The sequence below is a fragment of the Pseudomonas sp. CFBP 13727 genome, assembly GCF_014841915.1.
Taxonomy (GTDB): Bacteria; Pseudomonadota; Gammaproteobacteria; order Pseudomonadales; family Pseudomonadaceae; genus Aquipseudomonas; species Aquipseudomonas baltica.
This window is the reverse complement of sequence record NZ_JACYUT010000002.1, coordinates 514,168-571,838: the sequence shown is the minus strand read 5'-3', so window position 1 is coordinate 571,838 and position 57,671 is coordinate 514,168. Positions and strand designations below refer to the sequence as shown.

The window sequence follows — 57,671 nt, the reverse complement described above, 5'->3', positions numbered from 1 at the left end:
TGTCGACGATGTGCTTGGCGGTCGTGAAGTCCGAGCGGTTGAGGTTCAGCGTCAGGCTGTTGCCCTGATTGAAGCCACTGGGCACGGCACGCTCGACGCTGGCACCGCCAGGAATCCGTCCTGCCGACGGCACATTGACGGTGATTTTCGACCCATCGCGGCCTTCGGCGTCAAAACCACCGACGACCAGGTTGCCTTGGGCGATGGCATAGACGTTGCCGTCGATACCCTTGAGCGGGGTCATCAACAGGCTGCCACCGCGCAGGCTTTTCGAGTTGCCAATGGACGACACGGTGATATCGACCACCTGTCCCGGCTTGGCGAACGCCGGCAGGTCGGCATGGATCGACACGGCGGCGACGTTCTTGAGCTGCACGTTGCCCGAACCCGGCGGCACCTTGATGCCGAACTGGGAGAGCATGTTGTTGAAGGTCTGCAGGGTGAATGGCGTCTGCGTGGTCTGGTCGCCGGTGCCATTGAGGCCCACGACCAGGCCATAGCCGATCAGCTGGTTGGTGCGCACGCCGGAAATGCTGGCGATGTCCTTGAGGCGCTCGGCCTGAACGCCGAACGCGGCGGACAACAGCAGGGCAGCGGCGATCAGGTGTTTGAAGTTGAGCATGGACGGGCGCACTCAGAAAGGAAACAGTGGACTGGCAAAGAACCGGTCGAACCAACCCGGCTGACTGGCCTCGGCAAACGAACCGGTGCCCGAATAGGTGATGCGCGCATCGGCTACCCGCGTCGAGGACACGGTGTTGTCGGTGGCGATGTCATCGGCGCGGACCAGACCGGAAATGCGCACCAGCTCTTCGCCGGTGTTGAGCGTCATCCACTTCTCGCCGCGAACCGAGATGATGCCGTTGGGCAGCACGTCGGCCACCGTGACCGTGACCGAACCGGTCAGGCTGTTGTTCTGCGCTGCCGCCGCGGTGCCGTTGGTGGCGCGAGTGCCGCTGTAGCCTGCATTGAGGCTCAGGTCGCCACTGCCCAGCGGGTTGTTGGTGTTCACACCCGCTCCGAACAGCGAGGTCAGGCCCAGGCTGTTGTTGCTGTCCTTGCCGACCTTGGAGTTGGCGCTCTTGCTGGCACTGGTCCGCTCGTTGAGGGTGATGGTGATGATATCGCCCACGCGGAACGCCTTGCGGTCGCTGTACAGGTTCTGCTCGAAGCCGGCCTGGTAGATCGAGCCGTTGTTGGCGGCGGCAGGCATCGGAGTGCGCGGCAGCACCGGGGCGTAGTACGGGTCGTTGGGCTTGGCCGGCGGCGCGACGCAACCGGTCAGCAAGGCCATTCCACTCAGGGCAAGAACAATCGAGACACGACGCATGACACAGACCTCACGGTGTAGCCGGCGCACGCGGCGCCCAGGTAGCTTGGGGATTACGGATGGACCCGAATTACAGGTTCTGGGTCAGGTTCTGCAGCATCTGGTCGGCAGTGGAGATGACCTTGGAGTTCATCTCGTAGGCACGCTGGGTGGTGATCATGTTGACCAGCTCTTCCACAGTGCTCACGTTGGAGTTTTCCAGGGTGTTCTGCAGTACCGTACCGGCGCCGTTCAGGCCGGGCGTTGCCACTTGCGGCGCGCCGCTGGAGGCGGTTTCCAGGAACAGGTTGCCACCGATGGCCTGCAGGCCGGCCGGGTTGATGAAGTCGGCGGTCTGCAGGTTGCCGATCACCTGCGAAGCGGCGTTGCCGGCGGTGGTGATGGACACGGTGCCGTCGGTGCCTACAGTGAAAGTCTGCGCTTCGTTGGGAACGACGATGGCAGGTTCCAGCGCCAGGCCCTGGGCGGTGACGATCTGGCCGTCGGAGTTCAGGTGGAAGGTACCGTCACGCGTGTAGGAAACGGTGCCGTCAGGCTGCATCACCTGAAAGAAGCCGCGACCGTTGATGGCCATGTCGAGCGGCTGGTCGGTGGTCTGCAGGCTGCCGGCGGTGAAGTTCTTCTGGGTGCCGACAATGCGCACACCGGTACCGACCTGCAGGCCCGACGGCAGTTCGCTGTCCTGGGTCGACTGGGCACCGGGCTGACGTTTGATCTGGTAGAGCAGGTCCTGGAATTCGGCGCGATCGCGCTTGAAACCCGTGGTCGACACGTTCGCCAGGTTGTTGGAAATCGTGGTCAGGTTGGTGTCCTGAGCCTGGAGGCCGGTCTTGCTGACCCATAGTGCTGGAAGCATGTGTCTTCTCCTGGAGCGCCTGGTTTACGGCGCGATCGCTACGCTGGAATTAGATTTGCAAGACCCGGGCCATGGCCTCGTCGCCTTCTTTGGCGGTGCTCATCATCTTGATGTGCAGTTCGAACTGCTTGGAGAGCGCCAGCACGGAGGTCATTTCCTCGACCGCATTGACGTTGCTCGCTTCCAGGAAGCCGGACTCGACGCGGACCGCAGCGTCGGCAGGTGCCGGTTGGCCGCTGGAGGTGTGGATCAGACCGTCCAGGCCCTTGGTCAGGGTTTTCACGTCCGGATTGACCAGCTTGATGCGGTCGACCTGGGCCATGACGTTGGGAGCCTGTCCCAGACCACGAATACTGATGGTGCCGTCCATGCCGATTTCGATTTTCTCGTCGGGCGGCACGGCGATCGGGCCGCCGTTGCCCATGACCGGCAAACCATTGCCGGCGCGCAGCACACCGAGCGCGTCGACGTTCATGCTGGCGGTGCGGACGTAGGCTTCGCCGCCGTCGGGTGTCTGTACGGCGATGAAGCCGTTGCCACCTACCGCGACGTCCAGATCCCGGCCGGTTTCCTGCAGCGCGCCGCCACTGAAATCGGTGGCCGGACGCTCGGTCAGGGCATAGGCCCGCGAAGGAAAGGTGTCGCCGAACACCGGCATGGAACGCGCCTGTTCGAGGTCACGCTTGAAGCCGGTGGTGGAAATGTTGGCCAGGTTGTTGGCATGCGCCTTCTGCGCCAGCGCGTTCTGGCTGGCACCGGTCATTGCCACATAGAGCATCTTGTCCACAGTTGTCTCCCTCGACGGGCGAATGCCGTCTACTGCTGTACTGAGAGAGGTAGAGCAATATGCGGGCCAACTTTGCCAATACGGCTACAGCCCCTCTAGGACGGGGGTTGCAGCGGTGCGGCCGAAGCGGACTGAAAGCTTGACGCCGAAAAGTCGGCGCCGGATTGCCGCTAGCGGCAACGGGAGAATGGATTTACGTCGCGACATCAGGGCGAGGCTCGACGGCGCCGTCTTCAACGACGGCAGCCGGCGTTGGTGAACGGCCCGGCGAAGCGACGGTAATGCGGGCCAGGGTCGACCTGACTGCACAGGTAGCGGCCGCTCGCCAGGCTCTGGTAGGTGTACCAGGGCGCGGGCGCCGCCACGGCCATCGCGCAGGTTGCGGCGATGGCCAGGGCTGCACACAGACACCGGATCACTGCCCTGCCCTCATCAGGTCATCTGGATGATGGTCTGCATCACGGTGCTTTCGGTGGAAATGGTCTTGGCGTTCGCCTGGTAGTTGCTCTGCGCCTTGATCAGGTTCACCAGCTCGGCCGTCAGGTCGACGTTGGAGTCTTCCAGCGCCTGGGACTGCAGGTTGCCCATGACACCGGTATCGGGCGTACCGATCACGGCGGTACCGGAAGCGAACGACTCCTTCCAGTTGGTGCCGCCATTGGGCGCCAGGCCTTGCATGTTGGCGAAGCTGGCCATGGCCACCTGACCGATGACCTTGTTCTGGCCATTGGTGAAGTTGGCGAACATGTTGCCCGTGCCGTCCACCGACAGACCGGTCAGCTCACCTGTGGCGTAGCCGTCCTGGGTCTTGGCCGAGGTGGCCGATGCCGAGTTGTATTGCGTGGTCGCCAGCATGTCCAACGCTACGCCACCGGCATTGGCCGTCGCGCCGTTGGGTGTCCAGGTGCCATCGGCGCCACGGGTGGAAGGCACCCAGCCGGCAAGGTTGAAGCTCTTGTCGGCGTTGACGCCCAGGCCACCAGGCACGTTACCCTGAGCGGGCACGATGAGGCTGCCGTCGGACTTGAAGCTCAAGGTATTGACCAACGGCGTGGTGGCCGTCGGATCGGACGGATTGCGACCGTCGATGGTGGTGTGCATGGTCCAGCTGTTGGCCGTGGCATCCTTGACGAAGTACTGGTTCATCTGGTGGGCGTTGCCCAGGCTGTCGTACACATCGGTGTTGAAGGTGTAGTTGTAGCTTTTGACGTTGCTCGGGTCGAACGGGGTAATGGTCGCCTGCGGCGCGCTGGAGTTGAGGTTGACCGTTTCGGCGATTTTCGAGGTCGCCTTGGGCTGCAGGTTCGCGGAGTCGATTTTCAGGTTGGTCAAGACGCCCGTCTGCACTACGCCGTCCTGGGCGTTGTAGCCCTGCAGGTTGTTGCCGCTCACGTCGACGACGTTGCCGTCCTTGTCGCTGTAGAAGGCACCGGCACGGGTGTAGAGCTTCTGGCCACCATCGTTGAGCACGAAGAAGCCGTTGCCGTTGATCGCCAGGTCGAGGCTCTGCCCGGTCGAGGCGATGTTGCCCTGGGTGAACTGCTGCGACACGGCTGCGGTGGTCACACCGCTGCCCACACTGGTCTTGCCGGCCGTGGCGCGAATGGACGCAGCGTACTGGTCGGCGAATTCCGCGCGCGAGGATTTGAAGCCGGTGGTCGCGACGTTGGCAATGTTGTTGCCGGTGACGTTGAGCGCCTTGTTAGCTGCCGAAAGACCGCTGAGGCCGATATTGAAAGTCATGCTGTACTCCTGCGCCGGACGAAGCGGCTCAAATTCCGATGGTTTGGACTTTCGACAGCGCAACGCTACCCAGTCCAGCGAGGTTGAGGGTCAATTCACCGCCGTTGGTGCCCATGGTGACGCTGTTCACCGTGGCTGGAAGGTAGGTGCTCATGGCCGTGGCGGTACCGTCGACGGTGGCTGCAGCCTTGAAGGTGTAGGTGCCGGCAGCGGCAACCGCGCCGTTGCTGTCCTTGCCATCCCAGGTGAAGGCGGCGTTGCCGGCGGACTGGCTACCCAGATCGATATTGCGCACAAGGTCACCTTTGGCGTCGTAGACGCCGACCGTGGTGTTGCTGCTCGACGAGGTCAGCGCCACCGAGCCGGTGAGGCCCTTGGTGGGGTCGACCACGGCGGTATCGGTCTGGGCGATGACCGAGCGGCCGACCAGCGACGAGGCCTGCAGCGCCTGGGACGATTGGTAGTTGTTGACGATGGTGCCCACCGACGCATTCAGGCTCTGCATGCTTTCCAGGCTGCTGAACTGCGCCAGCTGAGCGACGAACTCGCCATTGTCCTGGGGATCGAGGGGGTTCTGGTTCTGCATCTGGGTCACCAGCAGCTGCAGGAACGCGTCCTTGCCCAACGCACTGCCGGCGGTGCCGGTCGAGCTGTCGGTGCTGCTGGTGGTCTTCTGCAATGAGTCCAGGACCGAGGCGCTCACGCCATTGTTAATGCTGGTAGTCGTCATCTGCGCTCGCCTCTATCACTGACCCAGGGTCAGCACCTTCTGCATCATGGTCTTTGCGGTATTCATCAGTTCGGCGTTGGTCTGGAAGGAACGACTGGCCGAGATCATGTCGGCCATTTCCTCGACCACGTTGACGTTCGGGTAGTAGACGTAGCCATCCTTGTTCGCCGCCGGGTGATTGGGCTCGTAGCGCGCTTCCAGATCGCTCTGGTCCTCGACCACGCCGGTGACCTGCACACCCTGCCCCGCCGAATCCTGGTCCTGGAACAGCGAACCGCTGTCGCCGGCCTGCTGGCCCTGAAGCATGGTGGCGAACACCGGATGCCGTGCGCGGTAGGTCTGGTCGATGCTGGACGACACGGTTTCGGCGTTGGCGATGTTGCTCGCCACGGTGTTCAGGCGCGTGGTCTGCGCACTCATGCCGCTACCGGCAATGTTGAAGACGCTGGCAAGGGACATGGCTTAATCTCCGCGAAGGGCCGATACCAGCCCTTTGAACTTGCTGTTGAGCAGGGTGAAACTGGCCTGGAAGTTGACCGAGTTCTCGGCGTAGTTCGACTGCTCGATCTGCGCATCGACGGTGTTCTGGTCCAGCGAAGGCTGCGTGGAAATGCGGTACTGCAAGGTCTCGTCGCCCGAGCTGAAGCCCTGGGCGGCGATGTGCTTGCTGCTGGTGGTCTGCAGGCCGAAGGCACCTTTGCCGTTCTGCTCGTTCTGCGCTGCCAGCACCGAGGCGAAGTCCAGGTCCCGAGCTTTGTAGTTGGGCGTGTCGGCGTTGGCGATGTTGTTGGCCAGCACTTCGGCGCGCTTGGCGCGAAAGCCCAAGGCCTGCTCGTGAATGCCCAGCGCTTTGTCGAAACTGATGCTCATGTTGGTACCTATGCGGCAGACCAGATGGTTCGTGCAGGATAGATAGCAATCAGTGTGCCAAGTCTCAAAAAGCCCGTCCCATGCGGGTTGCGGGCCTATCAGGCGTTGGGTGATGCCAGAAAAGCGGCAAGAAATTTCCGCTGGAGGGGAAAAGCGGCAACGCTGGCGCCAGAAAAATTGCCGCCCGTGCGCCTTGGTCGCACGCCTGGGTGAAGGAAGCGCGCCAGGCGCAAGATCACCTGGCCTGGTAGATGATGCCGGGGCTGCACTGCACCATCTGATACAGCTCAGGCAAGCCGTTCAAGGCTTCGGATGCACCCAGGAACAGATACCCGCCCGGCTTGAGGGTGCCGTGGATACGGGTGAGGATGTCTTTCTTGACCTGTGCGGAAAAGTAGATCAGCACGTTGCGGCAGAACACGATGTCGAACTTGCCCAACGCCGCATAGCTGTCGAGCAGGTTGAACGCACGAAACTCGACGCGACTGCGGATAGGCGCCTTGACCGCCCAGCGCCCTGGCGTCTTGGGATCAAAATAGCGCTGCAGCCGCTCCTGGGAGAGGCCGCGGCCGATCGCCAGGCTGTCGTACTCACCACTCTTGCAGTTGGTCAGCATGCTGCCGGACAGGTCGGTGGCAACGATCTGCACGCCCGATTTCAGCTGTCCCAGGTTGCTGCGCTCGAACTCGTCGATGGTCATCGACAGCGAATAGGGTTCCTGGCCGGACGAGCACGCCGCCGACCAGATACGCAGGCGTGCGCCGGGGCTGGCCTTGATGCTTTCGGGCAAAACCTTGTTCTTCATCACTTCGAAGGGATAGGTGTCGCGAAACCACAGGGTTTCGTTGGTGGTCATGGCGTCCACCACCTGCTCGCGCAGACCGCTGCGCGGCTGGGTCTGGATACGCTGCACCAGTTCGCCCAGGGACTTGATGCCCTGCTGCTCCATCAGCTTGTTCAGGCGGCTGGCAACGAGGTACTGCTTGTTCTCGCCCAAGAGAATGCCACAGGCTTTTTCCAGGAAGACCCGGAACTGATCAAAATCCAAATTACCCGTAGACACGGTGCCGCCTCTTGCTGGTTCGGTAGGCCGGGCGCTGGCGCCCGGCATTCATACTGCTGCCTTGATGCGATCGACGACCCGTGCCGCCAGGTCGTCGGGGCGGAACTTGGCAAGGAAATCGTCGGCGCCGACCTTCTTGACCATGGCCTGGTTGAACACCCCTGACAACGACGTATGCAGAATGATGTGCAGCTTCTGCATGCGTGGGTCGCTGCGGATCTCGGCGGTCAGCGTGTAGCCGTCCATCTCCGGCATCTCGATGTCGGAGATCAGCATGAGGAATTCCTCCTCCGGACGCTTGCCCTCGTCGACCATCTTGCGCAGATACTCCAGCGCCTGACGGCCGTCGTTCAAGGCCACCACTTCTACCCCCACGGTCTGCAGGCAACGGGTCACCTGCTTGCGTGCCACCGATGAATCGTCGACGGTCAACACGCGCAGGGAAACGGCCTTGCTGTGCGTCTCCTCGTCGACCACGCCAACCGAGATCGCTTCGGAGGTCGGCGCTACTTCGGCGAGGATTTTCTCGACGTCGATGATCTCCACCAACTGGTTATCCACGCGGGTGACGGCCGTCAGGTAGTGATCGCGGCCGGTGCCCCTGGGTGGCGGATGAATCTCTTCCCAGTTCATGTTGACGATACGTTCCACCGAATGCACCAGAAAGCCCTGAATCTTGGTGTTGTACTCGGTGATGATGACGAAGGTATCGGTCGATGCCACAAGGCCCGCAGCACCCGTGGCCATGTCCAGATCGAGGATCGGGATGGTCGCGCCACGGATGTTGGCCACGCCGCGAACCACCGGGTTGGACTTCGGCAATACCGTCAGTTTGGGGCATTGCAGCACCTCTCTGACCTTGAAGACGTTGATCCCGTAGAGCTGCTTGCCATTGAGGCGAAACAACAACAGCTCCAGGCGATTCTGCCCAACCAGCTGCGTGCGCTGGTTCACCGAATCCATTACACCCGCCATGCCCAAACTCCTCTTGCGACCCGCTCGATATCGGCACGGGCCTTGCTATTAGCACTGCATGAACGCAAAAACGACAGTTTCTCGACACATCGCCGCGTATTTATTCTGGGCCGTTGCCACGGTGGGTGGCGCGGTGCTCGGCAGTGCGGCGCGCGCCGACAATGTCACATTGCCCGAACAGCTTATCGGTGTCACCCAGGGTTTTCTTGAGTTCACTGTTGAAGATTATCTGGCGACCTCGCAAATCCAGGGCCGCTACGAGATCGAAGTGAACAATCTCGACCCGCGTCTGCGCATGCCCGGTTGCGACCGGCAACTGTCGGCCAGCCTGGAAAGCCCGGCGCAACCCATGGGCCGGGTGACCGTGCGAGTGCGCTGCGAAGGCGCTGCGCCGTGGACGGTATTCGTTCCAGCGCAGGTCCGGCTTTTTCGCGAGGTGGTGACCACCACTCGGCCGTTGAAGCGCGACAGCGTGTTGACGGAGGCCGACGTGGCGTTGCGCGAACGCGACGTCGGCGCCATGGGTCAAGGCTTCCTGGTTTCGATGGACGAGGCCGTGGGCATGAAGCTGATCCGACCGACGGTGGTCGACCAGGTGCTGACGCCGGTATTCCTCGAGCAACAGGCGCTGGTGCTCAAGGGTGATCAAGTGGTGATCATTGCCCGCAGCGGCACCCTGGCGGTCCGCATGCCGGGCGAAGCGCTGGCCCAGGGTGGCATGAGCGAGCAGATACGTGTGCGCAACCTGAACTCCAAACGAGTAGTCAAGGCGCGCGTCACCGGGCCTGGACAAGTGGAAGTGGCGATGTAAAAGCTGGCCGGCGAACCGGAGTTTTCCTACACTAGGGGCCTACACGGGCCCGTAGCCGCGGCATCGGGCATTTGCGAAACAGCGCCTAAAGTTAATCGGGATTTGGCCGAAAACAAGGCAAGCGTCCAAATACCCAGAGGTTCAGAACAATGGTTATCGACTTCAACCGAGTGGGCAACTCGCCGTCAGTGCAGGGTACCTCGCGTACCAGCCCTGCCAAGGAAGTGGCCGCCGACACGGCCGTGCCAAGCACGCCCGCCGTGAAGAGCGGGGAACCGGTCACCTTGAGCGATCAGGCCCAGCAAATGCAGAAAATTACCGACAAGCTGAGCGATCAGCCCACTGTCAACAGCGCCCGCGTCGCCGAGCTCAAGCAGGCTATCGCCGAGGGCAGCTATAAAGTCGACAGCGAGCGCGTTGCCAGCAAAATGCTCAATTTCGAAGCCCAGCGCTAGCCCAGTCTAGGCGCCGGGGCTTCTGGACGTGTCAACGCCAGGGCTCACCATGCACGATCAAACGCTGTTGCAGCTGATTGAAGAAGACCTCCCGTACGCAGGGCAGCTGCTCGAGCTGCTGCGCGACGAGTCGCTGGCGTTGCAAAGCCGCGACATGGAGCTTCTGGAAACGATTCTGGCGCAGAAGCAGTCGTTGATCGTGTTGCTCGAGCAGAACGGACGCCGGCGCAGCCACCTGCTCATGCAGCTCGGCCTGTCCGCCGATCGCGACGGCCTGCAGGCGCTGGCGCGCCAGTCGCACCTGGGCGATGCGTTGCTGGCCCGGGGCGATGCGTTGAGTCAGTTGCTCGCACAGTGCCAGGCCATCAATGCACAGGTGGGCCAAGGCATCGTGCGCCAGCAGGTGGCGACCGCCAACCAGATCCGCATACTTACTGGCGCCGAGCCACCGTCGCTCTACAACAGCCGTGGCTCGACCGCGCGAATGGCCACCTACCGCGCCCTCAGCCAGGCCTGACCTGTGCGTTCCCCGGAGTAGACCAGAACGTGTCAAACGCATCGAACGTGGAAGACGCACCGCAACCGCCCAAGGTGCTTGCCACACCCCTGGAAGTCGCCGCCAACCTGCGCATGCTCCAGGAAAGCCACGACCCCCTGATCATCACTTTTCACGAGCGCACCCTGCGCTGCCAGAGCTTTCTGGTGGAAGTGGACCGGGACAACCTGCGCATCGTCCTTGATGAAATGATTCCCCGCGAAGGCGAGAAATACCTGGAAGCAGGTGAAGGGTTCAAGGTCGAAGGCTTTCATGACGGCGTGCGCGTTGCCTGGGAAAGCCATGGCCACTGGACCATCACCCAGAAGCAGGGCAGCCGCTGCTATGTCGGCGCGCTGCCTGGCCAGGTGGTCTACCACCAGCGCCGCAATGCCTTTCGTGCCGCACTCAAGTTGTCGCAACTGGTCGATGTGGAAATCGCCGGCAGTCGGCTGAAGAGCACGCTGGTGGGCAAGCTGCTGGACATCTCGGCCCATGGCTGCAAGCTGCGCTTCGAGGGCGACATTGCCGAGCGGTTGCAACTGGGGCAGATCTACGAGCGCTTCAGCGCCGGCCTTCCCTTCGGCGCCATGAATACGGCGGTCGAGCTGCGCCACCTGCATTTCGAGGAGCGCATCGACACCACTTTCGTGGGCGTGCGCTTCCACAATATCCCGGGGCTGATGCAGCGGCAGCTCGAGCGCTTCGTGCATCAGTTGCAGCGCGACGCACAGCGCTTCGACCGGGACGATTTCTAAACCCGGGCCGCGCCCCGAGCGCGGCCCGGCGGCACCCTAGCCAGCCTTGACCGGCTCTTCTTCGGCAGGTTCGGTGTTCTGCATCTGTTCCTGCACCATGTGCTCATCCACCCGCGGGTCCAACGCTGCGGCCAACGGCGAGTTGGCGGCCGGCATGGCCACGTGATGCAACGGTGCGTCGTCCACGACGTGCAGGTTGGTCACTGCCTTCGGCCTGATCCGCCATACCAGCACCACGGCGAAAAAGCTGAAAAAGGCATACAGCATCTGGCTGCCGAACTGCTTCATCAGCACCCCTGCCACCAACGGCCCGATACAGGCGCCGACACCGTAGGTCACCAAAAGCATGGCGGTCAGCGAAACACGCCGATCGGCCTCCACATGGTCGTTGGAAAACGCCACGGCCAACGGGTACAGCGAGAACTGCAGCAGCGACACCAGGAAGCCGGCGGCGAACAGCACCTCCAGCGGCACGGCCGGAATCAGCGCCAGCGGCAGCGCGGCAATGGCGATACCGACTGCCACGCAGCGGATCAGCAGCGCACGGTCGTAACGGTCCGACAGCCAGCCCAACGGCCACTGCACCAGCAACCCGGCGAAAATGCACGAACCCATGAACAAGCCGACCTGCTCGGTGCTCAAGCCCTGCGCCGAGGCATACAGTGGCGCCAGACCGTAGAACGAGCCGACGATCAGGCCTGAGCCCAGCACGGTGCTCAGTGACTGCGGCACACGACTGATGAAGAAGCGTGGCTCCATGGGCGCCGGGTGCATGGGCGCAGGGTGAATGCGCCGCGTCAGAGCCACAGGCACCAGGCACAGGGCGAAGCACAGCGCGACCAGCATGAGCAGTTCCAGCCCCAGTTGCGGATGCACCACCAGAATCAGCTGGCCCAGCACCAGACCCAGGTAGGAAGCGATCATGTAGCCGCTGAACACCGCTCCGCGCTGCTTGCTGTCGGCCTGCTCGTTGAGCCAGCTTTCGATCACCATGTACTGGCACATCATGCCCAGACCGACGATGACCCGCAGGAACAGCCAGGCTGGCAGGTAGTTCACCAGGCCATGGCCCAGCACGGCGGCGCCGACGATACCGGCGCAGGTGGCATAGGCACGGATATGGCCCACGCGGGCGATCAACCTGTGGCCGATCTTGCCGCCCAGGGCCAGGCCGAAATAGTTGGCGGCCATCAGCGCACCCACCCACAGGCTGTCGACCTGCTCGGCCGACAGGCGCAGGGCCAGGTAGGTACTCAACAAGCCAGAGCCGATCAGCATCATCAGTGAGGCGAAGTACAGGGCTCGAAAGTTTTTCCAGATTTGGCGCATTGCAGGTCCGCGGTAAAGGGTGTCGGAACGATCGGTTCACAGGCAACGCCCTTTTCCGCCACCTCGGCTGAGCGCGGCGGGGAAAATCGTCACCTGCATACAAGCTGTTGCAGGATCAAGCCTGGGCCGCCAGCACCCGGCGTTCCCAAGGAGTGATTTCGTCGAAGAAACTCGCCAGCTCCAGGGTCTTGGTCGCAATGTAGCCTTCGATGAACACATTGCCGAACAGTTCCCTGGCCAACGGGCTGCGCTTGAGACGCTCCAGGGCCGCATGCAAGGTACATGGCAACGACAATTCTTCGGGCACGGCAAGGTCGCCCTGCATGGGCTGCGAGGGCTCGAGCCGGTGCTCGATGCCGTGCAGGCCGGCGGCGAGGCTGGCGGCGATGGCCAGGTAGGGATTGGCATCGGCGCCGGGCAGACGGTTCTCGACCCTGCGGGCGCAGGCAGCGCTGGCCGGTATGCGCAGCCCGGCGGCGCGGTTGTCATGGGACCAGCAGGCATTGTTGGGCGACGCATAGGGCTGACACAGGCGCTGGTAGGAATTCACGTTGGGCGCCAGCAGCGCCGTGAAATCGGCCATGGCCGCCTGTTGCCCACCGATGAAGTGACGGAAGGTGTCGGTGGGCTGGTCATGGGCATCGTTGAACACGTTCAGGCCGGTGTCCAGTGCCACGACGCTCTGGTGGATGTGCATTGAACTGCCAGCCACCCGTGCCAGCGGCTTGGCCATGCATACCACGCTCAACCCATGCTTGAGCCCGACTTCCTTGAGCAGGTGCTTGAACAGGAAAGTCTGGTCGGCGAGCAGCAGCGGATCACCATGCAGCAGGTTGATCTCGAACTGGCTGACGCCCATTTCGTGCATCACCGTGTCGCGCGGCAGCCCCAGCGCTGCCATGCTGCGATAGACCTCGTTGAAAAACGGCCGCAAGCCATTGTTGGACCCCACGCTGAACGCACTGCTGCCATCCTCGCGTCGGCCATCCAACCCGATCGGCGCCTGGAACGGCAGTAACGGGTCGGGATTGGCGGCGAAGACGAAGAATTCCAGCTCGGTCGCTACCACCGGGGCCAAGCCCAGGCGCGCATAGCGTGCAACCACTGTCTTGAGCAGACCGCGGGTCGACAGCGGGGATGACCCGCCGGTCAACTCCTCGGCATCGCAGACCACCCAGGCACGGGGCGGCTCGCTCCAGGGCAGGCGCTGCAACCGAGTCAGGTCGGCCACCAGTGCGACGTCGCCGTCGTCGGCGCCGTAGTAGCGGCTGGGCGGATAACCGCCCATGATGCATTGCAGCAGCACGCCGCTGGCCAGTTGCAGACGACGACCCTCCAGGAACCCTTCTGCCGTCATGACCTTGCCTCGCGGTACGCCATTGAGATCAGGTGTGACGCATTCGATTTCATCGACACCGCTCAAACGCTCGGCGACCGTACGCAGTCCTTCGCTACTCATTTCTCTGCCCTTGACGCTCAATGCCGTACTCGGCGATGTACACAAAATACGCAACGCAGCGGGCGAGTGACAAGCCACCTGCAGGAAGCGTTGCGAACAAGTCGCTTGCCGATAGCGTAGCGCCAGTACACAGTGTAGTGACTTGGATCCAAGCAGCTCGATGCTGCGCCTTGTTCGTCGGCTCGGCGAACAGCAGGAATGATACACATGGATGTTTTGGCTGCACTGTTTCACCCGCTTGAACCGCGTCTTCTCATGCTTTGCAGCGATACCTCACGGAGCGACTCGCTCGAGCGCTGCCTTCACCACCTTTCCCTGCCCGTCGAGGGCCTGCAGCCGGACTTGCAGCCGACATTCGACTACGAAAAGAGCCGGCACAAGGCCATTCTCGTCGAGCCTGCCCGTGGCGAACGACAACAGGGCGTCCGCTGGGTCGACGACATCCGTCGAGGCAACAGCTGGGCGTCGGTGCTGGTCGCCCTGACCGGCGCCGACCCCGCCATTCGCCAAGCCTACCAACACGCAGGGGCCGACCACGTGCTGCGATTGCCGGGCCCGGAGCAGGAGCGCGAAGCATTCTATCTCGCGCTGTTCCAGAACCCCGACTACTGGAATCTGGCCCCACCGGTGCTGGATCCCGTACGTCTGTGCCTGGAAGACGCGACGCGACGCCTGGACCTGACCTTTGTGCAGGTTCAGGTGGTCCTGGCGCTGCTCTACGCCCCTCATCACCAGCTGAGCTTCGACGATCTGGCGCAACTGCTGGGGCTTAATATGCGCACCTACGACGTGCGGGTGGTGGAGAAATTCGTCAGTCGCCTGCGCAGCAGCATTCGCCGAGCCTTCGGCACCCATGTCATCCAGAGCGTACGCGGCACCGGCTACCGCCTGATTCGCGGCTGCATCTCGCCCCCGCCCATCGCCTTTCGCTGAAAAGCGTTTTTCGACTGACCGATGGCCATTGGCGATTTTTTCAAAGCGTACTAGCCTTGAATTGATAGAGAAATTGGATCCAGCACCACGTTTTGAAGGAACGACCCCATGCCTACGGACCTTGGCAACAAATATTCTTCCGTCTATACGCAGCTCTATACGGCCCATCAAACAGCGGATGATGCGCAGCTCGCACACGGCCGCTGGTGGTTCAACGACATCGACCGAACCCTGACCCAGAATGGCATCAGCGTGGCCTTGACGCGCACCGAGTGCTCGCTGCTGAGCCTGCTCGCCTTCAGCAGCGAGCGGGTGGTCAGCAAGGAAGCGCTGATTGCCGGACTGGGCAAGAACCCCAGTCAGTACAACGGTCTGGAAATGTCCCTGAGCCGCCTGCAAAGCAAGTTTGGCCAATGCAGCGGTGGCGAACGCCTGATCCGCTCGGTACGCAACCGCGGCTATTGCCTGGCCCAGGTGGTGCGTTCGGCGTATTGCCCAAGCTGGAAATCGCCGGGGGGCCAGGCTGCCGAGCCCCCCTGCTCTTCCTAGCGTTCGCGCAGGGCTTCCTTGGCCCTGTTCAGCGGCTTTATCAAATAATCCAGCACTGTCTTGTGGCCTGTGGTGATGTCGACCGTGGCGATCATGCCGGGGACGATGGCGAATTTCTTCCCGGCCTTGTTCTCCAGCGAGTCGGAATCGGTGCGGATGAACACTCGGTAATAGAACACCTCGGGTTTCACTTCATCCTGGATGGTATCGGGCGAGATGGTCACCACCCGGCCGTCGAGCCCGCCGTAGATCGAATAGTCATAGGCGGTGATCTTTACCTTGGCTTGCTGATCGGGATGAATGAAAGCGATGTCGCGGGGTGAAATTCTCGCTTCGATCAGCAGGCGCTCGTCCAGCGGCACGATCTGCATCAATTGGCCATTGGGCGGCACCACGCCGCCGATGGTGGTGACTTCGATGTCCTTGACGATGCCACGCACGGGCGAGCGCAGGGTCAGGCGCGACACCGAATCGGAGCGGCCCTTGAGCACCGCGGTCAGTGTTTCCACATCGGCATTGGCCTTGGCCAGCTCCTCGCGGGCCCGCACCATGTAATCGGAACGGGCTTCGGTGAGCTTGAGCTCGAGTTCAGAGCGCTGCCGATTCAGCCGCAGTACTTCCACCCGGCTGGCAGCACCGGTTCTGGCCAGGTTTTCGGTGATCTGCAATTCGCTGCGCACCAGCCGCAGGGATTCGTTGATGCCGGCCAGCGAGTCGTCCAGACCACGACGGCGAACGTTGTACAGCTCGGTTTCGGCCTTGAGCAAAGCCGGATAGGCGTCGAGCTCGGCCGGGAATTTCAGGGGCTTGAGCCCGACTTCGGCCTGCAGGCGGGCAACACTGGCCAAGGTCGCGCGGTATTTGGCCGCGCTCTCGCCGAAGTTGGATTCGGTCTTGGTCGGGTCCAGCTGGGCCAGCACCTGGCCGCGTTCGACGATTGCCCCTTCGGTGACGTTCATCTCGGCCACGATCCCGCCTTCGAGCGACTGGATCACCTGCTCCCGCGAGCTGGGGATGACTTTGCCGGTGCCGGTGGAGACTTCCACGACCTCGAAGAAGAATGCCCAGACGAAGAACGCCAGCAGCATCGCCACCGCGACCCACACCACGCGGGTCGCGCGTACCACGGTGGAGTCGTCGACACCGTCCTGGTAATACGACTGGCCTGGCGCACCGTCTTCGCTGAGCAGCGGGATGCGCTTGAATTCACCGGAGCCCAGCACCTTGAAAGACTTGCCTGTGTCCATTGCCCTGCCCTCCTTCATTGAGCCGCGCCCTTGGGACGCGACAGTCTGGCGATGGCGTTTTCCTTGGTGTCGTCGATCACCACCTGACCGTTGTCGACCACGATGATCCGGTCGACCAGGGCCAGCACGCTGGTGCGGTGGGTGGCCACGATGATCGTGCGGCCCTGGCCCCAGGTCGCCAGGTTCTGGATCAGCCGGCGTTCGGTGGTTTCGTCCAGCGACGCGGTGGGCTCGTCGAGCAGCAGGATGTGCGGCTGGCGGATCAGCAGACGCGACAGCAGCAGCGATTGGCGCTGACCACCCGACAGGCCGAGGCCGCCTTCGAGAATCAAGTGATCCATGCCGGTCGGGCACTGGCGCACGAAATCCAGCGCGCCGGTGATTTCCAGTGCCGCGATGATCTCCTGGTCCGACGCCTGCCCGGCACCCATGATCAGGTTCTCGCGCAGGCTGCCGTGGAACAGCCGCGAGTTCTGCGTGAGCAGGCCGATGTCGCGGCGCACGTCGGCAGGGTCGATATGGCCCAGGGCAACGCCGTCGAGGCTGATGCTGCCGCCGCTCAGGTCCAGGCCGCCGGCCAGGGCCTGGAGCAAGGTCGACTTGCCGGCACCGTTGCGGCCAAGCACGGCGATGCGCTCGCCTGGTGCGATGCTCAACTCGTTGACGGTCAGTGCCGGGGTACGTGCCTCCTCGCTGTACTTGAAGCTGGCGCGCTTGAGCTCGTAGCGCCCGCCGATCACCGGCAGGTGCACGCGCTGGGCGCCTTCGGGGTGATCGACCGGCAGCAGCATCAAGCGGTTGAGGCCTTCGAGGGCAACCTTGGCCTGCTGCCAGCGGGTCAGCACATGGGTCAGCTGCGAGACCGGCGCCATCATCCGCGAGGCCAGAATCGAGGCGGCCACCAGGCTACCGGTGGTGAGGTCGCCGGCGATCACCATGGGCGCGCCGAACACGATGACGATGGCGAACACCGCGCTCTGCACGTTCTGCGTCCAGGCCACCAGGCCGTTGGTCAAGGTGCGCAGGCGCAGGCTGCTGTCTGCCGCCACGGCGTTGTAGTGGTTCCATTGCTGCTGGAAGCGCTGCTCGGCCTGCAGGCTCTTGATGTCGTCCATGCCCTGCACGGTTTCTACCAGCATGGCGTTGCGCAGCGCTGATTCGCGCATGGATTCGTTGGCCAATCGCGCCAGCTTGCGCTGGGCCATCAGCCCCGGCACCACCATGGCCACCAGGGCGCACAGCGGAATCAGCACCAGTGGCCCGCCGATCAGGTAGAACACCACCAGGAAGATCAGGAAGAACGGCAGGTCGGCCAGGGCCGTGGCAGTGCTGGAGGTGATCAGGTCACGCAGCGATTCGAGTTCGCGCAACTGCGAAATGAACGAACCGGTGGACTTGGGCCGCGCCGAGTTGCGCAGGCGCATCGCGTGGCCGAAGACCAGGTCGCTGACGCGCAGGTCGGCGCGCTTGCCCAGCAGGTCGGTGATTTTCATGCGCATGATGCGCATGATGAAGTCGAAGGTGATCGCCAGCAGTACGCCGCCGAACAGCACGTACAGGGTGGGCAGCGATTCGGCCGGGATCACCCGGTCGTAAACCTGCATGGAGAACAGCACTCCGCCCAGGCCGAGGATGTTGGCCACCAGCGAGGCCAGCATGACGTGCCCGTAGGGCCTGAGGTCGCGCAGCACGATCTTGCGGAACCAGTGCTCGTCGTAGGGCTTGATGTAGTCGTTGGTGCGCACGTCGCTGACCGGCCGCGCCGGACGCAGGATCACCGTGCGCAGGGCGTTGTCGAGCAGGGTCTGGCGGTCGATGCTGCTCTGCAGCCCTTGGTCGCCGCTGTAGGCGATGCCGATCTGCTCGTCGTCGCCGAGCACCTGGATGATGCCGACCTGACCGTCCTTGAGCTGCACCACCAGCGGCGTGCGCCACTGGGTCAGGGTGGTGGGGTCGTAGCGGGCGAACTTGATCGTCAGGCCGGCCTGCCGGGCCATCTGCCGCAGGACGTCCTCGACGCTGGAATCGTCGGCACGCAGCGATGCGATACGCACGTTTTCGGCCGAGCATTCCAGGCGGTAGTGACGCGCCACACCGAGGATCGCGTCGAGCCAGACCCGGTAGTCCTGGCGCGAGAAGGTTTGCGCGGGTTGTACCGATTCCGCGTCCAGGGGCAGGTTCACGGCATCGTTCATGGCAGTATCTCCACGCCTTGGATGGTGCTTTGATCGATCCGGTAGGCACTGCGCAGGGCACCGGTGCTGTACAGGCAGTCCACCTGCAGGCGGCGCAGATCAGCTTCGGTATTGGCCAGGTCGAAGCGCGACTGGTGGATCTCCTGCTCGGCGTTGAGCAGGTCGAGCAGTGGCCGCGTGCCCAACTCCAGGTATTGCTGGCCATACAGCTCGCGAGCTTCGGAAATGCTGCCCTGGCGCGACTGCAGCGAGCCGAGCCGGCGGTCCAGGCTGGCAGTTTGCGCCTGCGCTTCGAACAAGCCCTGGCGGGCCTGCAGGCGGGCGGCATCTTCGGCCGAGTCGGCGGCAGTCAGGGCATAGGTAGCTGCGGCGGTACGCGCGGTGGTGGCACCGCCCTGGTAGAACGGCACGTCGAGGTTGATGAAGATGCCTGCCTGGGTACGGTCTATATTGGAATTGTTGCTGTTGTAGTTGCTGTCCAGGTAGTGGTTCAGCGTGGGGTCGACCGACAGCGTCGGCAGCCCATCGGCACGGGCCTGGCGAATGGCCGCCTGGGCCTCGACCCGTTGCGCGTTGGCTACCAGGATGCCGGGCAAGGCGTTCATGTCCGGCTCTGCAGCGTTGCAGGAGGCCAGCAGCGACGGCGGAAAATCGTCGTTGACGTCGAACGGCGCGGCGCGTCCTACCAGGTTGATGAGGTTGGCTCGCCAGCGGTTGTACAGCGCCTGGTATTGCAGCAGGGTGGCACGCGCGCCGTCTTCTCGGGACCTGGCCTGGACCACGTCCGAACGCGTGGCGGCGCCCATGTCGCTGCGCTGACGTGCCAGCTCGGCAATGCCGGCGATGCCCTTGATCTGCTCGCGAGCGACCTGCAGCAGGCGTTGATAGCGCTGCACCTCGATGTAGGCCTGGGACGTGTCGCGTGCCACCTGATCGATGCTCAGCAGTACCTGCGCCTGACTGCGGGCGACGCGGGCCTTGGCGACGTCGACCGCACTGTCGACCTTGCCGAAGTCGTAGAGCATCTGCTTGAGCGAGATGTTCACCGCCTGGCTGGTGCCATTGCCACCGTAGGAACTGTCGAGACCACCACGCAGCCCGCCGGTGATGCGTGGATAGTAGCCGGCACGCGCCACGTTGATGCCTTCACCCTGCTGGTACAGGGTGCCGATCGCTTCACCGATGCTCGGGTGCCACTCCACGGCCAGGCGGACGGCCTGGACCAGGCCCAACTGGGTGCCGGTGGCCGGCGTGGCCAGATCGGAATCGTCGAGCCTCGCCCCCGCCGCCGTTGCCGCGGACGCAATCGCAGGCCTGGCGACATTGCGTGGATGCGGCCGAGCGGTCTGCTCGGGGCGGGTTTCCAAGCGGCTCGGGCTGATGACCTTGAGCCCGGGTTCGAGGGTGTCTGCGGCATGTGCCGGCAGGCTGTAGAGCGGTGTGATGCCCAGTGCCAGAACGGCCACTGAAATATGTGTCGCCAAAGAGGTGCACTTCAAGCCAATCCCCCACTTCCTGTTCTTGATGGCACGCCCGATTCAGGCGGCGTGCGACTTCCTGCCGCGACGCCGGGCCCGCAGGCCCGACGCTGGTAGCGGGTATCAGACGACACTGATACCGCTCTGGACCCACAGATGGTGCGAGGGGTCCTCCTGGGGAGTGTAGACGTTGTACTGCACGCCGTTGTCCGTCTGTGTGGCGCCCGGCGCCCAGGTTGCGCCGGTCATGTGCACGGTGTCGTGGCTGTCGCCCAGGATCAGTAGCTTGTCGGTGCTGGCGTCGGTGACCGACAGCAGGTCGCTCAAGCTCAAGGTCAGATTGACCTTGCTGGACTGGTTCAGGTCGATGACCTCGATGTTGTTGATGCGTGCTGCCAGGTTGCTCAGGTCGATGTCGGCATCGCCGCCGCTCCACTTCAACGTATCGGTCCCGGCACCGCCGTCGACCGAGGCGAACGTCTGGTCGTAGATGACGATGGTGTCGTTGCCGTCGTGACCGTGCAGGGTCAGCGCCCCGCCCTGGGCGCCATCGAGCAGATCATCGCCTGAAGTGCCTTGCGGGTCGTGCCGGTCACTGCCGGCAACGGCAGCGTGATCGGCGCTGGTGTCGTCACTGGCGAACGACGCCAGGCGCGCGAAAGTGGCCGGCGCGGCAGCGTTGTTGAGGTTGATGGTCAGGGTGGCGGTATCACTGGCTCCGGTGGGGTGGTTGAGTTGATAGGTGAACACGTCGGTCTGGCCAATCACGGCGCTGCCCTGGTTCAAGGTCGGTGTATAGGCATAGCTGCCATCGGCATTGACCAGCAGCGCGCCATGGGCACCGGCAATGGTGACGCCATTGACTCCGGGCAGAACGAACGCCCCGGCACTCAGCACGCTGAGCGAGGTGTACGAGGAACCCAGTACATCGGCGCCCGCCCCGGTCAGCAGGTTGCCCACCGCCGTGGTGGCGCTGCCGACCACGAAGGTGCTGGTGGACGTCGCCTCCTGACGTACCGCTGCGGTGTAGCTCGATGCCACTCCCAGGCCACCGTTGGTGACGACCAGGCGGTAGGTGCCGGCAGTCTGGTCCTCGACGCGCACACCCAGGCCGGCGCTGCCGATCGCGATCAGGTTGGCACCCGAATAGGACCCTACCTGAACATAGGTGCCGTTGGCCTGCAGCTTGGACAGCACGAAGTTGACCGGCGACAGCAGCGACAGGCCGCTGCCGGTGACCGACAAGGTCAGGTCGCTCAAGGTGTTCGGCGCCACGGTGAACGTGAACTCGCCGCGACCGCCGAGCAAGCTGCTGTCATAGCGACCGATCGTGGCCGTGGTGTCGGTGAACTGGCCGACCAGGCTCAAGGCACTCGCTGCGGTGTCATTGATGGCATCCACCAGCGTGGCGTTGGCGGCCAGGTTGTTGGGGTTCCACACCTCGTTGACGTTGGCGCTGTCGATGCGCACGTACAGATGGGCCGTCGAGCTCAAGCCATTGGGGTGCACCAACTGGTACTGGAAGTCTTCGACCTTGCCCACGCTGGCGACCGCCCCGCTCGGGTTGTAGGTGTACTTGCCGGTACTGTCGATGGTCAGTTGGCCGTACAGGCCCTGCACTATGGTGCCCGCACCGGCCGTCACGTAGGTGCCGTTCTTGAGTACCTGGAGCACCGCACCGTTGTCTGGCCCGGTGCGGTCAGCCAGGCCGTTCACACCGGGATCGGTGATGACGTTGCCGTCCAATGGCGCCGGGGTTCCGGTGAACTGGGTCAGGCTGGTGGTCACGAACTGGATCTGCGTGGTCAGGCTGTCGAGCAGCGAAACCAGACTGCTGGCGACCGTCAACCGATAGTTGCCGGCTTGCAGCAAGCCTATGTCGGCCTGCACCTGGTTAGTCCCCAGCCCGATCAGATTGAGCAACTGCGGATTGGTCGTGCTGTTGGCCAGGGTTACCCAGTTGCCGGCGGCGTTCTGCACCTCCAGAGCGAAGGCCGACGCTGGCAGCACACCGAGCAAGGCGTTGTTGGTCACCGTGATCAACGGGTCGGTCACGGTACCGGCAGCCACCGTGAAACCGAACGCCTTCACCTGGCCCAGCAGCAGGCTGACGCTGGTGTTGGTGTACTCGCTGGCCACCGTGACCGGCGTGATGTTGACCGTAGCGGTTGCCAGGTTGTTGGAGGCGATCACCGGTTCGTTGACGTCGATGTCCGGTGCCGCCACGGCCGCGCCGCCGCTGACGTTGCCGCGCCCGTCGGTGAGCGTGACACTTAGGCGCTCGCCGTTGATCTGCGCGGCGTTCAGGGCCACGGTGAAGGTGCCATCAGCCCCCACGGTGACCGGCGCCACGTTGAGCACGACGCCGTTGGCAGCCTTGACGCTGACCGTGGCGCCCGGCTCGCCGGTCCCGCGCAGGGTCAGACCATCGCCCGCCACTACCAGCCCGGTGGCCAGGTTCGGCGGGGTCAGGTCCGGCGCGGTGGTGGTGGCCGTTGGCGAAACGTTGGCGGCGGCATCGGCCTGGCTGACGGTCAGCACCTGGCTGTTGATCTGCGCGGCATTGAGGGTAACGCTGTAGGTGCCGTTGGCGGCGACCAGCGCCGTGCCCAGCACGCTGGCGCCACTGCGCACGGTGACCGTGGCCCCCGCCTCGCCGGTGCCCGACACCACTGTGCCGCTGGCACTGATAGTGGCGGTTGGCGCAGCCGGTGGCGTGGTGTCGGCCACACCCAGTTGGCCCGCTGCGGACACGTTGCCGGCCGCATCGGTGAGGGTCACGCGCAGCGCGCCTCCGTTGAGCTGCGGCGCAGCCAGTGTCACCGTGAACAGACCCAGCGCGTTCACCGGCCCCTCGGCCAGCAGAGCGTTGTTGGCCCCGTAGACCTTGACGGTGCTGTTGGCTTCGCCGACGCCGCTCAGGCTCACGCCGCCGACCAGCAACAGCGCGGTCGGTGCGTTCGGCGCGGTGGCATCACGGGCCGTGAGTGTAGTGATCGGCGACGTCAGCCCGGCGGCGTCGGTCTGCACCACGGTCAGTTGCTGACCATTGAGCTGCGCGGCGCTGAGACCGACGCTGAAGTTGCCGCTGGCATCGACCACGGCGTTGCCCAATGCCACGCCGCCGACGCTGACGGTCACCCGCGCGCCGGCCTCGCCCTGCCCGCTCACGCTGCTGCCATTGGTGGCCAGCGCAACGTTGACCAGCGCCGTCGGTGGGGTGGTGTCGAGTGCCAGGAACGGCGTGCCCACCGACACATTGCCGGCGGCATCGGCCAGCTTGACGCTGAGCAGTTGGCCATTGAGTTGCGGGCTGCTCAACGTGACCGCGAAGGTGCCATTGGGCAGCACGGTGGCCGTGCCGATGGCAACCCCCGCAGCGTTGTAGACCGTGGCGATGGCACCGGCTTCACCGGTACCGCTGAGGGTCTGCCCGGCATTGCTCAGGCCGGTGATCACCGGTGCCACGGGTGCGATGATATCGGGCGCGGCGATGCTGACCGCCGTGGACACGTTCTGCGCGGCATCCACCTGCACCGCCGTCAGGGTACCGCCGTTGGCCTGGGCCACTGGCAGTACCACGGCGAAGCTGCCGTTCAAACCGACCACACCAGTGCCTACCACCACGCCGGCGGCATTGGTGACCCGCACGGTGGCGCCTACCTCGCCTCGGCCGGTGACCAGCGTTCCGGTACCGTTGACGTCCAGTGCGGTGATGGGCACTGGCGCGGTGCTGTCGACCGAGGTGTAGAAGGTCGCGATCGACGTGAGCGCGCCTTTGGTGGCGTGCAGTTCGAGCACCTGGCCGTTGGCCTGGGGTGGATTGAGCGTCACGGTAAAGGTCGTACCGGTGGTGACACCGGTGCCGAGCACGGTCCCGGCGGCGTTGCGCACCACAACGGTAGTGCCCGCCTCGGTGGTGCCGGTCAGGGTCACGCCGTTGCTGGTGATGGTGCTGACCTGCGGCGCGGCCGGTGGCAGCTCCACAGGAATGTTCAACGAGGCGATAGCCGAAGGATTGCCCGCCGCATCGGTCTGGATCACGGTCAACAGCTGACCACCGAGGGCAGCCGGCAGCAGCGGCACCTGGAAGTTGCCATTGACGTCGACCACAGCCGTGCCAAGCACCACAGGGGTCTGCCCGACCAGCAACCCGACAGTCACGGTCGCCCCGGCCTCGCCCTTGCCGGTGAGCACGGTGCCAGCGGCATTCACCACCAGTTGCGTGGCCAGGCTCGGAGGGGTGATATCTGGAACGGTCAAACGTGCCAGCGCGGATTTGTTGCCAGCGGCATCCTGCGCGTACACCTCCAGCGTCCCGCCATTGAGTTGTGCCAGGCTCAGCGGCACGCTGAAGGTGCCATTGGCGCCGACCAGCACGTTGCCCAACGCCGCGCCCTGCGCGTTGCTCACGAACACCCTCGCGCCCGCCTCAGCCGTGCCGTTGAACAGCAGGCCGTTGGCGCTCAGGCCCAACCCTGTCGGCAGCGCCGGAGGGGTCAGGTCAGGGGCGTTGACGGTGACCCCGGCAGAGGTGTTCCCCGCAGCGTCGCGCTGGACCAGCAGCAAGGCTTCGAAGTTGGTCTGCGGGGTGCTCAGGGTCACGTTGAAAGTGCCGTCCGCGGCCACCACGGCGGTGCCCAGTGTCGCGTTCAGCGGACCGGTGACGGTCACCGTCGCGCCGGCTTCGCCACGCCCGGTGACGATATGACCGTCGGCGCTGACCGCCGTCAGGGTCAATGCCAGTGGCGCGGTGACATCCGGTACGGCAAAGTTGAACGGCAGCGAGACGTTGCCAGCCACGTCGGCCTGGGTCACGACAAGCACCTGGCCGTTGAGCTGAGCAGTGGCCAGGTTGACGGTGAAATTACCGTCGACATCGGCAGTCGCCGCGCCAATCTGCACACCCAGCACGTTCTTGACCACGATGCGCGCAAGCGCTTCGCCGCTACCGGTCAGTTGCAGGCCGTTGGTCGATACCGCCAGGTTGACCAGTGCGGTCGGAGCCTGGAGATCGCTGGCAGTAATGGTGACCGCAGCGGAGGCGTTGCCGGCGGCATCGACCTGGCGGACGCTGAGCACTTCACCGTTGATCTGCGCCACGCTGAGCGTGACGCTGTAGGTGCCATCGGCGTTGACCGTGCCGGTGCCCACCGACACATTGAGGTTGTTGCGGATGATCAACTGCGCACCGGGCTCGCCGGTACCGGTGAGCAGCGTGCCAGTCGCGTTCAGCGCCAGAATGGTCGGCGCCGCCGGAGGCGTGGTGTCGCCGGCCAGCAGGCTGCCGGGGCCCGAGACATTGCCAGCCGCGTCGGTCAGCGTCACCACCAGCGACTGACCGTTGAGCTGCGCCGGCAACGTCACCTGGAAGGTACCATCGGCCGCTACGGTGGTCGCCGTGCCCAGGGTCACGCCTGCCGCGTTCTTCACCAGCACCGTGGCATTGGCTTCGCCCACGCCACTGAGCACGGTACCGCTGGCATTGAGCAGCAGTTGCGTCGGCGCAGCCGGTGGGGTCAGGTCCGGAGCGAAGATCGGGGTGCCTGCACCCACGTTGCCGGACACATCCGTCTGAGCCACGGTCAGCGGCTGATTGTTGATCTGCGCCGGCGACAAGGTCACAACGAAGCTGTTGTCGGCTGCCACCTGGGCGCTGCCCAGGACTACACCGGCGGCGTCGCGCACGGTCACCGTGGCGCCAGGCTCTCCCCGGCCGGTGACAGTGGCACCGGTGGTGAGGTTGATTGCAACCTGGGTCAGCAATTCGGGTGCAGTGGTGTCCGGCGAATTGATCGTCGCGATTGGCGAGACATTGCCTGCGGCATCGGTCTGCATCAGGTTCAGAAGCTCGCCGGTGATCACCGCTGGCGTCAGAGTGACGCTGAAATTGCCCGCCGCCGATACCGGGCCGTTGCCCAGTACGGTACCGTCCAGCCGGGTCACGCTGACCACGGCACCGGGCTCGCCCTTGCCGGTCAACAGGCTGGTCAATGCGCCGTCATTGCTGATGGCGATATTGGTCAAAGGCACCGGTGCGGTGGTGTCGCCCGCCAGAACGGCGCCCGGCACCGACACGTTGCCCGCGGCATCGGTCAGGGTCACGCCCAGGGCCTGGCCGTTGACCTGCGCCTGGCTCAACACCACCTGGAAGCTGCCATCGAGCAGGACCGTGGCGGTGCCCAGAACGACGTTCTGAGCGCTGGTGACCGTAACCACTGCACCCGGTTCGCCCGTGCCGGTCAGCACCAGGCCCTGGTTGATGACCGCCAGATCGGCCGGCGCTGCGGGTGGCGTACGGTCGCCGGCAAGCGTGACGAGGGGCAGCGAAGCGTTGCCGGCCAGGTCGGTCTGCACCACGCTCAAGGCCTGGCCGTTGAGTTGTGGCGTGGCCAGGTTGGCGACGAACACCCCTGTCACTGCGACCACGGCGGTGCCCAGCACTACGTTGCCAGGGCCAGTGATCACCACGGTTGCACCAGCTTCGCCGCGCCCGGTCAGGACCGTGCCGTCGAGGCTGACCGACAGTGCGCCAAGGTTGCTGGGAGCGGTCACATCCGGCGCTGTCAGTTGCGCCGGCAGCGAGGTCAGCGCGCCGTCGGCGGCCGTGACCTGGAGGATCTCGCCATTGAGCTGGGCAGCAGAAAGCTGCACCTGGAAGACGCCGCTGCCATCGACGGTCGCGGTACCCAGGACGGTCCCTTGCAGGTTGCGCACGGTGATCAGGTTGCCGACATCACCTTGGCCCACCAACTGCAGGCCATCGGTGCTGAGCACCAGTGCGGTCGGTACATCCGGGCCATTGGTGTCCGGTGTGGTGACGGTGGCGACGGTCGAAACGTTGCCGGCCGGGTCGGCCTGGGTGACGCTGAGCAAGGTGCGGTCGCCGGAGATCGGATCGAGCGTCACGGTGAAATTGCCGTTGCCATCGACCGTGGCCGTGCCGACCGCGACACCACCCACGCCGAGTACGGTGACCTGTGCGCCGATTTCGCCCTTGCCGGTCAACAGCGCACCGTCGGCGCTGACCACAAGGTCGGTGACCGGGTTCGGCACCGTGGTGTCGGGCGCGACCACCAGAGTGGTCGACGAGACGTTGCCCGCCGCATCGGTGGAGGTGACCAGCAAGGTCTGGCCATTGGTCTGCGCCGCCCCCAGAACCACTTCGTAGCTGCCGTTGGGGGCGACCGTGGCGGTCCCCAGCACATTGCCCTGAGCATCGCTGACGATCACCGTGACCACGGTGCCCGGTTCCGCAACACCCACCACTGCCCCACCGCTGAGGTCGACGGCGGCGGTAGGTGCCACGGGCGGTGTGCTGTCCACCGCAGGCACCAAGGCCGTCGGCGAAAGGTTGCCGGCCGCGTCGGTCTGCGATACGGCGAGATTGCCGCCGCCCAGCTGCGCGACCGCGAACGGTACGGTGAAGGTGCCGGTAACGCCGATGACGACGCTGCCCAGCGCAGTACCGTCGGGCGCGAGCACGGTAACGGTGGCGCCCACTTCGCCGCGACCGGTCAGCTGAGTGCCATCGGCACTGGCCAGCAGATCGGTCACTGCGCCCGGCGCGGTCAGGTCGAGGGCCTGCACCTGCGCAGGCACCGAGACCAGCGCACCGAGGTTGGCAACCACTTCCAGCTGTTCGCCGTTGAGCTGCGGGCTCGACAGCGTGACCGTGAAAGCACCGTTGCCATCGGCCACTGCGGTGCCCAGCACCACGCCGGTGGCACTGCGTACGGTCACGGTATTGCCAGCATCGGCCAGACCGCTCAGCTGCAGGCCGTTGCCACTGAGCAGCAGCGCGCTGGGTTGGTCCGGACCGGTGCCGTCGGGTGCGGTAATGTCCACGTCGTCCGAGGCGTTGCCCACGGCATCTTCTTGTACAACGGTGAGCACGTCCCCCGGGGCGACGGGGGCAGTGAGGGTGATGAGGAAGCTGCCCGTGGCACCGACCACGCCGATACCGATCACGGTGCCGCCCGCGTCGCGCACGGTCACCTCGGCAGCCGGCTCGCCGCGGCCAGCCAGCAGATCGCCATTCGGGCTGATCACCAGCGCGGTGACCGGCGCAGGCGGGGTCGTGTCCAGCGCCAACAGCGTGGTGCTGGCGGACACATTGCCGGCGGCATCGGTGGAGGTTACCAGCAAGGTCTGGCCGTTGGCCTGCGCGGTGCCCAGGTCGACCTCGTAGCTGCCATCGGCTGCCACCGTGGCAGTGCCCAGCACATTGCCTTGAGCATCGCTGACGATGACCGTGACCCGCGTGCCGGGTTCGGCGGTGCCGGTCACCAGGGTACCGGCAGGATTGAGCACCGCTGCTGGAGCGTCGGGCAGCGTGCTGTCGCGAGCAACCACGGTCACGGCTGTGGATGGGTTGTTGCCGCCGTCCACCTGCACGGCACTGAGCACCTGACCATTGGTCTGCGCGACGTTCAGCGACACGGTAAAGGCGCCCGTGACGCCGACCGTCGCCGTGCCCAGCACGGCGTTGTCGGGGCCCCGAATGGTCACGATCGAGCCGGCCTCGCCGCGCCCGGTGACCTGCGTGCCGTCAAGGCTGACCAGCAGGTTGCTGATCAGGCCGGGCGGCGTGGTGTCGGCTACCGTGATCAGCGCAGGCAGCGATACCAGTGCGCCGCTGGTGGCAATGACTTCGAGCGTTTCGCCATTGGTCTGGGCTACGTTCAGTGCGACCTGGAAATTGCCCGTGGCGTCCACCACTGCCGTGCCCAGTACCACGCCCGTCACGCTGCGCACGGTAATGGTGTTGCCGACATCGCCCTGCCCGCTGAGGGTCAGGCCGTTGCCGCCCAGCAGCAGCGCCGTGGGTTGATCGGGACCGTTGACATCCGGGGCGACCACGACGGTTGCCGTCGACACGTTGCGGGCCGCATCGGTCAAGGTGACGTTGAGCACCTCGTTTTCGCTGGCGGCGCGCAGCAGCACGACGGTGAAAATACCATTCGGACCGACCGCTGCGGTGCCGAGCACGTCGCCATTGACGGCACGCACGGTGGCAGTGCTGCCGATTTCGCCCTGGCCGACCACGGTCAGACCATCGAGGCTGACACCCAGAGCAGTGGGCGCATCGGGCGCGGTGAGGTCGGCGGCGATCACGGTGATGCTGGTCGATGTGTTGCCGGCGGCATCGGTCGACGTGACCAGCAGCGTCTGGCCGTTGGTTTGCGGAAACGCCAGGTCGACCTGGAAGGTGCCGTTGGCCGCGACCGTGGCTGTGCCCAGCACATTGCCTTGGGCGTCACTGACCACGACCGAGACCACGCTGCCGGGTTCTGCCTTGCCGATCACCGCCCCGCCCTGCGGCGTGAGCACGACATCGGTCGGCGCTGCCGGCGCCTGCAGGTCCGGTGCGCTCAGCGTGACGTTGGCAGAGAAGTTGCCGGCGGCATCGACCTGGCTGACAGTGAGCTGCTGCAGGTTCACCTGAGGATTGTTCAGCGTGATGGTGAACTGACCGCTGGCGTTGACGTCGGCGCGGCCCAGTTCGGTGTTGCCGAGCAGTACGCGAACCGAAGCACCGGCCTCGCCGCGACCGGTCACCACCAGGCCATCGGCGCTGATGAGCACTTCGCTGAGCGCGGTGGGCGGGGTAATGTCCGGCGCCTGCAGCGCAACCGGCACCGAGGCGTTGCCGGCCGCGTCGGTCTGCAGCACGTCCAGAAGCTGGCCGTTGGCCTGGGGAGGATCGAGCACCAGGCTGAACGTGCCATTGGCGGCCACCACGGCCGAGCCGAGCACGGTGCCGGCGACGCTGGTGACGGTGACGGTCGCACCGGCTTCGCCGCGCCCGGTGATCAGGCTGCCGCCGGCGTTGATGGCAGGCGCCACCACCGCCACCGGTGCAAGGGTGTCGCGGCCAACCACACTGCCCACCACGGACAGATTGCCCGCGCTGTCGCCGAGGGTGACCCTCAGGGTACCGCCGTCGATCTGCGGCGCGTCCAGGGTGATCTGGAACGTGCCGTTGGCGTTCACGGTGCCGGTACCGACCTGGACGCCCAGGGCGTTGCGCACCACCACGTTGGCACCCGCCTCGCCGGCGCCGGTCAACACTGTGCCGACATCGTTGAGCACCAGCGCGACCGGTGCTGCGGGCGCGGTCAGGTCAGGCGCGATCAGGGTCACGCCCAGCGACAGGTTGCCGGCCGCATCGGCCTGGGTCACGGTGAGCACCTGCAGGTTGGTCTGGGCCGGCACCAGGTTGATCGTGAAGGTGCCGTCCGTGGCCACCGTGGCGGTGCCGACAGACTGGTTCAGCGCGTTGCGCACGGTGACTTGCGCGCCTGCCTCGCCGTTGCCGGTAACCAGCGCGCCGTTGGCGCTGAGCTGGACGTTGGCAAGCAGGTCGGGCGCAGTGGTGTCTCCGGCAGTCAGCGACACCGGAATCGAGATACGACCAATCGCGTCACTCGCCTGCACGCTCAGCACTTCGCCGTTGCGTTGCGGGGCATCGAGCAGGATGCTGAACGTACCCAACGCATTGACCGTACCGCTGCCCAGCAGCACACCCGTGGTACTGGTGACACGAATGAGCGCCCCCGCCGAACCGGTGCCGGTCAGGATCGCGCCTTCCAGTGTCAGCAGCAGATTGGCCGGAGTGATCGGAGCACCGCCATCCGGGCCGTTGACCTGCGCCGGCAGCGAGGGGTTGCCTGCGGCATCGGTTTCGATCACGGTCAGCACGTCGCTGAGGATGGCGGGCCGGTTCAAGGTAATCAGGAAAGTGCCGCCCGCATTCACCGTGCCGGTGCCGAGCAAATCGCCGTTGGCGGCGGTGATGCGCACGGTGGCGTTGGCCTCGCCCGAGCCGCTGAGCAAGGTGCCGTCGGCGCTGACCACTAGATTGCTGACCGCTACCGGTGGGGTGATGTCGGCTGCCAGCAGGGTGGCCGGCGCCGAGGTATTGCCTGCGGCATCGGTAGCCGTGACGCGCAGGGCCTGGCCATTGGCCTGGGCAGACGCCAGGGTGATGGCGAAGGTGCCATCGCTGCCGGCAACGCCGCTGCCGATGACCTGGCCCTGGGCTCCGGTGATGCTGACGGTAGCACCTGCCTCGGTGACACCCGAAAGCAGCGTACCCGCCAGGCTCAGCGACAGCCCGGTCGGCACTGCCGGGGCGGTGATGTCGGCTGCCTGCAGGCTGAAGGTGGGCGAGACGTTGCTGGCGGCGTCGACCTGCACCAGCGACAACGTCTGACCATTGAGTTGCGGACTGCTCAAAATGACAGTGAAGCTGCCGTCCGCGGCCACTACAGTGCTGCCCAACGACACACCGGCGGCACTGCGCACGGTCACATTGGCTCCCGCCTCACCCGTACCGCTGACCAGCCGTCCGTCGTTGCTGAGCACGACGTTGAGCAGCGCGGTCGGCGCGGTGGTGTCCGGGGCGCTCAGCGGTGTGGCTGGCGAGGTGTTGCCCGCCGCATCGCTCTGCGTGACGGCCAACAGTTGCCCGGCTACCTGCGGCGTGTCCAGGCTGATCTGGAAGCGGCCATTGGCGCCTACCACGCCACTGCCGACGAGGTCGCCGTTGGCATTTCTGATTTGAACGGTTGCACCGATCTCGCCGGTACCACTGAGCGACGACCCGGTGCTGTCGAGTACCAGCGCAGCGGGCGCCAACGGAGCCAGGCTATCGCCTGCCTGCACGCTGACCACTGCCGACTCGTTGCCGGCTAGGTCGCGTTGCGACAGGGTAAGGGTCTGGCCATTGTTCTGGGCTTGATTCAGGTTGACGCTGAACAGACCATTTGCATCGACCACGCCGGTGCCCAGCACCAAGCCATTGCTGGCGAACACGGTAACCGTGGCACCTGCTTCGCCACGCCCGCTGACCACCAGGCCATCGGCGCTTACCAGCGGCTGCAGCACGCTGCCGGGCAGGGTCAGGTCCGGTGCGGTCACAGTGGCCGGCACCGAACTGTTGCCTGCCCCGTCGACCTGGTTGACCTGCAAGCGCTGCGCATCTATCTGCGGCGGCGTCAGCGTCACACTGAACTGCCCGCTGATACCGACGATGGCCGTGGCAATCGCCACGCCGGCCGGGTTGAGTACGGTGACCGTGGCGCCTGCTTCGCCGCGCCCGGTGATCAGGCTGCCGTCATTGCTGATGACGACATTGGTCAGCGCCGGAGCTGTGCTGTCGATGGCGGTAAGCTGGCCGGGCAGCGAATTGAAGCCACCGCTGCTGGCCACGACATCCAGTTGTTCGCCATTGGTCTGCGCCGCGCTCAAGGTCAGCTGGAACGTACCATCGGCATTGACCGTGGTGGTGCCCAGCACGCCAGTAGAGCCGCGCACGGTGATGGTATTGCCCGCGTCGGCAATCCCGCTCAGGCGCAGGCCGTCGGCGCTGAGCACCAGCGCGGTAGGTTGATCGGGCCCGTTGGCGTCGGGCACCGTCACGCTGGCGGGCAGCGAAACATTGTCGAAACGGTCGGTGAGCGTCACGCTCAGCACGGCGTTCTGTGCGACGGGTGTCAGGGTGACGAGAAAGCTGCCAGTCGGCCCGACAGTGCCGGTACCGATCTGCGCGCCTTGGGCATCGAACACGGTAACCGTGGCACCGACTTCGCCTTTGCCGGCCAGCAGGGTACCCGCGGGATTGACCGCAAGATCGGTGGCCTGGTTGGGTGCAGTCAAGTCGGCGGCAATGACGGTGATCGAGGTGGACACGTTGCCGGCGGCATCGGTGGAGGTCACCAGCAGCGTCTGGCCATTGGTCTGCGGCGTGTTCAGGTTGACCTGGAAAGTGCCGTTGGCGGCGACGGTCGCATTGCCCAGCACATTGCCCTGGGCGTCACTGACCACCACCGACACCACCGTGCCGGGCTCGGCCTGGCCGGTGACGGCCGAGCCTTGCGCGGTCAGCACGACGTTGGTGGGCGCGCTCGGCGCCTGCAGGTCAGGCGCAGTCAGGTTGACGTTGGCCGACAGGTTGCCGGCGGCATCGGCCTGGGTCACGGTGAGCGACTGCAGATTGATCTGCGGCGTGCTCAGAGTGACCGAGAAGCGCCCATCGGCGCCGACCGTCGCAATGCCCAGTTCGCCACCGGCACTGGTCAATACCCGCACGGTCGCCCCCGCTTCACCCACACCGGTGACGACCGCGCCGTTGGCGCTGATGGCAACGGTGTTCAAAGCGATGGGCGCGGTCACGTCGGCGGCGACCAGCGCCACCGGCAGCGACAGGTTGCCCGCAGCGTCCACCTGCTGCACATCGAGCACCTCGCCATTGGCTTGCGCAGGTACCAGATTGACAACGAAGCTGCCGGTTGCACCGACGACGGCGCTGCCAAGCACCGCGCCATTGGCTGCGGTCACGCTGACCGTCGCGCCCACTTCACCCTTGCCGGTCAGCAGCGTGCCCGCCACATTGAGCTGCAGGCCAGTCACCACGCCCGGTGCGGTAACGTCGGCGACAGGCAGCGCCGCCGAGGGCGAAACGTTGCCTGCCGCGTCCGTCAACGTCACTTGCAAAGTGGTGCCGGTCAGCTGCGCCGTGGTCAGGGTGATCTGGAACGTGCCGTTGGCGGCCACGCTACCGTTGCCGATGATCACGCCTGCCGCATCGCGCACGGCGACTGTGGTGCCCGCCTCGCCGACACCGCTGAGTACCGTGCCCAAAGCGTTCAGGCTCAAGCCCGACGCAGCCAGCGGAGCGGTGAAGTCCGGAGCAGTCACGCTGACCGCGGCCGAGACATTGCCACCCGGATCGGTCTGGGTGGCGGTCAGTACCTGACGGTCGATCAGTGCCGGGGTGAAAGCGATGCTGAAGGTGCCATCGCTGCCGACCGTGCCGGTGCCGAGCAATTGGCCCTGGGCGCCGCGCACGTTGACCGTGGCACCGACCTCACCCGTACCGCTCAAGGTGCTGCCGTTGGCGCTGAGCTGGACGTTGTCGAGGGCATCGGGTGGAGTGACGTCCAGCGCCGTGAGCAGGGTCGTCACCGACACGCGCACGCCGTCGCTGGCCTGCACGCTGAGCAGCTCGCCGTTGTTCTGCGCCGGCGACAGGGTCAGGCTGAACTGGCCGGAGGCATTGACCACGGCCGAGCCGAGTACTGCGCCTTGCGCATCGACGACGGTCACGGTGTTGCCGGCCAAGGCAGTACCGGTGAGCGTCACGCCATCGAGGCTGATCACCAGGTTGCCGGGGGCCGCCGGCTCGTTGCCGTCCGGCCCGTTGACAGTCACGGGTGGCGACGCATTGCCGGCCGCATCGGTCTCGATCACGTTGAGGACGTCGCTCTGCAGCGCCGCACGATTCAGTGCAATGACGAAAATACCATTGGCACCCACGGTGCCGGTGCCGATCAGGTCGCCGTTGGCGGCCCGCACGGCGACACTGGCGCCCACTTCACCGGTGCCCGACAGCGTCAGGCCATTTGGGCTGATCGCCAGGTTGCCGACCGCAATCGGCGCGGTGGTGTCGGCGGCGACCAGGGTGCTGGCCGCCGAGCTGTTGCTGGCCGCATCGGTGGCCACGGCCTTGAGGCTCTGGCCATTGGTCTGGGCCGCGCTCAAGGTAATGCTGAAGGTGCCATTGGCTGCCACTGTGCCGGTGCCCAGCAGCGTGCCTTGTGCATTGGTGATGCGCACGGTGGCGCCCGCCTCGCCGGTACCGGTCAGCACCAGCCCGCTGGCGTCCAGCACCAGGGCCGCCGGGGCGCCGGGCGCAGTCACATCGGCAGCGGTGACGAAGGTGGTCGGCGACACGTTGCCGCTTGGGTCGGTCTGGGCGGCGCCCAGGCGTTCGCCGTTGACCTGAGCGCTGGCCAGGCCAACGCTAAAGGTGCCATCGCTGCGCACAACGGCGCTGCCAAGGACGGCGCCGTTGGCCGCGCGAACGGTGACCGTGGCCCCGCTCTCACCGGTGCCGGTCACGCTCAGCCCATCACGGCTCAGGAGCACATTGGCCAAGGCACCGGGAGCGGTGCTATCGGCAGCGGTGATCGCTACCGGCACCGAGGTCTGGCCGGCGCCGTCAGTCTGGGTGACCTCCAGCAACTGGCCGTTGGCCTGGGCCGGAGAGAGGCTGACCTGGAACGTACCGTTAGCCGCGACCACGGCATTGCCCAGCTCGACGCCGTTGGCACCGACCACGCGCACCGTGGCACCGGCCTCGCCCAGGCCGGTCAATACGGTTCCGCTGCCGTTGAGCTGCAAGGCACCGGGTGCGCCAGGCGCATCGGTGTCGGGTGCTTGCGCAAGAGCGATGGGCGAGCGGTTGCCGGCAGCGTCGCTCTGGCTGACGCTGAGGCTCTGGCCGTTGGTCTGGGCAGCGTTGAGCGTAACGCTGAACAAGCCGTCGCTGCCCACCGTTGCCGTGCCCAGCGCGACGCCGTTGGGCGCGAGCACCGTCACGGTGGCCCCGACTTCGCCGCGTCCGGTCAGGGTCAGGCCGTCGTTGCTCACGGCCAATTGCGAGAGCGCGGCCGGTGCGGTCAGGTCGGGCGCGGTCAGGTCGACGGCGGTGGCGCTGTTGCCCGACGCATCGGTCTGGACGACCTGAAGCTGTTGGGCATCCAGTTGCGGTGGGTTCAAGGCGACGCTGAAGGTACCGTCGGTGGCGACGGTGCCGGTACCGATCACCGCACCGTTGGCGCCCCGCACGATGACGCTGGCACCTGCTTCACCGCTACCGGTCACGGTGCTGCCATTGGCACTGATGGCGACGCCGCTCACCGGGTCAGGCGCGGTCGAATCGAGGGCGGTGATTTCGACCGGCACCGAGGCTTCGCCCAGCGCATCGGTGGCGATCACCGACAGCACTTCACCGTTGGTCTGGGGTTGGGTCAGGGTAATGACGAACGTGCCGTTGGCGGCTACGGTGGCCATGCCCAGCAGATTGCCCTGCGGGCCGAAGACGTTGACGGTGTTGCCGGCGCTGCCGGTGCCGGTCAGCTGCAGGCCGTCGCTGCTCAATGCCAGATTGCCAGGCGTGCCCGGACCAACCGCGTCGGGTGCAGTGATGAAGACCGGGGTGGAAACGTTTGCGGCGGCATCGGCTTGCACCGCGCTCAGCAGGTCGCCTTCGACGGCAGCCGGTGCCAGCGCAGTGCTGAAATTGCCGTTGGCGCCGACGGTGGCGATGCCGATCACCACGCCTGCAGCATTGCTGATGGTCACCGTGGCACCCGGCTCGCCGCGCCCGGTCAGGGTCAGGCCGTCGGCGCTGATCGACAGGTTGGTGACCGCATTCGGCGCGGTGGTGTCCGGCGCGGTGAAGGGAACCGATGCCGAGGTGTTGCCGGCTGTATCCACGGCGCTCAACGTCAGTGCCTGGCCATTGGCCTGAGCGCTCGACAGGGTGACCTGGAAGGTGCCGTCGGCCGCGACCAGGGCGGTGCCCAGCACCGTGCCGGCCGCGTTTTTCACCGACACCGTGGTGCCGGCCTCGCCCACGCCCGAGAGCACGGTACCGCCGGCATTCAGGGCCAGGTTGCTCGGCGCCACCGGTGCTTCCAGATCAGGTGCGGTCAGGCCGACATTGGCCGAGGCATTGCCGGCGGCGTCCTGTTGACCGACGAGCAGCGCCTGGCCATTGGTCTGTGGCGCAGCCAGGGAAAGGTTGAAGGTGCCATCGGCCGCGACCACGCCGGTGGCCAGCACTGCCCCGTTCGCTGCCGTGACGGTGACGGTATCGCCCGGCTGGCCACGACCGCTCACCAGGCTGCCGTCAGCACTGATAGCCACTTCGCTGAGGTCCACGCCGGCGGTGATGTCCGGCGCCGTCGCCGGTACCGCAACCGAAGGATTGCCGGCCGCATCGGTCTGGGTGACGCTGAGCACTTGCCCATCGGCCTGGGCCGGGGAGAGGCTGACAACGAAATTGCCGGCGGCATTGACCGTAGCAGTGCCTACCACGTTGCCCTGGGCATTGCGCACGGTCACGGTGGCGCCAGGCTCGCCGATGCCGGTCAGGGTCGTGCCATCGGCATTGAAACCAAGGTTGCCGACGGCGGCTGGCGCTGTGCTGTCGGGCGCAACGAAGGGCACCGGCACCGAGGCTTCGTTATCGAAGTCGGTGGCGATGAGCGTCAGCGTCTCGCCATTGGTCTGGGCCTGGCCAAGGGTAATCGAGAAGCTGCCATCGACGTTGACGATGGCGCTGCCCAGCAACACGCCCTGGCTGGTAAAGACACGCACGGTATCGCCGGCATTGCCGGTACCTGTCAGGGTCAGCCCGTCCTGGCTCAGGTTGAGGTTGTCCGGGGTGCCGGGGCCGATGTCATCAGGCACCAACATGCTGAACGTGGAGGTGACGTTACCGTTCTCGTCGGTCTGCGTGGCAGTGATCGGTTCATTGGGGGTGAGGCGCAGTGCAAAACGGATGAAAAAGCGGCCGAACGCATTCACCACCGCGCTGCCGATGGCGTCGCCAGCGGCGTTGGTGATGGTCACGGTGTCGCCCGCCTGGCCGCGGCCGCCGCAAGAGAAACCATCGGCGCTGACGACGAAATCGGTGATCGGTTCGGACACGCTGAGGTCCGGCACCTGCAATTGGCCAGGCAGCGACGCATTGCCCGCCGCGTCGGTGGCCACCACGCTGAGGGTTTCGCCGTCGATCTGAGCAGCGCTCAAGGTGATCTGGAAGATGCCGCTGGCGTTGGCCGTACCGGTGCCGAGCAGGTTACCGGCGGCGTCGCGCACCGCCACGGTAGCGCCTGCCTCGGCGCGCCCGCTGAGCACCAGACCGCTGCCGTCAATGCTCAAATTGCTCGGCGCAGACGGGGCCTCGATGTCCGGGGCCAGCACGTTGGCGGGCAACGAAACATTGCCTGAGGCGTCGGTCAGGGTAACGCCCAGGCCCTGCCCGTTGGCCTGTGCTGGACTGAGATCGACGCGGAAATTGCCGCTGGCATCCACGGTTCCGGTGGCAATCAGGTTACCGGCCGCATCGGTGACATTGACCAGCGTGCCGGCCTCACCGCGACCGGTCAGCACGCTGCCATTGGCACTGATGGCCAGGCCGGTCGGCGCGTTTGGAGCGGTGGTGTCGGGGGTTGGGTCAGGCGTTGGGTCAGGAGTAGGGCCAGGGGTCAGGTCAGGCGCAATCAGGCCTGCGGCGGGCGATTGGTTGCCCGCTGCATCGGTTTGCGTGGCGCTCAAGGCTTCGCCGTTGATCTGCGGCGGGGTCAGGGTCAGGTTGAACGTGCCGTCGGCCGCTACCACGGCCGAGCCCAGGACCACGCCGGTGGCCGTGGTCACGGTGACGGTAGCGCCGGGCTCGCCGGTACCGGTCAAGGTGCTGCCATCGGGACTGAGCGCCAGTGCACCGGGCGCTGCGGGCGCAGTGATATCGGGTGCGGTGATGACCACCGGGTCCGAACTGTTGCCCGAGCCGTCGGTGATGATCACTTCCAGCGATTCACCATTGGCCTGAGGCGTGGGGAACGCCACCTGGAAATTGCCATCGGCACCCACGGTTCCGCTGCCGACCACGTTGCCTTGGGCATCGCGAATGATCACCGAGGCATTGCTTTCGGCGCTGCCCGAAACGCTGCTGCCATCGGCGGCGAAACTGAGCCCGGTCGGGGCGCCCGGTGCCGTCGTATCAACGGGCGGTACCGGTTCCACGGGCGGTACGGGCGCGCCGCCGCCACCACCGCCGCCACCGCCTCCGCCGCCCACTGCAGCCGTGGTGGCGCCTACGCCTACCAGGCCGAACGCAGCGAGCAACCAGCCAGGCGTGGCACCGCTGGCGGCCGCACCGGCCAGCAGCAATTCGTCCACGGTCGAGGCTTCGGAGAAGGTAAAGCCGGTGAAGGGTTCACCGTAGTTGGCCTGCCAGAGAAAACCGTCCTGGCCTTCGAAGACCAATTCACTCTGCTGCCCGGCCGCATCGACCTTGAAGAAGTCTCCGAGCGTTATCTGCTCGCCGGATTTGAGGGTGATGGTCAGATTGTTGCCGGAACGCGTGGCCGAAGCGACATCGCTGGGATCCACTGGCAGTTTGACCAGGCTGGTATCCAACAGCTTTATATTGCCCCAGGCGATTTCCGAGGTGCTTTGCGCCGACTTCGCAGCAACAACGATACTGTCCATACCTACTCCTAGCAGATTCTTGCAGTGCACTACGGGGCACTGCACAAACAACTTCACGCGTACTCGGCGCTAACCGAGGCCAGTGATTCAAGGTCTCTTCTAATGTTTGCCCCGGACGGGGCACTGCACACTGGGTCGGTTCACCCGTAACAGCCCGGCTGAACGATAAACAATTGACATCTTTCCATGACGAGCCCACCTTAAACTTATAACTGCTTGTTTTAGATTGACTTTTAAAATCCATTCAACTTGACTGAGGCTTTATGGCGCTGCGCCATCTATGGGTTAGGCTAGTACGTGATGGCACTCAAGAGCTGACGATTTATAACAATTTTCGAATATCACATTGCTATCATTGAACAAGAGATGGACAAAATCCGTGGTGCGATATTAGTTTGCGCAACAACTAAGCATAGATAATCGATTCATCACTCATCAACGCATTGAGGCGACGCGGACATGGCGGGTGCGCAAGTGAAGTCTTCGTCATGAACCTTGCCCGAGCTGATGAAACCAACGACAGAAGTCAGCGCGCTAGTTGCGAAGTGGCCCAGCGCTCGGTGTACAGTGGGCGGTACAAGAACTCACCCACAGGACCCTACCGTGACCCGCCCAGCCCCGCTGATCAGCGCCGACTTCGATAGCGGCAACATCGAAGCGATCGACCTACGCGACCCTCTCGACATCCAACTGGCGATTCGCCCGGACCGGCAGAGCCCACACTTTCAGTGGTTTCACTTCAAGGCTGCCGAGCTGCAGGTCGGGCAACGCTACGAGTTCACGCTGCAGAACGCTGCGCAGTCTTCCTATAACAATGCCTGGCACGGCTACCACGCGGTGGCGTCCTGCGACCAACAGACCTGGTTCCGCGTGCCCAGTACGTTCGATGGCCAGGCACTGCGGTTCGGTCTGGACGCTCAGGGCAGCGAGATGTGGTTTGCCTATTTCGAGCCCTACAGCCGGCAGCGGCACGACGCCCTGATCAATCGCGCGATCACCCAGGCGGGCCTGCAACTGCTGGCTGTCGGGCAAAGCTGCGAGGGGCGGGAAATACCGTTGCTGCGCAAGGGCGACGGTGCGCCCGGCAAGCGTCGGCTGTGGCTGATCGCCCAGCAACACCCTGGCGAACACATGGCGCAGTGGTTCATGGAGGGCGTGATTGATCGTCTGCAGGCGAATGATCCGCAGATTCAGGCCCTGCTGGCGGTGGCCGATCTGTACCTGGTGCCGAACATGAATCCCGACGGCGCCTTCCACGGCCACCTGCGCACCAACGCCCGCGGTCGCGACCTCAACCGTGCCTGGCAAGACTCCAGCGCCGAATACACCCCCGAGGTGTTCTTCGTGCAGCAGCAGATGGACAAGCACGGTGTCGACCTGTTCATCGACGCCCATGGCGATGAGGAAATCCCGTACGTGTTCACCGCGGCCTGCGAGGGAAATCCCGGCTATACACCGCGCATCGCCCAGCTGGAGCAGACCTTTCGCGACCTGCTGTGTGATCATACGGCGGATTTCCAGGCGGTACACGGCTACACCCGCGACAAGCCGGGCGAGGCCAACATGACTCTCGCCTGCAACAGCGTCGGCGAGCGATTCGACTGCCTGTCGCTGACCCTGGAAATGCCGTTCAAGGATCACGATGCGGCTCCCGATGCGCTTACCGGCTGGAACGGCCAGCGCTCGGCGCGACTGGGCGGCGATGTGCTGAGCGTGCTGGCGCAGATGGCGCCTAACTTGCGTTGACCCCCACGTTGCTCAAGGAGCGCCCTGATTGACCGCACCGCCGTCGCTGCTCGCCTTGTACAGGCGTCTGTTCAAACCTGAATGCAACGCCCAGCCCTGCGCCAACACTGGCCACGCCGGTGGCGCACTGCGCGCCTGGTTCGACGAGCGCGCCCGGCAGGCGGGCTATACGCTGGGCGCCGATCAGGCGCGGGTCATCGACAGCATGGCCGAGCGCATGCCCGCGTTGCTGCAGGGCACGCCGGCGAGGGGTCTGTACCTGTATGGGGCCGTGGGGCGCGGCAAGAGCTGGCTGCTCGACGGCCTGTTCCGCGCCGCCCCTGTGGATGAGAAACGCCGCCTGCATTTCCATGATTTCTTCGCCAAGCTGCATCAGGGCATGTTCCATCACGGCCAGGCCGATGATCCGCTGGCCAGCACCCTGGATGAACTGCTCGATAACTGCCGCCTGCTGTGTTTCGACGAATTCCACGTGCACGACATCGGCGACGCCATGCTGATCACGCGCTTGTTCAAGGCGCTGTTCGACCGCGGCATCCTCCTGGTAGTGACCTCCAATTACCCGCCGGAAGGCCTGCTGCCCAATCCGCTCTATCACGAGCGCTTTTTGCCCGTCATCGAACTGATCAATGCGCGCATGCAGGTGCTCGAAGTCGGCGGCGCCACCGACTACCGCAGCCTGGCCCAGTCAGGTGCACAGCAGTGTTTCACCCGCGGTCACTACGTATGGCCGGGCACGCCGGCACAGCGTGCGCTGCTGCAATTGCCGCCCGCCGACCTGGCACCGCTGGCGTTCACCGTCGGCCACCGCGAGCTGCGTGCCCGCCTGATCACGGGCGAGCGTATTCATTTCAACTTCGCCGACCTGTGCGAGGAGCCGACCGCTGTCATTGATTACCTGGCTCTGTGCAGGCGCTTCCAGCACTGGAGCATCGACCATCTGCCGATGCTGGACGAGTGTTCGACCGCGGTTCAGCAGCGCTTCATCAACCTCATCGACGTGCTGTACGACCAGGACAAGACGCTGACACTGGTCAGCGAGCGGCCCCTGGCAGAGAGCCTGGCAGGGTCGGTCATCGACCTGATGCGCACACGCAGTCGATTGGGGCAACTGATCATGCTGGGCGAGCCACCGCGCCGGTAGCTCGTCCTCACCTAGCGCGCAGCGAGCACCTGGGCGATTTCCTCCAGTATCGCCGGGTCATCGATGGTGGAAGGTGCGACGAACACCTCCTGCGCAGCGATCTTGCGCAGCACCGCCCGCAGGATCTTCCCCGAACGCGTCTTGGGCAGGCGCTTGACCACCAGCACCCGCTGCAGGCATGCCAGCGCCCCGATGGATTCGCGTACCTGCGCGACCAACTGTGCCTGCAGCACGGACGGACTCACCGCGCTGCCGTCCTTGAGCACCACCAGCGCCAGCGGCACCTCGCCCTTGATCTCATCGCTGACGCCGATGACGGCGCATTCCGCCACGTCGGCATGCCGGGCCACCAGGTCTTCCATTTCACCGGTCGACAGCCGATGGCCCGAGACGTTGATGACATCGTCGGTGCGCCCCATGATGTGGACATAGCCGTCGGCATCCAGATAGCCACCGTCGCCGGTGTGGTAATAGCCGGGGTAGCGCTCCAGGTAGCTTTGCAGGTAGCGCGGGTGATCGCCCCACAAGGTCTGGCTGCAACCGGGAGGCAACGGCAGCGCGATGACGATGGCGCCTTGCTCGTCGGGCGCCATCAGCTCGCCTTGCTCATCCAGTACCTGAACGTGATAGCCCGGCACCGCTCGGTTGCTCGAGCCCACCCGCACGGCCGAGCCTTCCAGGCCCATGCAGGGTGCGGTCACAGGCCACCCCGTCTCGGTCTGCCACCAGTGATCGTGAACCGGCTTGCCGGTTTGCGCTTCGAGCCAGCGATGGGTGCTGGAGTCGAGCTTCTCGCCGGCCAGGAACAGCTGCCGCAGCGAACTCAGGTCGTAACCGCGCAGCAGCAACCCCTCGGGGTCTTCCTTGCGGATGGCACGCATTGCAGTGGGCGCGCAGAACAGCGCGTTGACGCCATACTGCTCGACCACGCGCCAATAGCTGCCGGCATCCGGCGTACGAATGGGCTTGCCCTCGTAGAGCACGCTGGTACAGCCGCACATCAGCGGCCCGTAGACGATCAGCGAGTGGCCAACCACCCAACCGACATCGGAAATTCCCCACCAGACATCGCCTGCGCGCATGCCGTAGATGGCGCCCATGGCGAAGGTCAGGGCCACCGCGTTACCACCGGTTTCGCGCACGATGCCCTTGGGTTTGCCGGTGGTGCCGGAGGTGTACATCACGTACAGCGGATCGCCGCTGGCCATGTCCACGGCCGCCGCGGGCGCAGCGTCGGCCAACTGTGCCTGCCAGTCCAGGTCGCGGCCCTCCTGCAGTGTCGCCAAAGCCTGCGGACGTTGCAGCACCAGCACCTGTTCGGGAGCATGGCGAGCCAGGCCCATGGCCTTGTCCACCAGCGGCTTGTAGGCAATCACCCGGTCGAATTCCACACCGCACGAGGCGGTGAGCAGCAATTTGGGCCGGCAGTCGTCGATGCGCAGCGCCAGTTCATTGGCAGCGAAGCCGCCGAACACCACCGAGTGCACTGCGCCGATCCGCGCGCAGGCCAGCATCGCCATGGCGGCCTCGGGCACCATCGGCATGTAGATCACTACGCCATCGCCCTTGGCCACCCCCAGGCCGGTGAGCACGCCTGCCAGCCGCGCCACCTGGTCGAGCAGCTGCTGATAGGTGAAGCGTTGCTGTACGCCGGTCACCGGCGAGTCGTAGATCAGCGCAGTCTGTGCGCCGCGACCCAGCGCCACTTGCCGGTCCAGGCACAGATAGCTGGTGTTGAGACGGCCATCGGCAAACCAGCGATGGGTGCCGTCGGGCTGTACGTCGAGCACCTGCTGCGGCGGGTGCGACCAGGCGACTGCGCGGGCCTGTTCTGCCCAGAAACCGGCAGGGTCGGAAATGGAGCGTTCGTACGCTTGCTCATAGTTCATCGGTAGCCAACCCTGGATTGTTGTTATTGAAGGGCGAGCGTTGAGTATGGCTGGGGTTGGCCGGGCTGCCAGCCGATCAAGGTCGAACGTCGAACGTGGCGTGGCGCGCACGAACCGCTATGATGGCCACCGCGATTTCCTTGATGACGGTTGTCCCATGAATACCCTCGAGCTGCTCGAAGCCGGCCATTTGGCTGGCGCCACCCGCCTGGACCTGGCCTGCGGCCTGACCGAATTTCCCCAGGCCATCTTCACCCTGGCCGACAGCCTGGAGGTGCTCAACCTCAGCGGCAACGCCCTGACCCGGCTGCCCGATGACCTGCACCGGCTGCACAAGCTCAAGGTGCTGTTCTGCTCGGACAATCCATTCACCGAGTTGCCTGCCTGCATCGGCCGCTGCCCGCAGTTGAGCATGGTCGGCTTCAAGGCCAACCGCATCGAACACGTACCTGCGCAGGCGTTGCCGCCACAGCTGCGCTGGCTGATTCTCACCGACAACCGCATCGAGCGTTTGCCCGACGCGCTGGGTGACTGCCTGCACCTGCAGAAACTGATGCTCTCGGGCAACCGTCTGCAAGCCTTGCCCGAGCGCCTGGCACGGCTGGAAAACCTCGAGCTGCTGCGCCTGTCGGCAAACCGCCTGCCGGCCCTGCCCGACTGGCTGCTGCGCCTGCCACGGCTGGCCTGGCTGGCGTATGCCGGGAACCCCATGAGCGAAGCCTTCACCACACCCCACAGCGAGGGCACACGCGGGCACATCGCCTGGAGCGACCTGCGCCTGGACGAGCGTCTGGGCGAAGGGGCTTCGGGCATCATCTATCGTGCACACCTGGAAAGCGGGCAGCCGGTGGCGGTAAAGCTGTACAAGGGCGCGATGACCAGCGATGGCTCGCCGGTCAACGAGATGAACGCCTGCATGGCTGCGGGCGAACATCCGCAGTTGATCGAGGTGCTGGGACGCTTGAGCGGGCATCCCGACGGTACTGCGGGGCTGGTCATGGCGCTGATCGATCAGTCGTTCGCCAACCTGGCGGGTCCGCCCAGCCTGGCTTCTTGCACGCGCGACATCTACTCGGCCGATTTCGCCATTGATCGCGATGCCCTGTTGCGCCTGCTGCGGGGTATGGCCGGAGTCGGCGCCCATCTGCATGCGCGCGGGATCAACCACGGTGACTTCTACGCCCACAACGTGCTGTGGCGCGACAGTGGCGAATGCCTGTTCGGCGATTTCGGGGGGGCCTCGTTCTACCCCGGCGACGGGGGCGAGGTATCGCAAGCACTGGAGCGGATCGAAGTTCGCGCCTTCGGCTTGCTGTTCGAGGAGCTGCTGACCCGTTGCACTGAAACCGACGACGGCTTGTGGGCCTTGCAACGCGAGTGCGTCCAGCCCCAGGTACTGGCCCGCCCCAGCTTCGCGCGAGTCACCCAGCGCCTGGGTACCTGACGATCAGACGCCAGATCCCCTGTAGCAGCGGCGCAAGCCGCGTCAACGGCCGCCGTAATCTACCTGACGCACCGCGTTGAACCCGGACGCGGCTCGCGCCGCTGCTACAGGGGTGGTGTCGGCCGCGTCCTTACGATCTGCCTGGCCTATAGCGGTAAAGACGACTACGGATCAGCCGGCGAGGCCGACGTAGACGTTCTGCACGTCGTCGTTGCCGTCGATGGCGTCGAGGAAGTCTTCCACTTCGGCCAACTGCGCGGCGTCATCCAGAGTCACCGGGTTTTTCGGCACGTAGCCGATCTTCGCCGACACCACCGTAAAACCCTGCCCCGGCAGCGCCTTGCACACGGCGTCCAGATCGGTGGTTTCGGTCAGGAACAGGAACGCGCCCTCGTCGCCCTCCTCGACCTCCTGCGCACCGGCTTCGATGGCCGCTTCCTCGGCATCGACGTCGGCCGAATCAGGCGTCGCTTCGATCATGCCGTAGTGATGGAAATCCCAGGAGACCGAACCCTCGGCGCCCAGGGTGCCCTTGCGAAACAGCACGCGAATCTGCGAAACGGTGCGGTTGACGTTGTCGGTCAGGCACTCGACGATGACCGGCACCTGGTGCGGGGCAAAGCCTTCGTACTTGACCAATGTGTAGTTGACCGCGTCGTCGCCTACGCCGGCGCCCTTCTTGATGGCACGCTCCAGCGTCTCGCGGGTCATCGAGGCCTTCTTGGCCTGTTCGATCACCAACCGCAGGCGGGCGTTGGTGTCCGGATCGGTACCGGAACGCGCCGCGATCGAAATTTCCTTGGACAGCTTGCCGAAGATCCGCCCCTTGGCGTTGGCTGCTGCTTCGCGATGTTTAGCTTTCCACTGTGCGCCCATTTACCCGCTCTCTTGTTCGCTCGACCCATGCGCAGGCGACTGCAGCCCGCGCGTTGCGGCGCAGTTTACCTGCCCATCGCAAGCGCATCGACCAAAATTCTCCGGGCGCAACATCAACCCACGCGGGCCACCCACTTGCCGAAGCCGTCGATGAAACCCTGTAGGAATGGCCGGCTCTTCTCCACCACCTGACCGTTCTCGTCGAACAGCCCACCTGCGTGACCCAGGTACGCTTCGGGCTGCTGCATCATTGCCACGTCGAGGAACACCATGCACTGGCGCAGATGCTGGTTGGCGCCAAAGCCGCCTACCGCACCGGGCGAGACGCTGATGACCGCGCCCGGCTTGCCGGTGAAGTGGCTCTGACCGTAAGGCCGCGAGCCCACGTCGATCGCGTTCTTCAAAGGTGCCGGTACCGAGCGGTTGTACTCGGGCGTGACGAACAGCAGCGCATCGGCTTCGCCCAGCGCCTGGCGAAAAGTGGTATAAGCAGCGGGTGGGGTGACATCGATATCTTCGTTGTAAAGCGGCAGAGCGCCGATTTCCACGATTTTCAACGTCAGGTTGTCAGGTGCCATGGCCTGCAGCGCCAGTGCCACCCTGCGGTTGATCGACTCTTTTCTGAGGCTGCCGACCAGTACCGCAACCGAATAGACCTTGCTCATGCCTGTACCCCTGTGATGAATGAACCGAGGGCTAGTTATAGATGACTTGGCCCGGTTTGTCCGCCATCGGTCAGGCGCCCGCACTATTTTTTCTCGCTGGCAAAACTACCTGAATAAACAGGGGTCTACAGTGCCAGCGAGATACACGCAAAATTCTTCAGAGGTTGGAACTAAAATGGCGGTAGTCCTGGTTGGGCAATTTCATGCACGCGATGCGGAAGGTCGTATCTATCCGGTGCATGAGTTTCAGGAGTCGACCCCGGCGGTCGAAGGCAGTGCGCCGACCCGTACCTACAAGCTGGCCATCGGCGATCGAGTCAACCACTTGGGCGACGACCGTTTCCAACTGGTACAGAGCGGCGTGGAAATCATCCGAATCCCTTGACAGTCCGTGCACCCATTCACGCTGACACGCCCCCCGCGTTGTTAGCCGGCAGGGAACGCGCATGAGACTGCGCCATATCGAAATCATCCAGGCGCTCTGCCAGACCGGCGAACTCAAGAGCGCTGCGCAAATGCTCGACCTTTCCGTGCAGACCCTCGAACAGAACTTGCAGGACGCCGAGCGAAAGCTGGGCTTCCTGCTGTTTGCGCGGGCCCGTGGGAGGTTCCAGCCGACCCCGGAAACCCTGCGCATGCAGGCTGCCATCGCAAACGTGCAAACTCAGGCGGACCGCCTGCAACGCCTGGCCGACAGCCTGCGCGAGCATCAGGATCCCGGACTGCACGTGGTGTGCACAGCGTCCCTGGCCCACCAGTTGCTGCCGCAGAGCATCGCTGCCCTGCGCCGACGCTTTCGTGAAACCCCGTGCACGCTGGGTGTGCAGAATACCGATGCCATGGTGCGCAGCCTGTTGCTGCAGCAGACCGACATCGGCCTGAGCCTGCACAGTCCCAAGCACGCGTCCATTACCAGCCAGGTGCTGGCCGAAGGCAAACTGCAGTTGCTCGCCCCTCAAGGCTGGCTCTCCCCCAAGCATCGCTACATCGCACTGCATGAACTGGCGGGACAGGCGATGATCGGTCTGGAGGGGGAAGACCCGCTGAGCCTAGTGCTGGAACACAAGCTTCAAGCGCTGAATCCGCCCCCGCGTATCCAGACTCGCGTGCAGACCTACCAGATGATGCGCAGCATGGTCGAGGCCGGCGAAGGGCTGGCCATCGTCGATCCTTTTACCGCAGCGGGTGCGCGTGCCCAGGGGCTGGATACGTGCCCGCTGTCGCCTGCCGTGCCGGTCACCCTCTACGCCCTCACGCGCAGTGAGGCATCGGTTTGCGCGGCGGCAAAGACCCTGCTCGAAATCATTGCGCACAACGCGCAGGCGTTGCTCTCACCCGTCCGCGAATAACGTGTACCAGAACAGCGCCGTTTCGTGGCTGGCCGCATCGATGGCCTGGTAGCGCAAGTAGTCGATCCCACCCAGCCTGAAACCACAGCGTTCGTACAGCCGGCACGCTGGCAGGTTGTTGTTCTGGGTTTCCAGCATGATGCCTGGCAAACCCTGCTTGATTGCCCAGAAACGCACCACATCGAGCAGCGCCTTGGCCACGCCCTGCCCGCGCGCCAACGCATCGACCGCCAGCTCGTCGACATAGGCAAGGTTGTTCCAGTGACGGCTGACCACCACGTGACCGACGGCCTGCTCACCGAGCCACGCCACGAAGATGGCACCGCCGGCCTCGGGTTGGCGATAGCGGGCGAACTCGGCAGGGTCTATGCCGTAGTCCTTGCGATATACCCGCACTGACCTGAGTGGCCACTGGGCGACCGGCTGATTGAATACAGGAGATACATAACCACAGACCTGGGCACTGAAATCGGCGCCCAGCACGTAGTCGTCGAAACGCTCATCGGCCAGGCGAATGCACGGCTGGCTATCGGTCAAACCACTGGCCGGGCCGTTCGCAGGCGACACAGCGGGCTACGCGCCCAACTGCGTCCAGAGCGCATCGGCCCCGGCAGCTTTGGCGATGACCTGCAGGCGTGCCAGGTGCTCGTCGAGCTCGGCTTGGCTGGCGCGGATGATCGCCGTGGGCCGGCGATCCGCCGGCAGTCGGCGGATCTCGCTGCCCTGCTTGCCACCGCCGTCGCCATCGCTGGCGTTGCCTGCCAGCGAAAGGCTGGTCTGGCCACCGGTCATGGCCAGGTAGACGTCCGCAAGAATCTCGGAGTCGAGCAACGCGCCGTGCAGCTCACGCCCGGAGTTGTCGATGCCATAGCGCTTGCACAGCGCATCGAGGCTGTTGCGTTGCCCCGGATGGCGCTCGCGGGCCATCGCCAGGCTGTCGATCACCGTGCAGTACTCGGCAATGTTGGCCCGCTCGGGCATGCCGGCGATCTTGAATTCGTTGTTCAGGAAGCCCACGTCGAAGGTCGCGTTGTGCGCGATGATCTGCGCGCCCTGGATGAACTCGTAGAGTTCGTCGGCGACCTCGGCGAAACGCGGCTTGCCCACCAGAAACTCGTCGGTGATGCCGTGGACACCAATGGCGCCCTCGTCACTGGGCCGGTCCGGTTGTACATAGACGTGAAAATTGCGCCCGGTCAAACGCCTCCCCATCAGTTCGACGCAGCCGATCTCGATCACCCTATGGCCATCGGTGACCGGCATACCGGTGGTTTCGGTGTCGAATACTACGGAACGAACGGCCATGGGCAGAAAACTCTCGAGCAGGGTGAACGAAGATCAAGGTGGAGCGATGGGCATGAACGGCAACCGGTGAAACTCTAGCACAGCGCAGCAGGGGCTCCTATCCGGTTGCCTGACGACCGGGCCGCCTACGCCTGACGCATGCCACGCACTTCATCGACCCCACGGTTGGCCAGGTCGTCGGCGCGCTCGTTGCCCGCATGGCCGTTGTGGCCGCGTACCCACTGCCATTTGACCTGATGGCGATTGACCTGCTCGTCGAGCTGCTGCCACAGGTCGGCATTCTTCACCGGCTGCTTGGCGGCGGTTTTCCAGCCGCGCTTTTTCCAGTTGACCATCCACTCGTTGATGCCTTTCATCACGTACTCGGAGTCGGTCACCAGCAGCACGTCGCAGCCGCGCTTGAGTTCCTGCAGCCCGCGAATGGCCGCCGTCAGCTCCATGCGGTTGTTGGTGGTGGTGCTTTCGCCGCCCCACAACTCTTTCTCCACACCCTTGCACACCAGCAATGCCCCCCAGCCGCCGGGGCCAGGGTTGCCCTTGCAGGCGCCGTCGGTGAAGATTTCCACAGTGTCACTCATCAGGCTTTTCCATCGATGTTCGAATTGTCTCGGTTGACCTTGGCCATCGGCAGCGGCAGCAACTTGCCCATTGGCTCGCGGCGTTGCTGCACCAATGGCCGCAGGCCTACCACCATCTTGCGCGCAACCAATATATAGAAGCCCCCACCGCCACTCTGCCACTTGCCGGCGACGCGTTCGAGGCCGGCCAGGCGCGCCTGCCAGCGGGGCGAGGCAAGCGGCGGACGATAACACCCGAACCGGCGTTTCTCCAGCCCGAAGCCCAGCAGGTTCAGCCAGTCGGCCACCCGCGAAGCGGAGAAGCAGCGCGCCTTGTGCAGCCCGTCCTTGGCGAACACCCGGCGCGCGCCCCAGGCGCTCCACGGGTTGATGCCGACGATCAGCAGGTGCCCACCCGGCCGCACCGCGCTGGCCGCTTCGCGCAGCAGGCCGTGGGGCGAGAGGCTGAAATCCAGCCCGTGCTGCAGCACCACGACGTCCGCGGCATGTTCGCCCAGCGGCCAGGCCTGCTCTTCGCACACGATCTCGACGCCTGGAAAGGGCGCACCCATGCGCACGTTGCGGTGGATTTGCCCGGCCACCGGTGGTGGCTCGGCGCTGGGGCCGTAATGCACCAGATAGCCGCCGAAGAAACGCGCCAGCTCTTCTTCGAGCAAGCGCTGTTCTTCGCGCAGCAGCAACTGGCCGTGCGGCCCGGCGAACCATTCGCGGGCCTGGCCGATCAGGGCCAGCCACTGTGGGTCGGCCTGGGCAAAGGCGGTATCGGTCATGACGATCTCCCACACTGAGGTTCACCTAATGCCGACGGGGCACTAAGATGGACCATTAATCGAAATCAAGCGAACCGAGCCATGATACAGATTCACGCGCTGAACGCTTTCTCCGACAACTACATCTGGTTGTTACAAGACACTGCGGCGCGCCAGTGCGCGGTGGTGGATCCGGGCGACGCCGAGCCGGTCGAGCGGTGGCTCGACGCCCATCCCGACATGCGCCTGACCGATATCCTCGTCACCCATCACCACAACGATCACGTCGGCGGCGTTCAGGCGCTCAAGCGGCGCACCGGCGCGCAGGTCAGTGGGCCTGCCGGGGAATCGATCCCGGCCCGCGACCGCGCCCTGCGCGAAGGTGACAGCCTGGACGTGCTCGGCCTGCACCTGCAGGTCCACGACGTGCCGGGGCATACTGCGGGGCACATCGCCTTCTACCACCTGAGCGACACGCAGCCGCTGCTGTTCCCCGGCGACACCCTGTTCGCCGCCGGATGCGGGCGGTTGTTCGAAGGCACTGCGCAGCAGATGCACGCGTCGCTGTCGCGCCTGGCCGGGCTGCCCGATGACACCCTGGTCTACAGCGCCCATGAATACACCCTGAGCAACCTGAAATTCGCCAGCGCGGTAGAACCTGGCAATCCGGACATCGCCGAGCGTCTGGAAGAGGTCACTGCGCTGCGCCAGCGCAATGCGATCACCCTGCCCACCTCGATCAGCCTGGAAAAGCGCACGAACCCGTTTCTGCGGGCTGCTGAAACATCCGTTAAACAAAAAGCAGACGAACGGGCCGGAACCTCTCACGGCACGGCGCAGGCGGTGTTCGCAACCTTGCGTAGTTGGAAAGATAAGTTCTGAAGGGCACTGATTTGTGTCGGAAATTTCTCAAAGGTTGACCGACCTTCGGTCACTTTCTAGAATCGCCCGACATTTTCGCGCGGAACTATCCTCCAGCCAATGTCGTCATCCATACGTAAAACCATCAAGTCCGACGCATTGACGCGACTGGCCCAGGCGATCGCGGTCACGCTGTGCGCCGGCCTGGCCGGCTGCCAGAGCACCGCCAGCGTGTCCTCGGGCGCCGCCCCGGACGCCCGCCCTCACGCCCTGACCGCACACGTGCGGCCCAAGCCGATTTTCGTCAACCAGAGCCAGCCGAAGAAAGCCCCACAGGACGTGTGGGAGCGGATTCGCGACGGTTTCCAGCTGCAAGACAGCATTGCCATGAACCCGCGCGTCGAACAGCAGCGCCTGTGGTTCGTCAGCAACCCATCGTTCCTGGAAAGTGCCAGCGGCCGTGGCAGCCTGTACATGCACTACATCGTCGAGCGCCTGGAAGAACGCGACATGCCGCTGGAGCTGGCGCTGCTGCCGGTCATCGAAAGCGCCTTCAACCCGATGGCCTATTCGCGCTCCGATGCCTCCGGGCTGTGGCAGTTCATTCCGTCCACCGGCCGCTACTTCAACCTGCGCCAGACCAACTTCTACGACGGTCGTCGCGATGTCACCGCCTCCACGGGTGCGGCGCTGGACTACCTGAGCAAGCTGCACGAGATGTTCAACGGCGACTGGCTGCTGGCCCTGGCGGCCTACAACGCCGGCGAAGGCACGGTCAGCCGCGCCATGGAGCGCAACGAAAAGCTCGGCCTGCCGACTGACTACTGGAACCTGCCATTGCCGCAGGAGACCCGTGACTACGTGCCCAAGCTGCTCGCCCTGGCCGAACTGGTGCAATCGCCCCAGGCCTACGGCGTGAATCTGAACCCGATCGCCAACCAACCGTACTTCGACGTGGTGGAGGTCAACCAGCGCGTCGACCTGTCCCGCGTCGCGGCGCTGGCCGGCATCGACGAAGACGAGATGTTCCAGCTCAATCCGGCATTCAAGAAGCGCGTCACCATGGAGCCGACCCAGCACCTGCTGGTGCCTACGGCCAAGGCACAGTTGCTGACCGCCAGCCTGTCGAACATGAAGCCCGAAGAACTGCTGACCCTGGCACCTGCCCAGCGCGTCTTCGACGAAGTGGCGGTGGTGCAGCCCAGCCGGCCCAAGTCGTACACCGTGCGGCGCGGCGACAACCTGGCGTCCATCGCCAAGGCCAACAAGGTCGATACCCGCGACCTGCAGCGCTGGAACCGCCTGACCGGCAAGAACCTCAAGGCCGGCCAGACCCTGGTCATGCAGGCTGAAACCCCGGCCAAGGGCCGCCTGGTGGCCAAGGCTGGCTCGGCTGCCAGCGATGCGCAGAAGACCACCACCTACAAGGTGCGCAAGGGCGACTCGCTGTACCTGGTCGCCAAGCGCTTCAACGTCGAGATGCAGCATCTCAAGCGCTGGAATCCGCGCAGCGGCCACGCGCTCAAGCCTGGCCAGACCCTTACGGTCTACCTCAACCGCCGCTGAGTGCGCGCTGACCTGGAACGCTCCCCCTGAGGAGCGTTCCAGCGCCAGCTTAACGCCATCACCACTCTTCTTCCTGCTGAGACAAACTGTTACTGTAAGCGCAACAAAGTCATCGCCGACCGGTTCGGATTCATGAATTGATGCGTCCCCTTCCCTTCCGCCTGCTGGCCTGCCTGCTGGGCCTTGCATTGAGCGCCTGCGCCAACGCGACGATCATCCAAAGCCACGGCTATGCGCAATTCGGAACGCTCAAATACCCGGCACGCTTCAGCCACTTCGATTGGGTCAACGGCGATGCGCCCAAGGGTGGCACGTTGCGGACGATGGCCTTCGGTACGTTCGACACGCTCAACCCCTATACCTTCAAGGGCACCAGCCCGGTCCAGACCGCGAACTTCCTGCAGTACGGCATCAACGAGCTGAACGAGCCGTTGATGGTAGGTACCGGCCAGTACGCGCCTTCGGGGGACGAGCCCAGCTCCAGCTATGGTCTCATCGCCCAGTCGGTGGAATACAACGAAAGCCGCAGCTGGGTGGTGTTCAATCTCAGGCCGCAGGCGCGGTTCAACGACGGCCACCCGATCACCAGCGCCGATGTGGCGTTCTCATACCGTACCTTGCTGACCCAGGGCCATCCGATGTACCGCACCAACCTGCAGGAAGTGCTGCGGGTCGATGTGCTGAGCCCGACTCGTATCCGCTTCGTGTTCAAGCGCTCGGGCAATCCGCTGCTGATCCTGCGCCTGGGCGAACTGCCGATCCTGCCCAAGCATTACTGGCAAGGTCGGGACTTCCAGGCGACCACTTTCGAGGCGCCGGTGACCAGCGGCCCCTATCGAATCAAGCAGGTGGTACCGGGCAGAAGGCTGGTGCTGGAACGGTATCGGAACTGGTGGGGCAAGGATCTGCCGGTGAATCGCGGCAAGTACAATTTCGATCGCATGGAGGTCGAGTTCTACCGCGACAGCGACGTGGCCTTCGAAGCGTTCAAGGCCGGCGAGTTCGACATCTACATCGAGCACCAGGCGAAGAACTGGACCAACGGCTATGACTTTCCCGCGGTGCGTCGCGGCGATGTGATCAAGGCGCAGATTCCCCACAAGATCCCGACGCAGACCCAGGGCCTGTTCTTCAATACTCGCCGCCCGGCCTACAGCGACCCCCGCGTGCGCCAAGCACTGGGGCTGTTGCTGGATTTCGAATGGACCAACCGCGCGCTGTTCAGCGGCGCCTATCGGCGCTCCGAGAGCTATTACCCCAACAGCGAATTCGCCGCCACTGGCCTGCCCAGCGGCAAGGAACGCCTGCTGCTGTCGGCGTACAAAAATGCACTGAACCCGGCCCTCTTTCTGGAAGCGCCGAGCATGCCCGGTACCGACGGCAACGGCATTCCTCGAGCCACCTTGCGCCAGGCCCTGAAGCTGCTTGGGGATGCGGGCTGGACGCTGCAGGGCGACCGTCTGCGCAATGCCGCAGGCCAGCCGTTGCGCCTGGAAATCCTGCTGGTCAATTCCAATCTGGAGCGCATCCTGGGCCCCTATGTCGCCAACCTGGCCAGTATCGGCGTGCAGGCCAACCTGCGCAGCGTCGATCGCGCGCAATACAAACAGCGCCTGGACCAGTTCGATTTCGACATGATCTCGCTGACCCTGCCGCAGACCCTGAGCCCGGGCCTGGAGCAATGGCAGTACTTTCACTCCAGCCAAGCCACCGTGCGCGGCAGCAAGAACTATGCGGGCATTGCCAACCCGGTGGTCGATCGCCTGCTGGAGCAACTGCTCGGCGCCCAGAACCGTGACGACCAGGTAGCCGCCGCCAGGGCACTGGACCGCGTGCTGCTGTCGCAGCACTACATGGTGGCCAACTGGTACCTGGACTACCACCGCCTGGCGTACCGCAGCCGGTTGGCATTCGTCACTACACCGCCGTACACCCTGGGCCTGAGTACCTGGTGGGTCAAGCCTACGGAGAAGAGTCAATGATGCCATTACCTGCCTTGGCCAGAGCCCTCGGCGCATGCGCGCTGAGCCTTGCGGCCAGCCTGGCACAGGCCGCGCCCCAACATGCCCTCACCCTGTACGACGAAGCACCGAAATACCCGGCCGGCTTCCAGCACTACGACTACGTCAACCCCGACGCGCCCAAGGGCGGCACCTTTCGCCAGAAAGGCGTGGGTAGCTTCGACAGCCTCAATCCCTTCATCAGCAAGGGCGTGCCTGCCGACGACATGGACCTTAACTACGATACCCTGGCGCGGCAAAGCCTGGACGAGCCGTTTACCGAGTATGGCCTGGTGGCCGGGCGCATCGAGAAAGCCCCGGACAACAGTTGGGTGCGCTTCTACCTGCGCCCCGAAGCGCGTTTCCACGATGGCCGGCCGATGCACGCCGAAGACGTCGTGTTCAGTTTCCAGACCCTGATCCAGAGCGGCTCGCCGCTGTATCGCAGCTACTACGCCGACGTCGCCGAAGTGGTCGCCGAAGACCCGCAACGGGTGCTGTTCAAGTTCAAGCACAGCAACAATCGCGAGCTGCCACTGATCCTCGGTCAACTACCGGTACTGCCCAAGCACTTCTGGGAAGGCCGCGATTTCACCAAGGGCAGCCTGGACATTCCGCTGGGCAGCGGGCCCTACAGGGTGGCAGAGGTCAAGGCCGGTCGCTCGATACGTTACGAGCGGGTCAAGGACTATTGGGCACGCGACCTGCCGATGAACCGCGGCATGTTCAACTTCGACGTGCTCGACATCCAGTACTACCGCGACAGCACCGTGGCCCTGGAAGCCATGAAGGCCGGACAGTTCGACTACTGGCTCGAAAGCAGCGCGAAGAACTGGGCCACCGCCTACGACATTCCCGCCGTCCGCGAAAAGCGCCTGATCCGCGAAGAAATACCCAACGGCAACCCGACCGGCATGCAGGGCTTTGTATTCAACCTGCGCAAGCCGCTGTTCCAGGACGTGCGCGTGCGCGAAGCCCTGTCACTGGTGTTCGATTTCGAATGGACCAACAAACAGCTGTTCAACGGCGCCTACACGCGCACCGACAGCTATTTCGAAAACTCCGACATGGCGGCCTCGGGCCTGCCCAGCCCGGCCGAACTGAAGATTCTCGAACCGCTGCGCGGGCAGATTCCCGAGCAGATCTTCGACACGCCGTTCAACAACCCAGTCACCGACGCCAGCGGCATGCTGCGCGAGCAGCAGCGTCGCGCCTATAAACTGCTTCAGGACGCCGGCTGGCGCATCGTCGACGACAAGATGGTCGATGCCAAGGGCACGCCGGTGAAGATCGAGTTCCTGCTGACCCAGGCCGATTTCGACCGGGTCCTGCTGCCCTACAAGCGCAACCTGGCGGACCTGGGGATCGAACTGGTGATCCGCCGCGTCGACGTCTCCCAGTACATCACCCGCATTCGCTCGCGCGACTTCGACATGATGGTCGGCAGTTTCTCCCAGTCCACCTCGCCCGGCAACGAGCAGCGCGAGTTCTGGGCGAGCTCCAGCGCCGACAAGCCTGGCAGCCGCAACTACATCGGGCTCAGGGACCCGGCCATCGACAGCCTGGTGGAGAGCCTGATCAATGCCACCTCGCGCCAGGACCTGGTCGATCACGCCCGGGCCCTGGACCGAGTCCTGCTCTGGGGCCACTACGTGGTCCCCAACTGGCACATCAAGACCTGGCGCGTGGCGTACTGGAACCACATCGGCCACCCGGCCATCACGCCACGCTACGACGTGGGCCTGCAGACCTGGTGGCGCAAGCCCCACGCCACGCCGGCGGTAACCCCCACGCCTTCCGAGACGCCCTGACATGCTGGCCTATACCCTGCGCCGACTGCTGCTCATCATTCCTACCCTGCTGGGCATCCTGATCATCAACTTCGCCATCATCCAGGCCGCGCCCGGCGGGCCGGTGGAACAGATGATCGCCAAGCTCGAAGGCTTCGACGGCGCCACCAGCCGCATCGCCGGCGGTGGTGCCGAAGTGGCGGTCGCCGGTTCCAGCTACCGCGGCGCGCAGGGCCTGGACCCGGCGCTGGTGAAGGAAATCGAGAAGATGTACGGCTTCGACAAGCCAGCCCCCGAGCGCCTGTGGATCATGATCAAGAACTATGCGCAGCTGGATTTCGGTACCAGCTTCTTCCGCGATGCCAAGGTCATCGACCTGATCGTGGAAAAGATGCCGGTGTCGATCTCGCTGGGCTTGTGGAGCACCCTGATCATGTACCTGGTGTCGATTCCCCTGGGCATCGCCAAGGCCACCCGCCACGGCAGCCATTTCGACGTCTGGACCAGCTCGGCGATCATCATCGGCTATGCCATT

40 protein-coding genes (2 of these 40 only partly in view) are annotated in these 57,671 nt (G+C 64.7%); 16 read left to right on the top strand and 24 right to left on the bottom strand.

Annotation, left to right across the window (positions count from 1 at the left end; translation table 11 throughout):
• The 11 genes from IFT76_RS10045 to IFT76_RS09995 form a co-directional block, all read right to left on the bottom strand.
• Positions 1–622, bottom strand: the 5' portion of a protein-coding gene (locus IFT76_RS10045; protein ID WP_122475937.1) for a flagellar basal body P-ring protein FlgI. Its footprint begins 488 nt before the window's first position; only the first 622 of its 1,110 coding nucleotides appear in the window; its start codon is at positions 620–622; its stop codon lies off the left edge, out of view.
• A gap of 12 nt (positions 623–634) precedes the next feature.
• Complete coding sequence (gene flgH, locus IFT76_RS10040; RefSeq protein WP_043186005.1) at positions 635–1,330, bottom strand: flagellar basal body L-ring protein FlgH; 696 nt, start codon at positions 1,328–1,330, stop codon at positions 635–637.
• Between the two features lie 70 nt (positions 1,331–1,400).
• Entirely contained in the window at positions 1,401–2,186 is a 786-nt protein-coding gene (flgG, locus tag IFT76_RS10035) for a flagellar basal-body rod protein FlgG (protein ID WP_043186004.1), read from the bottom strand.
• Positions 2,187–2,235: 49 nt separating this feature from the next.
• A complete protein-coding gene (locus IFT76_RS10030) occupies positions 2,236–2,973 on the bottom strand; it encodes a flagellar basal body rod protein FlgF (RefSeq protein WP_122475939.1) in 738 nt (245 codons plus the stop codon).
• 233 nt (positions 2,974–3,206) lie between these two features.
• Positions 3,207–3,392 carry a hypothetical protein gene (locus IFT76_RS10025; RefSeq protein ID WP_185794569.1) on the bottom strand — a complete coding sequence of 62 codons (186 nt, stop codon included), beginning with the start codon at positions 3,390–3,392 and terminating at the stop codon, positions 3,207–3,209.
• Between the two features lie 13 nt (positions 3,393–3,405).
• A complete protein-coding gene (gene flgE, locus IFT76_RS10020) occupies positions 3,406–4,716 on the bottom strand; it encodes a flagellar hook protein FlgE (RefSeq protein ID WP_192058178.1) in 1,311 nt (436 codons plus the stop codon).
• Between the two features lie 28 nt (positions 4,717–4,744).
• Positions 4,745–5,446 carry a flagellar hook assembly protein FlgD gene (gene flgD / locus IFT76_RS10015; protein ID WP_122475944.1) on the bottom strand — a complete coding sequence of 234 codons (702 nt, stop codon included), beginning with the start codon at positions 5,444–5,446 and terminating at the stop codon, positions 4,745–4,747.
• A gap of 15 nt (positions 5,447–5,461) precedes the next feature.
• Positions 5,462–5,905 (bottom strand): flagellar basal body rod protein FlgC, encoded by a 444-nt coding sequence (flgC, locus tag IFT76_RS10010; protein ID WP_122713719.1) that lies wholly within the window; start codon positions 5,903–5,905, stop codon positions 5,462–5,464.
• 3 nt (positions 5,906–5,908) lie between these two features.
• The gene (gene flgB / locus IFT76_RS10005; RefSeq protein WP_122475947.1) at positions 5,909–6,316 is read right to left on the bottom strand and encodes a flagellar basal body rod protein FlgB; all 408 of its coding nucleotides are present in this window, start codon (positions 6,314–6,316) and stop codon (positions 5,909–5,911) included.
• Positions 6,317–6,551: 235 nt separating this feature from the next.
• Positions 6,552–7,379 carry a protein-glutamate O-methyltransferase CheR gene (gene cheR / locus IFT76_RS10000; protein ID WP_192058176.1) on the bottom strand — a complete coding sequence of 276 codons (828 nt, stop codon included), beginning with the start codon at positions 7,377–7,379 and terminating at the stop codon, positions 6,552–6,554.
• A 48-nt stretch (positions 7,380–7,427) separates the two neighbouring features.
• The gene (locus IFT76_RS09995) at positions 7,428–8,354 is read right to left on the bottom strand and encodes a chemotaxis protein CheV (protein WP_122475949.1); all 927 of its coding nucleotides are present in this window, start codon (positions 8,352–8,354) and stop codon (positions 7,428–7,430) included.
• 58 nt (positions 8,355–8,412) lie between these two features.
• On the opposite strand from IFT76_RS09995, the gene flgA reads away from it, so the two are divergent.
• The 4 genes from flgA (at position 8,413) to IFT76_RS09975 (ending at position 10,913) form a co-directional block, all read left to right on the top strand.
• Complete coding sequence (gene flgA, locus IFT76_RS09990) at positions 8,413–9,165, top strand: flagellar basal body P-ring formation chaperone FlgA (RefSeq protein WP_192058174.1); 753 nt, start codon at positions 8,413–8,415, stop codon at positions 9,163–9,165.
• A 149-nt stretch (positions 9,166–9,314) separates the two neighbouring features.
• On the top strand, positions 9,315–9,620 hold the full coding sequence (flgM, locus tag IFT76_RS09985; protein WP_122475953.1) for a flagellar biosynthesis anti-sigma factor FlgM: 306 nt from the start codon (positions 9,315–9,317) through the stop codon (positions 9,618–9,620).
• Between the two features lie 49 nt (positions 9,621–9,669).
• Positions 9,670–10,137, top strand: a complete 468-nt coding sequence (locus IFT76_RS09980) for a flagella synthesis protein FlgN (protein ID WP_122475954.1) — start codon at positions 9,670–9,672, stop codon at positions 10,135–10,137.
• A gap of 29 nt (positions 10,138–10,166) precedes the next feature.
• The gene (locus IFT76_RS09975) at positions 10,167–10,913 is read left to right on the top strand and encodes a flagellar brake protein (protein WP_122475956.1); all 747 of its coding nucleotides are present in this window, start codon (positions 10,167–10,169) and stop codon (positions 10,911–10,913) included.
• A 36-nt stretch (positions 10,914–10,949) separates the two neighbouring features.
• On the opposite strand, the gene IFT76_RS09970 is transcribed toward IFT76_RS09975, so the two are convergent.
• A complete protein-coding gene (locus IFT76_RS09970) occupies positions 10,950–12,242 on the bottom strand; it encodes an MFS transporter (RefSeq protein WP_185794497.1) in 1,293 nt (430 codons plus the stop codon).
• A 115-nt stretch (positions 12,243–12,357) separates the two neighbouring features.
• Entirely contained in the window at positions 12,358–13,599 is a 1,242-nt protein-coding gene (locus IFT76_RS09965) for a glutamine synthetase family protein (RefSeq protein WP_192058305.1), read from the bottom strand.
• A 309-nt stretch (positions 13,600–13,908) separates the two neighbouring features.
• Between IFT76_RS09965 and IFT76_RS09960 the strand changes: the two genes are divergently transcribed.
• Together IFT76_RS09960 and IFT76_RS09955 are read left to right on the top strand one after the other, a co-directional pair.
• The gene (locus IFT76_RS09960; protein WP_163007416.1) at positions 13,909–14,634 is read left to right on the top strand and encodes a helix-turn-helix domain-containing protein; all 726 of its coding nucleotides are present in this window, start codon (positions 13,909–13,911) and stop codon (positions 14,632–14,634) included.
• Positions 14,635–14,742: 108 nt separating this feature from the next.
• A complete protein-coding gene (locus IFT76_RS09955) occupies positions 14,743–15,183 on the top strand; it encodes a winged helix-turn-helix domain-containing protein (protein ID WP_185794495.1) in 441 nt (146 codons plus the stop codon).
• On the opposite strand, the gene IFT76_RS09950 is transcribed toward IFT76_RS09955, so the two are convergent.
• From IFT76_RS09950 to IFT76_RS09935, 4 genes are all read right to left on the bottom strand, one after another.
• Complete coding sequence (locus IFT76_RS09950) at positions 15,180–16,430, bottom strand: HlyD family type I secretion periplasmic adaptor subunit (protein WP_192058172.1); 1,251 nt, start codon at positions 16,428–16,430, stop codon at positions 15,180–15,182. The genes IFT76_RS09955 and IFT76_RS09950 overlap by 4 nt on opposite strands.
• Before the next feature lie 14 nt (positions 16,431–16,444).
• Complete coding sequence (locus IFT76_RS09945) at positions 16,445–18,625, bottom strand: type I secretion system permease/ATPase (RefSeq protein WP_185794494.1); 2,181 nt, start codon at positions 18,623–18,625, stop codon at positions 16,445–16,447.
• Entirely contained in the window at positions 18,622–20,109 is a 1,488-nt protein-coding gene (locus IFT76_RS09940; protein ID WP_192058170.1) for a TolC family outer membrane protein, read from the bottom strand. The genes IFT76_RS09945 and IFT76_RS09940 overlap by 4 nt, the downstream gene beginning before the upstream one ends.
• Before the next feature lie 117 nt (positions 20,110–20,226).
• Entirely contained in the window at positions 20,227–39,174 is an 18,948-nt protein-coding gene (locus IFT76_RS09935; RefSeq protein WP_192058168.1) for a BapA/Bap/LapF family large adhesin, read from the bottom strand.
• A gap of 603 nt (positions 39,175–39,777) precedes the next feature.
• Here IFT76_RS09935 and IFT76_RS09930 point away from each other — a divergent pair.
• Positions 39,778–40,920: a M14 family metallopeptidase gene (locus IFT76_RS09930; protein WP_342214347.1), complete on the top strand. Its 1,143-nt coding sequence runs from the start codon at positions 39,778–39,780 to the stop codon at positions 40,918–40,920.
• Between the two features lie 46 nt (positions 40,921–40,966).
• Positions 40,967–42,064, top strand: a complete 1,098-nt coding sequence (gene zapE / locus IFT76_RS09925; RefSeq protein ID WP_446731099.1) for a cell division protein ZapE — start codon at positions 40,967–40,969, stop codon at positions 42,062–42,064.
• Positions 42,065–42,075: 11 nt separating this feature from the next.
• Here zapE and IFT76_RS09920 read toward each other — a convergent pair whose 3' ends face one another.
• Positions 42,076–43,953 carry a propionyl-CoA synthetase gene (locus tag IFT76_RS09920; RefSeq protein WP_192058165.1) on the bottom strand — a complete coding sequence of 626 codons (1,878 nt, stop codon included), beginning with the start codon at positions 43,951–43,953 and terminating at the stop codon, positions 42,076–42,078.
• A gap of 157 nt (positions 43,954–44,110) precedes the next feature.
• On the opposite strand from IFT76_RS09920, the gene IFT76_RS09915 reads away from it, so the two are divergent.
• The gene (locus IFT76_RS09915; protein ID WP_192058163.1) at positions 44,111–45,397 is read left to right on the top strand and encodes a leucine-rich repeat-containing protein kinase family protein; all 1,287 of its coding nucleotides are present in this window, start codon (positions 44,111–44,113) and stop codon (positions 45,395–45,397) included.
• Between the two features lie 171 nt (positions 45,398–45,568).
• Here the strand turns inward: IFT76_RS09915 and IFT76_RS09910 are convergent, their stop codons facing one another.
• Both IFT76_RS09910 and IFT76_RS09905 read right to left on the bottom strand, forming a co-directional pair.
• Positions 45,569–46,273, bottom strand: a complete 705-nt coding sequence (locus IFT76_RS09910; protein ID WP_122475984.1) for a YebC/PmpR family DNA-binding transcriptional regulator — start codon at positions 46,271–46,273, stop codon at positions 45,569–45,571.
• Between the two features lie 113 nt (positions 46,274–46,386).
• Positions 46,387–46,938, bottom strand: coding sequence for an NADPH-dependent FMN reductase (locus IFT76_RS09905; protein ID WP_192058160.1), 552 nt, complete (start codon positions 46,936–46,938; stop codon positions 46,387–46,389).
• Positions 46,939–47,113: 175 nt separating this feature from the next.
• On the opposite strand from IFT76_RS09905, the gene IFT76_RS09900 reads away from it, so the two are divergent.
• On the top strand, positions 47,114–47,323 hold the full coding sequence (locus tag IFT76_RS09900; protein ID WP_122713739.1) for a hypothetical protein: 210 nt from the start codon (positions 47,114–47,116) through the stop codon (positions 47,321–47,323).
• A gap of 61 nt (positions 47,324–47,384) precedes the next feature.
• On the top strand, positions 47,385–48,287 hold the full coding sequence (locus IFT76_RS09895; RefSeq protein WP_192058158.1) for a LysR family transcriptional regulator: 903 nt from the start codon (positions 47,385–47,387) through the stop codon (positions 48,285–48,287).
• On the opposite strand, the gene IFT76_RS09890 is transcribed toward IFT76_RS09895, so the two are convergent.
• The 4 genes from IFT76_RS09890 to IFT76_RS09875 form a co-directional block, all read right to left on the bottom strand.
• Positions 48,270–48,854 carry a GNAT family N-acetyltransferase gene (locus IFT76_RS09890; RefSeq protein ID WP_342365574.1) on the bottom strand — a complete coding sequence of 195 codons (585 nt, stop codon included), beginning with the start codon at positions 48,852–48,854 and terminating at the stop codon, positions 48,270–48,272. The two genes, IFT76_RS09895 and IFT76_RS09890, sit on opposite strands and share 18 nt — an antisense overlap.
• Positions 48,855–48,860: 6 nt before the next feature.
• The gene (dnaQ, locus tag IFT76_RS09885) at positions 48,861–49,592 is read right to left on the bottom strand and encodes a DNA polymerase III subunit epsilon (RefSeq protein WP_122713741.1); all 732 of its coding nucleotides are present in this window, start codon (positions 49,590–49,592) and stop codon (positions 48,861–48,863) included.
• A gap of 125 nt (positions 49,593–49,717) precedes the next feature.
• Positions 49,718–50,170 (bottom strand): ribonuclease HI, encoded by a 453-nt coding sequence (gene rnhA, locus IFT76_RS09880; RefSeq protein ID WP_122713742.1) that lies wholly within the window; start codon positions 50,168–50,170, stop codon positions 49,718–49,720.
• A complete protein-coding gene (locus tag IFT76_RS09875) occupies positions 50,170–50,940 on the bottom strand; it encodes a class I SAM-dependent methyltransferase (RefSeq protein WP_122475993.1) in 771 nt (256 codons plus the stop codon). Before IFT76_RS09875 ends, rnhA begins: the two co-directional genes overlap by 1 nt.
• Before the next feature lie 81 nt (positions 50,941–51,021).
• On the opposite strand from IFT76_RS09875, the gene gloB reads away from it, so the two are divergent.
• From gloB to IFT76_RS09850, 5 genes are all read left to right on the top strand, one after another.
• The gene (gene gloB / locus IFT76_RS09870; RefSeq protein WP_192058156.1) at positions 51,022–51,801 is read left to right on the top strand and encodes a hydroxyacylglutathione hydrolase; all 780 of its coding nucleotides are present in this window, start codon (positions 51,022–51,024) and stop codon (positions 51,799–51,801) included.
• Between the two features lie 99 nt (positions 51,802–51,900).
• Positions 51,901–53,346 (top strand): lytic transglycosylase domain-containing protein, encoded by a 1,446-nt coding sequence (locus tag IFT76_RS09865; protein ID WP_192053295.1) that lies wholly within the window; start codon positions 51,901–51,903, stop codon positions 53,344–53,346.
• 140 nt (positions 53,347–53,486) lie between these two features.
• Positions 53,487–55,328: an extracellular solute-binding protein gene (locus IFT76_RS09860; RefSeq protein ID WP_192058154.1), complete on the top strand. Its 1,842-nt coding sequence runs from the start codon at positions 53,487–53,489 to the stop codon at positions 55,326–55,328.
• On the top strand, positions 55,325–57,157 hold the full coding sequence (locus IFT76_RS09855) for an extracellular solute-binding protein (RefSeq protein WP_192058152.1): 1,833 nt from the start codon (positions 55,325–55,327) through the stop codon (positions 57,155–57,157). Before IFT76_RS09860 ends, IFT76_RS09855 begins: the two co-directional genes overlap by 4 nt.
• A gap of 1 nt (position 57,158) precedes the next feature.
• Positions 57,159–57,671: the beginning of a microcin C ABC transporter permease YejB gene (locus IFT76_RS09850; RefSeq protein WP_122476002.1), read on the top strand. The gene runs 561 nt beyond the window's last position; 513 of the gene's 1,074 nt are visible here — the first part of the coding sequence; the start codon lies at positions 57,159–57,161; its stop codon lies off the right edge, out of view.

Coding starts and splice junctions, on each gene's coding strand:
- flgH (WP_043186005.1), bottom strand. CDS start 1,330: ATGCGTCGTGTCTCGATTGTTCTTGCCCTGAGTGGAATGGCCTTGCTG.
- flgG (WP_043186004.1), bottom strand. CDS start 2,186: ATGCTTCCAGCACTATGGGTCAGCAAGACCGGCCTCCAGGCTCAGGAC.
- flgE (WP_192058178.1), bottom strand. CDS start 4,716: ATGACTTTCAATATCGGCCTCAGCGGTCTTTCGGCAGCTAACAAGGCG.
- flgD (WP_122475944.1), bottom strand. CDS start 5,446: ATGACGACTACCAGCATTAACAATGGCGTGAGCGCCTCGGTCCTGGAC.
- flgC (WP_122713719.1), bottom strand. CDS start 5,905: ATGTCCCTTGCCAGCGTCTTCAACATTGCCGGTAGCGGCATGAGTGCG.
- flgB (WP_122475947.1), bottom strand. CDS start 6,316: ATGAGCATCAGTTTCGACAAAGCGCTGGGCATTCACGAGCAGGCCTTG.
- IFT76_RS09995 (WP_122475949.1), bottom strand. CDS start 8,354: ATGGCGGGTGTAATGGATTCGGTGAACCAGCGCACGCAGCTGGTTGGG.
- flgA (WP_192058174.1), top strand. CDS start 8,413: ATGAACGCAAAAACGACAGTTTCTCGACACATCGCCGCGTATTTATTC.
- flgM (WP_122475953.1), top strand. CDS start 9,315: ATGGTTATCGACTTCAACCGAGTGGGCAACTCGCCGTCAGTGCAGGGT.
- IFT76_RS09980 (WP_122475954.1), top strand. CDS start 9,670: ATGCACGATCAAACGCTGTTGCAGCTGATTGAAGAAGACCTCCCGTAC.
- IFT76_RS09970 (WP_185794497.1), bottom strand. CDS start 12,242: ATGCGCCAAATCTGGAAAAACTTTCGAGCCCTGTACTTCGCCTCACTG.
- IFT76_RS09965 (WP_192058305.1), bottom strand. CDS start 13,599: ATGACGGCAGAAGGGTTCCTGGAGGGTCGTCGTCTGCAACTGGCCAGC.
- IFT76_RS09960 (WP_163007416.1), top strand. CDS start 13,909: ATGGATGTTTTGGCTGCACTGTTTCACCCGCTTGAACCGCGTCTTCTC.
- IFT76_RS09955 (WP_185794495.1), top strand. CDS start 14,743: ATGCCTACGGACCTTGGCAACAAATATTCTTCCGTCTATACGCAGCTC.
- IFT76_RS09950 (WP_192058172.1), bottom strand. CDS start 16,430: ATGGACACAGGCAAGTCTTTCAAGGTGCTGGGCTCCGGTGAATTCAAG.
- IFT76_RS09945 (WP_185794494.1), bottom strand. CDS start 18,625: ATGAACGATGCCGTGAACCTGCCCCTGGACGCGGAATCGGTACAACCC.
- IFT76_RS09935 (WP_192058168.1), bottom strand. CDS start 39,174: ATGGACAGTATCGTTGTTGCTGCGAAGTCGGCGCAAAGCACCTCGGAA.
- IFT76_RS09920 (WP_192058165.1), bottom strand. CDS start 43,953: ATGAACTATGAGCAAGCGTACGAACGCTCCATTTCCGACCCTGCCGGT.
- IFT76_RS09915 (WP_192058163.1), top strand. CDS start 44,111: ATGAATACCCTCGAGCTGCTCGAAGCCGGCCATTTGGCTGGCGCCACC.
- IFT76_RS09910 (WP_122475984.1), bottom strand. CDS start 46,273: ATGGGCGCACAGTGGAAAGCTAAACATCGCGAAGCAGCAGCCAACGCC.
- IFT76_RS09905 (WP_192058160.1), bottom strand. CDS start 46,938: ATGAGCAAGGTCTATTCGGTTGCGGTACTGGTCGGCAGCCTCAGAAAA.
- IFT76_RS09900 (WP_122713739.1), top strand. CDS start 47,114: ATGGCGGTAGTCCTGGTTGGGCAATTTCATGCACGCGATGCGGAAGGT.
- IFT76_RS09895 (WP_192058158.1), top strand. CDS start 47,385: ATGAGACTGCGCCATATCGAAATCATCCAGGCGCTCTGCCAGACCGGC.
- dnaQ (WP_122713741.1), bottom strand. CDS start 49,592: ATGGCCGTTCGTTCCGTAGTATTCGACACCGAAACCACCGGTATGCCG.
- rnhA (WP_122713742.1), bottom strand. CDS start 50,170: ATGAGTGACACTGTGGAAATCTTCACCGACGGCGCCTGCAAGGGCAAC.
- IFT76_RS09875 (WP_122475993.1), bottom strand. CDS start 50,940: ATGACCGATACCGCCTTTGCCCAGGCCGACCCACAGTGGCTGGCCCTG.
- gloB (WP_192058156.1), top strand. CDS start 51,022: ATGATACAGATTCACGCGCTGAACGCTTTCTCCGACAACTACATCTGG.
- IFT76_RS09865 (WP_192053295.1), top strand. CDS start 51,901: ATGTCGTCATCCATACGTAAAACCATCAAGTCCGACGCATTGACGCGA.
- IFT76_RS09860 (WP_192058154.1), top strand. CDS start 53,487: ATGCGTCCCCTTCCCTTCCGCCTGCTGGCCTGCCTGCTGGGCCTTGCA.
- IFT76_RS09855 (WP_192058152.1), top strand. CDS start 55,325: ATGATGCCATTACCTGCCTTGGCCAGAGCCCTCGGCGCATGCGCGCTG.